Annotated in this window: 47 protein-coding genes (1 of these 47 running past the window's edge); 18 read left to right on the forward strand and 29 right to left on the reverse strand. The window is 42.1% G+C overall.

Going from position 1 to position 57,671, the window contains the following annotated elements; all coding sequences use genetic code 11:
• Positions 1 to 602: 602 nt before the first annotated feature.
• The 9 genes from L3V43_RS12785 to mtnA all read right to left on the reverse strand — a co-directional run bounded on the left by L3V43_RS12785 (position 603) and on the right by mtnA (position 11,504).
• Positions 603 to 1,073: a hypothetical protein gene (locus L3V43_RS12785; RefSeq protein ID WP_102057713.1), complete on the reverse strand. Its 471-nt coding sequence runs from the start codon at positions 1,071 to 1,073 to the stop codon at positions 603 to 605.
• A gap of 76 nt (positions 1,074 to 1,149) precedes the next feature.
• Positions 1,150 to 1,383, reverse strand: coding sequence for a hypothetical protein (locus L3V43_RS12790; RefSeq protein WP_102057714.1), 234 nt, complete (start codon positions 1,381 to 1,383; stop codon positions 1,150 to 1,152).
• A gap of 312 nt (positions 1,384 to 1,695) precedes the next feature.
• The gene (locus L3V43_RS12795; protein ID WP_102057715.1) at positions 1,696 to 3,093 is read right to left on the reverse strand and encodes an alpha/beta hydrolase-fold protein; all 1,398 of its coding nucleotides are present in this window, start codon (positions 3,091 to 3,093) and stop codon (positions 1,696 to 1,698) included.
• A gap of 98 nt (positions 3,094 to 3,191) precedes the next feature.
• Positions 3,192 to 4,802: a serine hydrolase gene (locus L3V43_RS12800; protein WP_237116763.1), complete on the reverse strand. Its 1,611-nt coding sequence runs from the start codon at positions 4,800 to 4,802 to the stop codon at positions 3,192 to 3,194.
• Between the two features lie 42 nt (positions 4,803 to 4,844).
• Positions 4,845 to 5,273, reverse strand: a complete 429-nt coding sequence (locus L3V43_RS12805; protein ID WP_010606869.1) for a GNAT family N-acetyltransferase — start codon at positions 5,271 to 5,273, stop codon at positions 4,845 to 4,847.
• Positions 5,274 to 5,437: 164 nt separating this feature from the next.
• The gene (locus L3V43_RS12810) at positions 5,438 to 6,931 is read right to left on the reverse strand and encodes a hypothetical protein (protein ID WP_102057717.1); all 1,494 of its coding nucleotides are present in this window, start codon (positions 6,929 to 6,931) and stop codon (positions 5,438 to 5,440) included.
• 171 nt (positions 6,932 to 7,102) lie between these two features.
• Positions 7,103 to 8,158, reverse strand: a complete 1,056-nt coding sequence (locus L3V43_RS12815; RefSeq protein WP_158299135.1) for a helix-turn-helix transcriptional regulator — start codon at positions 8,156 to 8,158, stop codon at positions 7,103 to 7,105.
• Between the two features lie 277 nt (positions 8,159 to 8,435).
• Complete coding sequence (locus tag L3V43_RS12820; protein ID WP_237116762.1) at positions 8,436 to 10,379, reverse strand: S9 family peptidase; 1,944 nt, start codon at positions 10,377 to 10,379, stop codon at positions 8,436 to 8,438.
• A gap of 102 nt (positions 10,380 to 10,481) precedes the next feature.
• Positions 10,482 to 11,504, reverse strand: coding sequence for an S-methyl-5-thioribose-1-phosphate isomerase (mtnA, locus tag L3V43_RS12825; RefSeq protein WP_102057719.1), 1,023 nt, complete (start codon positions 11,502 to 11,504; stop codon positions 10,482 to 10,484).
• 120 nt (positions 11,505 to 11,624) lie between these two features.
• On the opposite strand from mtnA, the gene mtnK reads away from it, so the two are divergent.
• On the forward strand, positions 11,625 to 12,827 hold the full coding sequence (gene mtnK / locus L3V43_RS12830; RefSeq protein WP_237116761.1) for an S-methyl-5-thioribose kinase: 1,203 nt from the start codon (positions 11,625 to 11,627) through the stop codon (positions 12,825 to 12,827).
• Positions 12,828 to 12,902: 75 nt separating this feature from the next.
• Here mtnK and L3V43_RS12835 read toward each other — a convergent pair whose 3' ends face one another.
• The gene (locus tag L3V43_RS12835; protein ID WP_010606875.1) at positions 12,903 to 14,684 is read right to left on the reverse strand and encodes a DUF885 domain-containing protein; all 1,782 of its coding nucleotides are present in this window, start codon (positions 14,682 to 14,684) and stop codon (positions 12,903 to 12,905) included.
• A 384-nt stretch (positions 14,685 to 15,068) separates the two neighbouring features.
• On the opposite strand from L3V43_RS12835, the gene L3V43_RS12840 reads away from it, so the two are divergent.
• From L3V43_RS12840 to hemB, 11 genes are all read left to right on the forward strand, one after another.
• Positions 15,069 to 16,070, forward strand: coding sequence for a GGDEF domain-containing protein (locus tag L3V43_RS12840; protein ID WP_237116760.1), 1,002 nt, complete (start codon positions 15,069 to 15,071; stop codon positions 16,068 to 16,070).
• 118 nt (positions 16,071 to 16,188) lie between these two features.
• Entirely contained in the window at positions 16,189 to 16,944 is a 756-nt protein-coding gene (ubiE, locus tag L3V43_RS12845; RefSeq protein ID WP_102057723.1) for a bifunctional demethylmenaquinone methyltransferase/2-methoxy-6-polyprenyl-1,4-benzoquinol methylase UbiE, read from the forward strand.
• Positions 16,945 to 16,952: 8 nt separating this feature from the next.
• The gene (locus tag L3V43_RS12850) at positions 16,953 to 17,567 is read left to right on the forward strand and encodes an SCP2 sterol-binding domain-containing protein (RefSeq protein ID WP_174170244.1); all 615 of its coding nucleotides are present in this window, start codon (positions 16,953 to 16,955) and stop codon (positions 17,565 to 17,567) included.
• Position 17,568: 1 nt separating this feature from the next.
• Positions 17,569 to 19,173, forward strand: a complete 1,605-nt coding sequence (ubiB, locus tag L3V43_RS12855) for a ubiquinone biosynthesis regulatory protein kinase UbiB (protein WP_237116759.1) — start codon at positions 17,569 to 17,571, stop codon at positions 19,171 to 19,173.
• A gap of 60 nt (positions 19,174 to 19,233) precedes the next feature.
• A complete protein-coding gene (tatA, locus tag L3V43_RS12860) occupies positions 19,234 to 19,470 on the forward strand; it encodes a Sec-independent protein translocase subunit TatA (RefSeq protein WP_010376470.1) in 237 nt (78 codons plus the stop codon).
• A gap of 6 nt (positions 19,471 to 19,476) precedes the next feature.
• Positions 19,477 to 19,788 (forward strand): Sec-independent protein translocase protein TatB, encoded by a 312-nt coding sequence (gene tatB, locus L3V43_RS12865; protein WP_010606879.1) that lies wholly within the window; start codon positions 19,477 to 19,479, stop codon positions 19,786 to 19,788.
• A gap of 111 nt (positions 19,789 to 19,899) precedes the next feature.
• Positions 19,900 to 20,643 carry a twin-arginine translocase subunit TatC gene (gene tatC / locus L3V43_RS12870; protein ID WP_010606880.1) on the forward strand — a complete coding sequence of 248 codons (744 nt, stop codon included), beginning with the start codon at positions 19,900 to 19,902 and terminating at the stop codon, positions 20,641 to 20,643.
• Positions 20,640 to 21,140: a hypothetical protein gene (locus L3V43_RS12875; protein WP_237116758.1), complete on the forward strand. Its 501-nt coding sequence runs from the start codon at positions 20,640 to 20,642 to the stop codon at positions 21,138 to 21,140. Before tatC ends, L3V43_RS12875 begins: the two co-directional genes overlap by 4 nt.
• On the forward strand, positions 21,140 to 21,916 hold the full coding sequence (locus tag L3V43_RS12880; RefSeq protein ID WP_237116757.1) for a TatD family hydrolase: 777 nt from the start codon (positions 21,140 to 21,142) through the stop codon (positions 21,914 to 21,916). The genes L3V43_RS12875 and L3V43_RS12880 overlap by 1 nt, the downstream gene beginning before the upstream one ends.
• Before the next feature lie 8 nt (positions 21,917 to 21,924).
• Positions 21,925 to 23,763, forward strand: coding sequence for a diguanylate cyclase (locus tag L3V43_RS12885; protein ID WP_235368363.1), 1,839 nt, complete (start codon positions 21,925 to 21,927; stop codon positions 23,761 to 23,763).
• Between the two features lies 1 nt (position 23,764).
• Positions 23,765 to 24,775 carry a porphobilinogen synthase gene (gene hemB, locus L3V43_RS12890; protein ID WP_235368362.1) on the forward strand — a complete coding sequence of 337 codons (1,011 nt, stop codon included), beginning with the start codon at positions 23,765 to 23,767 and terminating at the stop codon, positions 24,773 to 24,775.
• 47 nt (positions 24,776 to 24,822) lie between these two features.
• Here hemB and L3V43_RS12895 read toward each other — a convergent pair whose 3' ends face one another.
• The 7 genes from L3V43_RS12895 to agaR form a co-directional block, all read right to left on the reverse strand.
• Positions 24,823 to 25,212: a hypothetical protein gene (locus L3V43_RS12895; RefSeq protein WP_102057730.1), complete on the reverse strand. Its 390-nt coding sequence runs from the start codon at positions 25,210 to 25,212 to the stop codon at positions 24,823 to 24,825.
• A gap of 244 nt (positions 25,213 to 25,456) precedes the next feature.
• Positions 25,457 to 27,544 carry an elongation factor G gene (gene fusA, locus L3V43_RS12900; protein WP_095728810.1) on the reverse strand — a complete coding sequence of 696 codons (2,088 nt, stop codon included), beginning with the start codon at positions 27,542 to 27,544 and terminating at the stop codon, positions 25,457 to 25,459.
• Positions 27,545 to 27,768: 224 nt separating this feature from the next.
• A complete protein-coding gene (nagA, locus tag L3V43_RS12905; protein WP_237116756.1) occupies positions 27,769 to 28,920 on the reverse strand; it encodes an N-acetylglucosamine-6-phosphate deacetylase in 1,152 nt (383 codons plus the stop codon).
• Positions 28,913 to 29,821, reverse strand: a complete 909-nt coding sequence (locus tag L3V43_RS12910) for an ROK family protein (RefSeq protein ID WP_102057732.1) — start codon at positions 29,819 to 29,821, stop codon at positions 28,913 to 28,915. The genes nagA and L3V43_RS12910 overlap by 8 nt, the downstream gene beginning before the upstream one ends.
• Entirely contained in the window at positions 29,818 to 30,936 is a 1,119-nt protein-coding gene (locus L3V43_RS12915; RefSeq protein WP_102057733.1) for an SIS domain-containing protein, read from the reverse strand. The genes L3V43_RS12910 and L3V43_RS12915 overlap by 4 nt, the downstream gene beginning before the upstream one ends.
• A complete protein-coding gene (locus L3V43_RS12920) occupies positions 30,933 to 32,222 on the reverse strand; it encodes a D-tagatose-bisphosphate aldolase, class II, non-catalytic subunit (RefSeq protein WP_102057734.1) in 1,290 nt (429 codons plus the stop codon). Before L3V43_RS12920 ends, L3V43_RS12915 begins: the two co-directional genes overlap by 4 nt.
• An 11-nt stretch (positions 32,223 to 32,233) precedes the next feature.
• A complete protein-coding gene (gene agaR / locus L3V43_RS12925; RefSeq protein ID WP_102057735.1) occupies positions 32,234 to 33,004 on the reverse strand; it encodes a transcriptional repressor AgaR in 771 nt (256 codons plus the stop codon).
• A gap of 255 nt (positions 33,005 to 33,259) precedes the next feature.
• Between agaR and L3V43_RS12930 the strand changes: the two genes are divergently transcribed.
• The 3 genes from L3V43_RS12930 to L3V43_RS12940 all read left to right on the forward strand — a co-directional run bounded on the left by L3V43_RS12930 (position 33,260) and on the right by L3V43_RS12940 (position 38,911).
• Positions 33,260 to 34,630, forward strand: coding sequence for a Gfo/Idh/MocA family oxidoreductase (locus L3V43_RS12930; RefSeq protein WP_010606892.1), 1,371 nt, complete (start codon positions 33,260 to 33,262; stop codon positions 34,628 to 34,630).
• Positions 34,631 to 34,733: 103 nt separating this feature from the next.
• The gene (locus L3V43_RS12935) at positions 34,734 to 37,583 is read left to right on the forward strand and encodes a TonB-dependent receptor (RefSeq protein ID WP_237116755.1); all 2,850 of its coding nucleotides are present in this window, start codon (positions 34,734 to 34,736) and stop codon (positions 37,581 to 37,583) included.
• A 38-nt stretch (positions 37,584 to 37,621) separates the two neighbouring features.
• A complete protein-coding gene (locus L3V43_RS12940; protein WP_237116754.1) occupies positions 37,622 to 38,911 on the forward strand; it encodes a DUF3472 domain-containing protein in 1,290 nt (429 codons plus the stop codon).
• On the opposite strand, the gene L3V43_RS12945 is transcribed toward L3V43_RS12940, so the two are convergent.
• From L3V43_RS12945 to L3V43_RS12970, 6 genes are read right to left on the reverse strand one after another with little or no spacing between them, the layout of a single operon-like run.
• On the reverse strand, positions 38,908 to 39,612 hold the full coding sequence (locus L3V43_RS12945) for a response regulator (protein ID WP_174170232.1): 705 nt from the start codon (positions 39,610 to 39,612) through the stop codon (positions 38,908 to 38,910). The genes L3V43_RS12940 and L3V43_RS12945 overlap by 4 nt on opposite strands.
• A 2-nt stretch (positions 39,613 to 39,614) precedes the next feature.
• Positions 39,615 to 41,243 carry a sensor histidine kinase gene (locus tag L3V43_RS12950; protein ID WP_237116753.1) on the reverse strand — a complete coding sequence of 543 codons (1,629 nt, stop codon included), beginning with the start codon at positions 41,241 to 41,243 and terminating at the stop codon, positions 39,615 to 39,617.
• A 21-nt stretch (positions 41,244 to 41,264) separates the two neighbouring features.
• Entirely contained in the window at positions 41,265 to 42,773 is a 1,509-nt protein-coding gene (locus L3V43_RS12955; protein WP_102057740.1) for a tripartite tricarboxylate transporter permease, read from the reverse strand.
• Positions 42,774 to 42,776: 3 nt separating this feature from the next.
• On the reverse strand, positions 42,777 to 43,253 hold the full coding sequence (locus tag L3V43_RS12960; RefSeq protein ID WP_102057741.1) for a tripartite tricarboxylate transporter TctB family protein: 477 nt from the start codon (positions 43,251 to 43,253) through the stop codon (positions 42,777 to 42,779).
• 60 nt (positions 43,254 to 43,313) lie between these two features.
• Entirely contained in the window at positions 43,314 to 44,276 is a 963-nt protein-coding gene (locus L3V43_RS12965) for a tripartite tricarboxylate transporter substrate-binding protein (RefSeq protein WP_237116752.1), read from the reverse strand.
• 12 nt (positions 44,277 to 44,288) lie between these two features.
• Positions 44,289 to 45,518 carry a porin gene (locus L3V43_RS12970; RefSeq protein WP_237116766.1) on the reverse strand — a complete coding sequence of 410 codons (1,230 nt, stop codon included), beginning with the start codon at positions 45,516 to 45,518 and terminating at the stop codon, positions 44,289 to 44,291.
• A 1,652-nt stretch (positions 45,519 to 47,170) separates the two neighbouring features.
• Between L3V43_RS12970 and L3V43_RS12975 the strand changes: the two genes are divergently transcribed.
• Positions 47,171 to 48,580 carry a sensor domain-containing diguanylate cyclase gene (locus L3V43_RS12975; RefSeq protein WP_237116751.1) on the forward strand — a complete coding sequence of 470 codons (1,410 nt, stop codon included), beginning with the start codon at positions 47,171 to 47,173 and terminating at the stop codon, positions 48,578 to 48,580.
• On the opposite strand, the gene ylqF is transcribed toward L3V43_RS12975, so the two are convergent.
• The 5 genes from ylqF to L3V43_RS13000 all read right to left on the reverse strand — a co-directional run bounded on the left by ylqF (position 48,577) and on the right by L3V43_RS13000 (position 55,498).
• The gene (ylqF, locus tag L3V43_RS12980; protein WP_039493363.1) at positions 48,577 to 49,521 is read right to left on the reverse strand and encodes a ribosome biogenesis GTPase YlqF; all 945 of its coding nucleotides are present in this window, start codon (positions 49,519 to 49,521) and stop codon (positions 48,577 to 48,579) included. The genes L3V43_RS12975 and ylqF overlap by 4 nt on opposite strands.
• 685 nt (positions 49,522 to 50,206) lie before the next feature.
• Entirely contained in the window at positions 50,207 to 51,607 is a 1,401-nt protein-coding gene (locus L3V43_RS12985) for a hypothetical protein (RefSeq protein WP_237116750.1), read from the reverse strand.
• 204 nt (positions 51,608 to 51,811) lie between these two features.
• The gene (locus tag L3V43_RS12990; RefSeq protein WP_237116749.1) at positions 51,812 to 52,375 is read right to left on the reverse strand and encodes a phospholipase; all 564 of its coding nucleotides are present in this window, start codon (positions 52,373 to 52,375) and stop codon (positions 51,812 to 51,814) included.
• Between the two features lie 56 nt (positions 52,376 to 52,431).
• Complete coding sequence (locus L3V43_RS12995) at positions 52,432 to 53,322, reverse strand: Fic family protein (protein ID WP_237116748.1); 891 nt, start codon at positions 53,320 to 53,322, stop codon at positions 52,432 to 52,434.
• Positions 53,323 to 53,614: 292 nt separating this feature from the next.
• Positions 53,615 to 55,498 (reverse strand): methyl-accepting chemotaxis protein, encoded by a 1,884-nt coding sequence (locus L3V43_RS13000; protein ID WP_010606907.1) that lies wholly within the window; start codon positions 55,496 to 55,498, stop codon positions 53,615 to 53,617.
• 84 nt (positions 55,499 to 55,582) lie between these two features.
• Between L3V43_RS13000 and L3V43_RS13005 the strand changes: the two genes are divergently transcribed.
• Complete coding sequence (locus L3V43_RS13005; RefSeq protein ID WP_211867306.1) at positions 55,583 to 56,743, forward strand: porin; 1,161 nt, start codon at positions 55,583 to 55,585, stop codon at positions 56,741 to 56,743.
• 104 nt (positions 56,744 to 56,847) lie between these two features.
• Entirely contained in the window at positions 56,848 to 57,489 is a 642-nt protein-coding gene (locus L3V43_RS13010; RefSeq protein WP_010606909.1) for an alpha/beta fold hydrolase, read from the forward strand.
• On the opposite strand, the gene L3V43_RS13015 is transcribed toward L3V43_RS13010, so the two are convergent.
• On the reverse strand, positions 57,486 to 57,671 hold the 3' portion of the coding sequence (locus L3V43_RS13015; protein WP_010376516.1) for a hypothetical protein. Its footprint extends 24 nt past the window's final position; the window shows 186 of its 210 coding nt (coding positions 25-210); the start codon falls outside the window, past its right edge — the gene reads right to left on this strand; the stop codon is at positions 57,486 to 57,488. The genes L3V43_RS13010 and L3V43_RS13015 overlap by 4 nt on opposite strands.

Here is a 57,671-nt window from a genome sequence, read left to right on the forward strand (position 1 = left end):
GATGAGTGGTTAGATATTTATAATTATGAGCGACCACATGATTCACTTGGCGATATGACACCAATTGGTTATCTTGAGGCTGCATAAAATTCTACGAAATAGCTGTACTAAATTGGGTGGAGTTACAGTGGTACTCTGTAATCGCCAGAAGATAAGAGCAGATACCAAGTTAAGGCTTGTTTACGCAATGAGTTTTATAGGGTGATAGAAACAAGCTAAAAGTGAGTCATAGTACAATAGTATTCGATGTCATTATTTGGCTGAAATCGCCCACTCAACAGTGCATAAACGAAAACGACTTGCAGCTAAATGCACCAATCCCCCATTGCGTTTGTTGAGTTAGGATTAGAAAAAGGTGGAGCCCTGAATAGATAACGGGCACTCAATACGAGGCCCAGAAAATGTTCAGGGTTTAGACAACAAGCGGTTATATTCGATGAATTAGGCAAAAGCAGCCTAATTTTGCGAGCGATGCACTTCAAACTTGAATTCGCGACTGTCATCTTGTGAATACTTTCAATCATTTCAAAAGTAAACTCACCTTAATCGGCCTAGTCGAAAAATGCGTAACACTTACCATTTTATGAATCATAATCAATAAATTACCTTGCTTCTTCCTTATTTTTATCAAAGTGTCCGACTGTTTGCTTATTTACCGTTCTATATCCGAAAAAACATAACAAGCCAACTAGCAACCAAGTAATACCAATGGATAAGACAATGTTGCTTGTTTTGTCAGGATGGCGAAAATACAATTGAATAGGTAAAACGCCTCGGATAATGCATACAAACGCAATTAGATAAATACAAAACCTCGATAAAGGAAGTTTGCGCAATAGCCCTGCACCAGATAATGCATACAACCCAAGCACCATGAATATCGCAGACACTAGAGTTGTTCCGATTGGGGCTAGTAGAGTCCCTTTCATTGCAGACTCGATAATCTCGGGAGGAGCCATCTGTGATGAATAACACTGAGGTCCAAAGTAAATACAAGAAAGATGCGCTAGTGCCGTGCTGAAGAAAATAGTAGCTCCTATAGCCAATAAGATAACACCTTTTTTAGCACTCATAATATTTCACCCTTTCTTATTAATAAAATTTAAAATAATCAATATAAAAATTAAAAAATATCCACTTATATACACTTTACTTTTCCAACCTACTTCCAGAAGGATGAAAAACATAAAAGTAAATACCTACCCCACCTACACAATATGCTATAAACACTACAATTAATGGAAACAAATTATCACCATTATTGTAGTTCGGCATCATAAAAAATAGAAAAGTAGCAATTGAAAGTGCAAACAAAAAATAAAAGGTCATTTTAGATTTTCCTTTATCTTCCACACTCTTTCTTTTAGAACTACCTTTAATCATGTATAACCCCTATTACCGTTGAATCAACATTGTAAGACGATGTTTATCTTTAGTTGTCCAGCCGTTATTGATACCATTTCAGGCCTCTCCGCTCGTTGAACACACTCTGAGTTCAAGCCCAGGCACCTTTAAACTACACTGTCAATTATGGTTTGTGTATTGATTCCCTTAAACTGAATGATCTAACACCTTTTTAGGGTCTTGTTATCATATAGTCATGAGCACCAAGTGCAGAACACGGTCAGCTTCTCCAAATAATCACACTAGCATATATTCCTACGACGTCTTTTCCCATTTGATTAAGTTTCGATTTCATAGCTTACTTTGCTGTAATACTTTCGCGCTTAGTTTTTTAACTCTCGCAATATTTCTTTTTTCTATGTTTATTAATTCTTGGTCATCTCCCTCTATAGACAACTCCAACGCTTTTCTATATGCAAGCTTAGCCAAGTCATACTCTCCTCCTTTTTCATATGCTTCACCCAAACTATCAAATCCATTTATCGAATTAGGAAAATAGCCAACAACAAACTTTAACAGCTCAATAGCTTCTCCTACTTCATCACTATTTAAACGATCGTAAGCTAATGATATTAAGATAGATTCATCTAAATCATCAGCTTTAGACGTTGAACTCGAAATAGCTGACAATCCTCCTTTCATCCAATTCCCATATATATGAAATGATTTCCTACTCAAAACAGAATCAGGGTAGTAGTGATTTGAAAGGTTCAAAAGTAGATTCGCCATACTGTAATCTTTTGTTCTAGACATACAGAATGAAGCCATTCCTAGGAGAGAGTTTTCTCTTGGTATAATAGGGTAGCCTATTCTTTTTGATAAATTTTCATAATGCAATATAACATCTTCAAAAGAACGACCAGAAATAAATTCCTCAGTAAGAGAAAGTCCATTATATAACCAACTCAAACCCTGAATCATCCCACTCAAACTAGTTGTATTGTGATCAGAATATTTCAAAATTTCAGCTCCCCAATACAAATTACCTGAGACATTACTTTTGAATATATCAACGACGTGGTTAAATTCTTTTGTAATTAGAGAGTGCTCTAGCCCTCCTAAAGAGAAATAGATTGCTCCCTCATTAACTCTTGAATTAGTGAAGTACAGCTTTAACTTCTTACTAAATTGCTTAGCATGGTGAAATGCAGGACTAATTGCAATGTGTCCATTGTAGCCAGTAGGGTTTTGCAAAAACAAGTATGATACAAATAGGCCAGCCATTGAGTGCCCAGCTATAAACTTGGTATTGTTTATCCTGAACTTTTCACTTATAAATTGCGTGACTTCATCTCTTATAAATTTTTCGTGCTTTTTTGCTAATTCGGAAATGGTATATGACTCTGAGTTTAGAAAAGGAAGGTTCTCATTAAAGTAATTATCCTTACTAGGTAGCCCAACCACAATCATTTCATGAATTTGATTTTTTGATGCAAGGAAGCTTGCAATCTCTGTCGCCAATATATGGTTTTTCTCTGCATTTAAAACATATAAGACAGGGTACTTCCTTTTTTTATCCAACGCGTAACTTTTAGGCAAACTAACTAGTATTACTCTATTTTCGTTATGTGAAGCTGAGTAGTAATTAAACTTTTCACTTACCACTTCGTAATTTGAAAATCCCTCATTTGATATAGCAACATTACAAGATAGAATTAATGACATTATAAAAACAACAATATATTTCATTTAAAAACCTTACACAATTATCTCTTGAGAACCAACCCAAAACCACAAAGATTAAAATTAACACACCACCAACTAAAAATATAAAAACAAAGTTAAAATCACACTTTACCTTTATACGACCTTAAATAAAATCCAACTAGTATCAAAATCATTAAACCAGGGAAAAAATACTGCTTTAATAAGATTTTCTGATAAAGCTTTTTTGCCTGCTTGTTATTAATCTCAATAGATAAGGCTTTTTGTAGGTTTTCTTTTGCACCTTCTTTATTACCTCTTTCAATCTGTATTTTGGCCAGGTTTACATAAGGTATTGGCGAGTTAGGGTTCATCTTAATGGCTTTTTCAACCCAGCTTTCCGCGATTAATAAATCATCATATTTAGCAGCTGTTGCTGCTTGTATAAAAAACAACTTAGGTGTTTTAATGTCAATTAGCTCACCAACATCATTTACTTCAATTTCTAGTGGCTCATGGAGATCAGAAATAATAAAGCGATTATTATTCAAGTAACTAAGTTCAAATTTTCCCGTTCCCCAATCAACAAATAAAGTCTCATTTTTGAAGTTGATGCTAACTAAAAGCCCATTATCTAAAGCAATGCTTGCATTATTAAATCGATATAGTTCAGGGATCTGTTTTTTATCAGCCTCTTGTTGTGTTTCAGTAATCAAACTCGGTTTCGAATGCTGTTGACCCTTCGAAATAGCAATAATGCCGCTGAGCATTTTATGAATTGACTTGGCAGAAACCGTGTGTTCCAAATATGTATCAGTACGTAAAACCACCACCATATCTAGAGAAGGGTAAACAGCTAAAGTATGCCCTCCATTCCCTCTGGCACTAAAACTACCATCTTCTTCAACCCACCACATAAGGCCGAAATAAGGAGGGTATTTATCACCCATATTCGTGTTGCTTATAGCGCTAGTGCTTTTAACAACCCACTCATGAGGAATCAACTGTTTGCCATTCCAAACCCCACCTCTAGCATATAATAAACCAAACCTAGCTAAGTCGCGGGATGACATCCTAATCTGAAAAGCTGAATGTTCAGACTCAGCCTTTACATAATATCCGTCTGTAACTCGGTAATCTTGCATCTGTAAAGGGGCTGCCAATTGAGTTGCAATTGACCCAAGAATTTCCTCTCCAGTAATTTTCGAAAACAGAGTACCTGCAACATTAAAATCCCAATTGTTATACCACCAATACTTGCTTGGCTTATAACTACCTCTAGCTGGCTTGTTTAATCTCATTTCATTATTTTCGGCGGCTGCAGGAAGGTAGACTCCAGACCGAGACGATATAACATCAAAAACCTTTGCTGATAGTTCTTGATCAGTCAGCAATGAGTTATCATTGCAGTTTAGATCTGCAAGGCTTGCTTGAAAGTTGATAGAACTAGAGTGAATCCCATATAGTGCACTCAATAAGCTCTTTCTAATCGAATGTATAGGAAACCTTCGGTCATTCTCCCCCCAATCTATAGCAATGGCGCCATCTTTAACTACTAAAAGCGCTGAGAAGGACTTCTTATTGTAAAACTTTTTAATTTTATCTAATCGCTCTGAAGTAAAGCCAGCCTGTTCTGGAGATTTGTAATGAAGCCAAGTAACAGCTGGGTATATTTCAGCAGCAAACAAATAACTTGAAACAAAAAAGCTAATAAAAACAAAACCAAAAAAATTAAATATTTTAGTTTCAAACATTGCACAAGCCATCATTAAAGCCCCAAATAAAAAACACTTTTATTATAAAAACTTGCACATACCAAAACCTAACTGACTACCATCTCTTTCTAAATATCCATATTTTTTGTAGAATGTCTCTTTACCATTTGCGGAAAAAAGTCCTACTGTAGCTCCAGCGTTTGCATTTTCTGATAAATACACCTCAATTTTTTCCATTAATAAATTTCCAACTCCCATACTTTGATATTTAGGGTCGACAATTACGTCTTGAATGTAATAAAACATAGCTCCATCACCAATCACTCTTCCCATTCCTATAAGCTTTGAATCTAATCTTGCAACGACATGAAACAAGGTGTTTGCCAATGCTTTTGAAGCTGTCTTTGTATCTTGTTTTTCCCAACCTACGATACATCGTAAATCAATAAACTCCTTTACTTTTGGCGCGTTATGTTGGATTTTCACATCTAAAATCGATCTTTCTTTCATAAAAATATAATCGCTCACTTAATTTTATAAAACCAAACACAAAAGCAGAATTTTAAATTCATGACGAGCCACCTACTTCACTTAAAAAGGACTAACACATTTAAAAATCAACTTATCTCAACACCACACTAAAAATAAAAATTATAAATTCAACAAAGTTAGATCTATAAACTACTTCCTTTCCCTAAAACAAATTCTTCCCATAACAATTTCTGACTTTTAGTAGCTAAGCTATCTCTGAGCAGTTTCCTACCATTATATTTCAGCCCCATTAATTTCGCGGCGTCATAAAATGGAATAACATTAGGAACTGTTACATAATCCTTAAACTCTAAGGCCATTGATTCTCCATATAATTTACTTACTGATTTATATAGCTCATTCAAATTCATCTCTTTTCCACCTCTTGGATAGTTTTGTAGTAAATATCTCCACAGCTCATCTAAATTTCGTCTCCCTTCACTTTTGGCTCGGATTTTGAAATCAAGAGTAAGAGCTGCAATCATGCCTCCCCAATAAACAGTGGTAGATTTATCAGACTTATCAGCACCAGCACTAATCAGAGTTAACTTTCCATCGGCTTCAGCTTCATATTCTTTCATTCTATATAAAATACCATCTAAAAATTCAGACTCATTTTTTATACCTATTCTTAATAGTGCAATTTGAGAAGCATACTCAGCTCCAAACCCCTCATTAAACCATTCATATAATGCGGACTTATCACCTTTATCATCAACTTCTAACTGATTGAATGCGAAACCGTGAAACAGCTCATGAGCAACTAGCCGTGAAATACCCAAGGGGATTTTTCTACTTTTATCTAAAAGTTTTTTGTCAGCTGGACCTACCGATATTGATATTGCTTTGCCCATGACTTCCCCTCCTCCATCATTACGATCTGAAACTATAAGAACCATTCTAGATTTTAAAGGTGATTGATATTGAGCTCCGTAATATTGAAAAAATTGGTCAACTTTCTGATTTATATCGTCAACCATTTTACGAGTATATTCACCTGAAAAAGCCGTTCTTAGTTGTACATTTCCTGCTTTAAAAGAACCTTGAGTATGCTCACCCGCAAAGAATGCTGAGTTTTGCAGATCACTCGTCCCCTCCACGTAGAATTCAGTTGTACTATCATTAACACTTTCCCAAGGAGTAGTAATGGCCCAAGAATTGGGGGTTTCAAATTTTATATTTACTTTTTTACTTGGCTTCCCTGCAATAAATAGAGCACGTCCAGCCCACATTACACCATCTTCTGTTGCATAAGCAGCTCCATTATCACCAAATTTTATCTTAGGAATTACTGTGTCGTGTCCTAAAACGACATCATATGACAAAGTAATCTTTCCATTTTCGTATCCAATTAGTTCCCATTTACTATTTTCAACCTCAGAAATCTGAATAGTTTCTCCATCTGAATTTAATACTGTGAGGTTTCTTACAAATCCTCCCCAGCCATTTTTCAAACCATGAACATTTTGCTCATTCATGGAAATAACATGACCATGTGGGAAAAGAACTGCTTTAACTTTCGCTATTCTGGGGTTGTTCTTAGTGATAAAAACAGTGTAATGATCAGCTAATGCTGGAGGTGAAAAAAGCAAGGAGTAAAAAGCAAAGGAAAGTGTAACGGCTATAGTTTTGAACATATAAAACCTACAAAATAGTGTTTATCTTACGACTAGCATTGAAGCAGCCTTCAATTAGCATTGGAGACGGCTGGTGCACTTGGTAGTCAAATCGAATTTACAACACTATCCGTTTTTTAATTAGTTCTGTCTTCCCAAATCATGATTTGGGACTAAATAGGACCGGTTAACTCACTGTTTTTGTGAACTTCGGTATTTACTAGGAGTCATTCCTACCGTAGATTTGAATGTACTATAGAAAACAGATTTTGAGTTAAAACCTGAATCAAAAGCTATTTCTAAGATACTTTTGTGAGATTCTTGTGGCAGAACAATTTGTTTCTTAACTTCATTGACTCTCATGTTGTTAATGAATTCACAAAAGTTATAACCTGTAGCAAAATTTATAGACCAAGAAACGTCTTTCAACTTAAAACCTGTTTCATTCGCAACTTCTATTAGTGATAACCTTGGCTTTTTATAAAGCTCTTTTTCTAATACTACTTTTGTAATATCTTCACATAATTGTTGTGCTAATTTTAAGTTAGATTGTTGTTCACATTCTAAAACTTTCACCTTCAAGTCTTCATAGGGAACCATATCATCAAATAGCTCAGGTTGATGAGCAGTTTTAACTACTAGAAAACACATCAAAAGCAGCGCCACCAATACATCAATAAAATACCAACCAGCCTTTATCTCAATGGCGTTAAATGGCTGCAAATTTAACCTTAAAAGATCTACTAGAGCAAAGATAAAGAAAACATAAATTATCTTGTTAACCCAATCTAACTTTAATGACAGTGCATCAGAGCGGACGGCCATTGATATGGAGTGATATCGCTTTATTAGCTTTAAAGAAGCAATTAAGTAGGTAATTTGACTAAATGTAGCAATCAAAATAATAAGCTGGACATGTTGCGTGAAGGGTAATGCTAAAATTGCAGGTGCCACATGCAGAAACTTTAATTTAGAAGCTATAGGCTTTTCATTAATTATCCATCTAACTAAAAAGTAGACTATTGGCCCTTTAATTAGTGTAAAAATGGGAGTTACTATATACCCATCTTGACCTCGTGTTTCTTCATATAAATTAAATATCATTAAGATAGAATAATATATGAAAAGAAATAAGACGCCTCGATATCTATCCATTTTCCAGACTAAAATCACTCCTAACACCGAAACCACTGTAAAAGCTATTTGCAAGATGTTTACTGGCTGCAACTGAACGGTTTGTGAAAACATCGATTCCCTTATTAATTTATATAATCGGTAGTGCCTATTGCGCTCTATTACAAGAAAATTAATCTGCATCGTGAGCATTTGAAGCTGTCATAATGAATGGCTAAGCTTTGGATAAAGCATAACCGATTATGTGTGATTTCACCTAGCATGTGGCGTGATTTTGAACTGTTCTTGAATTTAAAAAGCTTTGCTCAGTTCGAATAAGATAAGTATTGAAGGTGTTAGTTGAGAAATATGATAGCCAGCATCAATTGCTGGCTATTATTGTACTTTATTACTATAACTGCATGGGCTTTTCTAAGAATGCCAGCACTTTCTTAAAGTATTTCAGACGATGTTCCGGTTTATAGAAACCATGCCCTTCATCTTCAAGTAAGTAATACTGATAAGGCTTATCAGCCTTTTTCAGTGCATCAATTAAAGATTCCGCTTGTTCAATTGGCGCTCTTTGGTCCTCACCACCATGTACGATAAGGACTGGAACCTTAAGCTTATCGACATTATAGCTTGGAGAAAATTCCTTTAACTGCTTTTCATCGGTGCCAAGTACACGTTCTAAATATGCGACCCCTGAACTACGCTGAGCAATATCACCTTCTTCAAACATCAGTGGTAAATCATATACGCCAACCACACCTACAGCACATTGGAATAAGTCTGGTTCTAATATTGCGCTTTGCAATGCCGAATAACCACCGAAGCTCGCTCCCATAATACAAATCCGATTTTTATCAGCGATACCTTTAGAGATTAAGTCACGGGTTCCATCAATGATGTCATATTGAATTTCTTTGCCCCACTTTCTATAGCCAAGCTCTTCAAATGCATCTCCATAACCACCTGACCCTCGAAAGTTAATTTGTAATACAGCCATACCTCTGCTCGCGAGCATTTGCACTTCAGGGTCAAACTGCCAATAATCTCTTGGTCCATGAGGTCCACCATGCGGCATAACAATCAAAGGAAGGTTTTTCTTTTCTTTACCTTGTGGTGTGGTGAGGTACCCGTGAATAGTAATTCCATCACGTCCTTTAAAACTGATGGCTTCCATCGTTGACATACTATTAGGATCAATCCAACTACGGTTTGCGACTAATAACCCAAGTTGATTTTTCTTGCTATCAAATAGATAGTAATTTCCAGGATTAATATCACTACCAGCAAAAACGATAACTCTGCTGCCATCTCGAGTACCACTTACTATGCGGATCTGATTCCCCGGTATTGAAGCTATAAGCGACTTTAGTCGTTGGCTCCATATTGAATCTTGATCTACGAACGCATACGTCGGATAATCCGGATCGAGCTCAATTGCGAAAGGAGTTTGATTAACCGGATCACGCCATATTTTAGATGGATCAACTAATTTGTCTTGGAAAAAATGCTTGAGCTTGCCAGTTTCCAGTGTCAGTTGATAAACCCCTCGCGGCTCTCCTGCTTTTGCAGCGGATAGATACGCCAATTTACCCGATTCATCAAAACCATGTAGCCAATAGTCATCAAGATCTTGTGCTAGTGTTAACTCTTTCCAGTCACTATCTTTTGTATTTTTTATAAATACAGATGTGTTACCATTATCATCAGTCGAAGCAACAGCTCTCACCTCCCCTTGATGATCTGTCAAAAAACGCCCCATCCTACGCGGAGATATAGAGACTTTTCGTCTAACACCTGAATGGACGTTGACTTCGTATACCACAGTTACTGGCTCCTTAGAGCCTGACCACGGATAAGTCACGATCAGCATTTTATCTTCATCATTGACCAAAGGGTCAAGGATGTAGGAAGTGCCATACAGAGGTGTCGCTTTTTTCAGTCGTGATCCGGTTTGAATTTCACCTTGATATCCAACTAAGTATCTCCCTCGGCTACCGTCAACATTTACACCAAATAATTCGCCATGATACTCAGGGTGATCTCGCCACCCTCGGATATACTCTTTCTCAAGTACTACACGGTTGTCGTTAACCCACTCATAACGACCAACTTGGGCATTACCGTTGAATCTCACAGCATGAATAACCTTAAATCCATCAAGCTCTAGAAAACCCAAGATACTTTTTCCTTCAGCTTTAGTGATAAAGCCTAGGTATTCACCGTTTGGTGATATTTTTACACTTGAAAACTCACTACCTTTGCTAAACGCCTCCAACGGTATGTCTTGCTGAGCAAACACAGCTGTCGCCATCAAGGAAAGAATTAAAATAAGTAACTTTTTCATCCTGTTATAACTTCTCCATTATTATTAAAAATAGTCATCACTTTAATGGGTACATTGTAACAAGAGTTTAGTAACTTAGGTAGTTGTATAATTTACAAATGTTTAACTTTGTAAAAATTCTCCCTTGGCAACATCCTCAGCCGTAAATAATCCCGTATCCAACACCCACCCAGTGATCAAACTCGCTGGTGTAACATCGAATGCAGGGTTATATACCTCAGCATTGTTGGGTGCCCATTGGCAATCACCAAAGCTGCCACTGACACCAGTTACTTCGCTTTTGGCACGTTGTTCAATTGGAATGGCTGCGCCATTTGGACAGCTGCTATCTAATGTTGTGATCGGGGCAACCACATAAAAAGGAATATTATGGAAATGGGCTAACACTGCTAGATTATAAGTGCCGACTTTATTCGCAAAATCACCGTTTGCCGCAATCCTATCTGCCCCCACAAAGATTTTATCGACTTTACCCGCCGCCATTAAACTCGCAGCCATATTGTCACAGATTAGCGTGTATGGGATTTGCCATGCATCTAGTTCAAACGCGGTGAGCCTACCACCTTGTAACAGTGGCCTAGTTTCATCAACCCAAACATGAATGTCACCATGTTGTTTTGCAGCATGATGAATTACGCCAAGTGCGGTGCCTACACCTGCCGTTGCCAGCGCGCCAGTATTGCAGTGGGTAAGAATATTGTCTCCCGCATTCACAAGCTCTGCACCTATGTTTGCCATACGCTCGCATAGCGCAGTGTCTTCTTCAAATAACTGTTCAGCGGTTGTGATCACTTGTTGTTGCCAATCATTCGCTTGTAACGCTTCACGCAATCTCGCCATGCAGTGCATTAAATTCACCGCTGTAGGACGCGTTGCTTCAAGTTCATCTATCGAACGAGCAATTGTGTTTTTGTCTTCTCCCTGTTCGGCAAGATAACCAATTAACAAACTTGCCGCTAAACCAATAAGCGGAGCACCGCGAACCTTAAGTGTCAGAATTAGCTCGCTCATCGTCGCAACGTCGCGGCATTCATGCCACACCTGTTGATGTGGCAGTAAGTATTGATCCAATACCTGTACCACGCCCGATTCGAATTTAAGACTACGTGCAATTAAGGTTTTCATGACATCCCGCTCTTTCAAAGTGTACTAATGATATTTTACATCAAGATCTAAAGAAGTATAGACATCTAAACATTTAAAAATATAGAATGCTAATAGCAAATATCCACAAGGTGCAGAAACATGTCGAGCTACATTGCATTTGATGCAGAAAAAGTTATTGATTACATTACTAATTTAGGAAGTTTCTTTGATAAAGATGCAACCTTATCTTGTTATGAGTTTGGTGATGGCAATCTGAATTTGGTTTTCCGCGTGCAAGATACGCAAGAAAATAGCATCATCGTCAAGCAAGCTTTGCCTTACGCTCGATGTGTGGGTGAGAGCTGGCCACTGACGTTAGACAGAGCCAGAATTGAAGCTAGTGTGTTACAACGCCATGGTGAGATCTGCCCAGATACCACAGCAAAAGTGCTGCACCACAATAAAGAGCTTGCGGTAACTGTGTTGGAAGATCTTGGTCATCTACGCATTTTGCGCGGTGAATTAAACCAAGCAAACACCTTTGCAAGACTCAGCAAAGACGTCGCAAATTACCTAGCAAAAACCAGCTTTTATCACTCAAGTTTTTACTTAACACCGAGTGAAAAGAAAGCCCTAGTCACCGAGTTTACTAATCCTGAGCTGTGCGCAATCACTGAAGATTTGTTCTTCGACGACCCATACCGCGATGCTGAAAGAAACAACTTTCCAGCCGCATTGCAATCGTCTGTGGAAATGCTAAGAAACAATAAGACGTTATTAGTTGAAGTGGCAAAGCTCAAAGCCCAGTTTCTCAATGCACCAGAAGCCTTGCTCCACGGTGATATCCATACTGGTAGTATTTTCGTCGATGCCAAGCACACTAAGCTAATCGATCCAGAGTTTGGCTTTTTTGGCCCCATTGGCTTTGATTTAGGCTCATTTATCGGCAATTTATTGCTCAACTACTGTGCCCAACATGCTCGCATTAACGCTCTGCCAAAACGTCGAAATATGCAAGTGTATTTACTCGATAGTATCGCCACCACCCTATCTAACTTCTATGTAACTTGGCTTGAACTGGCAAAAACACAAACACGCGACCTGTCATTGCAAGCAGATGGCTACGCGGAATACTTCCTCACTAAGGTATTGCAAGACGCGGTTGGTTATTGTGGGTGTGAATTGATCCGCCGCACCATTGGTCTCGCACATGTTGCGGACATAGATGCGATTGAAGATGAAGATGCACGCTTAGCGGTACAACAGCGAGCACTGCACTTAGGTGAACAGCTCATCATTAATGCCAATAAATGCCGAACGACTGATGATGTGTATCAGCTAATTATTAGTTTTGTAAACTAAACTAGCTTAGGCTAATAAAATGATAAAAGCCCAAGGTTACTACTTTGGGCTTTTTTATTAAATGGATAATCTCGATTACTTACGTGCTTGATTCATCGTGGTTTCAATATATTTGTCGATTTGGTCTTCAAGCACAAACAATGGTACAGAACCATGACGTAAGATTTGATGGTGGAACTCACGGATATCAAACTGATCGCCCAGTGCTTTTTCTGCTTTGCGACGTAGCCGCTTAATGGTTAGTTCACCAATTTTGTATGACAGCGCTTGAGCCGGCCAAGAGATATAACGATCAGTCTCCGTTTTAACATTATGTAAGGACAATGCAGTGTTGTCTTTCATAAAGTTCATCGCTCGCTCGCGGCTCCAACCAAACATATGCATGCCAGTGTCTACAACCAAACGAGCCGCTCGCCACATCTCGTAGGTTAAGCGACCAAAATCACTGTAAGGATCTTGATAAAACCCGGCTTCGATACCCAAAAACTCAGAATATAGCCCCCATCCCTCACCAAAAGCAGAAATATATTCGTTACGACGATATTCCGGTAGATAATCAAGCTCGGCATTCAAGGAGATCTGCAAATGGTGACCAGGCACGGCCTCATGTAGAGTCAATGCTTCTAATACATACAACGGGCGCTTATCCAGAGCGTAGGTATTTACCCAATAGTAGCCTGCATCAGTATCGCTACGTGCACCAGAGTAACGCCCGGTTGTATATTTAGGTGCAATGCTCGCAGGCACTGGAGCGACACCGTATGGCTTTCTTGGTAATGTATGGAATAGCTTAGGTAGCTGGGCATCCATCTTCTTTGCTATATATGCAGCTTCTTTAAGCAGCGCTTCGGGGGTTTTAGCATAAAACTGTGGATCGGTTCTTAAGAACTGCACAAAGTCGGCAAAAGACCCCTTAAAGCCTACTTTTTTAATGATTTTTTCCATTTCTGCACGGATCCGAGCCACTTCTTTAAGACCAAGCTCGTGGATCTCTTTTGGCGTCATATTCGTGGTGGTGTAGTATTTAGCACGATTCGCATAAAACGCTTCACCATTTGGTGTCGAAGAAATTCCAATTTCAGTTCTAGCCGCAGGACGATACTCATTGACAAAGAAATTAAGGTAATTTTGATATGCAGCGATCACATCACCTTGAATAATCTTTTTGGCACGCTGTTGCAGCGCTTTAAATTCAGCATCAGGTAAACCCGCTTGGTTTTGTGTAAACGGGCCATAAAACTCAGATTTTGTCACATCATCAACGATATAGGCTTCGATAGAACTTTCATAACCTTCAAGCACAGCTTTCGGCTGAGTCAGACCAATCGCCATACCTTCTTTCATCCAGTCGATATTTTGCTTGAAATAACGAGGAACTTGCTGCAAACGTGCTAAATATAGCTCGTAACCAGCACGTTTTTTAAAATCATGACTCGAGATCATAAAAGACAGACCGGAATGAAAACCATATTCTGAGGTGAGCGGCATATAGTGACTATGAAAACGATATTCATCGACGCTATTCTGCACTTGTGCACGCAAAATAGTGAGATTGATTTGATTTTCCTCACTTAGCGCTGAAGTGTCGATATTGTCGAGCTGAGCCAAGAACTGTAGACGCTGCTGATTTGTGGTCGCCAACTTTTCTGCACTGAGGTTTGGTAGCAGAAACTCTACTTTTGTATCACTGCGACCATAGGCATTGTTATCACTTCTAAATTTCATAACGCTGCCAGCTATTTGAGTAAACTCAGCGTTATTGTCACTTCCGGTAATAGCACAACCTGATAAGGCGACGGTTAAATAAACGGCGACGCTTGAACGCTTAGTCCACAGCTTTAATTTTGGTGATAACACGCTGACTTCCTCGATACGTTGTTGTTACTCAGCTCGCGATAAAATAGCCAAAAAATAATGATTATCCATCGCTCTGAGCTTTGTTATGGTGAAATGAACTTTCTGCTAGTCAAAGTAGGAGAGTCCCGTAACAGATGCAACTTAATTCGACAGAATCACGAATATCTCAGATTGAATACAATTTACTCAACCTAGTAAAAATTGATGAGAAAATCAGCAATTCAACAAAAAAATGTAAATTTTCTATTTCAAAGACAAATTTTTTACTTTTAAATTCGGACGATACAGATTAATGTAGGTCTAGTGCAATTAGGACAAGAGTTACACCGATGGAGTTGGTGGTAGTTCATTAACGTTTGATAATTAATTGTTGTGGTAAATGAAATGATGTTCCATGATCCCATGGCTGTTGCCCAAGAAAAAATGACACAGGTGTGCCTGTTTTTAGAGCAACATCATTTGCCGCCCACGCCTTTAAATTATCAGGTTGCTTATACCCATATTAGCGCCACGAACAAAGATCTCGACTGTGCCATCAACAAAGCCATCAAAGCGCACACAAAAATAGACTGTGTATTCATTGAGCAACTCTACTATCAGTTTCTAGATCAAGGACAAAAAACACAATCTGAATTGCTTGAAGGTGTTGATTCTTTGGTGACTGAATTACACGAAAATGCAGAAACCTCACAAAAGCAGGTTATTCGCTTTGCCCAACAAGTCAGTCAATGTGTGCATAATTTAGATGAACACAACATTCAAAAGAGTAAGCGCGCACTATCAACACTCACCAAACAAACTGAGCTATTGCTAAAACAGCACAAACAATTTAAACAAGCGTTAATAAAATCGCGTTTAGATTATGAACATAATCAAAAGTTACTACTCGACTTACGTAAACAACACTTGTTAGACCCACAAACGGGTCTTTATAAGCGTCACTATCTTCATCAAAAAGTGTCCCTATGGCAATCACAGCAAAAATCTGTCTGTGCGCTTTCTATCCAAGTTGATAACCTTGACGAGTTTTCAACGCGGTTTGGTGACGTTGTGGGTGAAGTTGTGCTTAATCGTATCGCCAATAATATCAAACGTTATGTCGTTGAAAGCGGCTTACCTGGTCGCACAGGTAAAAAAGAATTTACGGTTATCCTTGCTGATGTAGATTTAGATACCGCGAGTGTTATCGCGGAAAAAGTGCGTAAAGGTGTTGAACGATTAAAGTTTGTCAGCGCGAAAGGAAAAATTCCACTACCCAATGTCTCTCTGGCCCTTGGAATAGCCCAACTTGCACCAGAGCAAGACTTTAATATGTTGGCAAAACGCGCAGGTTACGCTGCACAGAAGGCACATTCTCTCGGCCAACACTGTTATATTAGTTACTGATCCGCAATATCCTCTTTTGTTTGCATTTTCAACAATACAACACGGATAAGAAATTGCACCTACGGCTACCAATCAAGTACACTAGCAAGCATAGTTGCAGAGTAATGATGGAACCCACATGAAAGAGTCACAAGACAATACTACCCACTTTGGATACAAAACAGTCGAGACCGACGAAAAAGCCTCTATGGTTGCAGACGTATTTCATTCTGTAGCTGCAAAATACGACATCATGAATGATCTGATGTCATTCGGTATCCATCGTTTGTGGAAGCGTCAAACTATTGCCTGCTCAGGTGTACGCGCTGGTCACAAAGTACTTGATCTTGCTGGCGGTACGGGTGATTTAACCGCAAGATTTAGCGAATTAGTTGGTGATAAAGGACAGGTTGTTTTAGGCGATATTAACGACTCAATGCTTAAAGTCGGCCGCGAAAAATTACGCGACTCGGGACTTGTTGGCAATATTGAATACGTTCAAATGAACGCAGAAATGCTGCCTTTTGACGATAATACTTTTGATGTCATTACTATTGCCTTTGGTTTACGCAACGTAACTGATAAAGATAAAGCATTGCGCTCAATGTACAGAGTGCTAAAACCAGGTGGACGTTTACTGGTACTTGAATTTTCAAAGACAGATAACGAGGCGCTGGCAAAGTTGTATGATATGTATTCATTTACACTACTCCCAGCCATGGGCAAATTAGTTGCAAATGACAGTGAGTCTTATCGCTACCTTGCAGAGTCTATTCGCATGCACCCAGATCAAGAAACGCTAAAATCCATGATGGATGAAGCCGGTTTTGAACAAACTGACTACCAAAACATGACCGGAGGCATCGTCGCCCTTCATCGCGGCTTTAAATTCTAGGAGTTGCTGTGTTAGCTTCATTACTTGGCGCCGTACTTGAGACGGCTTTAAACAAAGGTCTTAAACTCTCACCTGAGCTAAAGCATGTGCTAAGTAAAGGCCAACACAAAGTGCTCAGTGTTGATATTCGAGATCAAAATACTTGTTTAGCTATTACTTACACAGGCATTAACATTCACGTTCTATGCCCTTTTGATGGCGAAGCCGATTGTTCTATTAGTGCCGATTTACCAACCTTGCTTGAGCTCAAAGATCCAAGCCAACTTACTGCGCTTATTCGTCAAGATAAGCTCGATCTTGAAGGGGATTTGGCACTAGCACAACTATATAGTAGTGCGTTGGCAACACTTGATATTGATTGGGCGGAGCACCTCGCCAAATATGTCGGTGATGCACCCGCACAAGTTGCCGTAGATACCTTTCATAAGTTAGCACATCGCGCAAAGCAAGATGGGCAGGTAGCCAAGGCAACACTAACTGGGTTATTTCAAGATGAGTTGAAAGTTGCACCCCATCCGCTCGAGTTTCAACAGTTTAAGCAGCAAGTGAGAACCCTAAACAATCAAGTCGAAAGTTTAAATCAACGCCTCAGCGCATTACTTCAGCAAAACAAAGGAAATTAGGTTGTCTTTACTTCGCTTGCATCAGATCACCAAAACATTTTTAACCTATGGTTTAGACGAAATCGTCCCTGCGCATAAGCAGCCTTGGTATGGTAAACTCGCTCGAGCGAGTTTGTTTTGGCTGCGCAACAAACATAAAGACAAACCAATAGGCACTCGTCTGCGCCTGGCGCTACAAACATTGGGGCCGGTATGGATCAAGTTCGGCCAGATGCTTTCGACCCGTCGAGATTTACTGCCACCAGACATTGCCGAAGAACTTGCATTTTTGCAGGATCAAGTTCAACCATTTGACCCCGCGATGGCACAACAGCTCATTGAACAAGCGCTAGAAATCGACGATATTCATGAATACTTTGCTGAATTTGAATCAAAACCGCTGGCTTCAGCCTCGATAGCGCAAGTGCATGCTGCCAAGCTACAACACAAAGAAGATCTGAAGGATGTCGTGATCAAAGTTATTCGTCCCGATATCGAAAAACAAATCCATGCCGATCTCTCTTTAATGGAGCGTTTCGCTAAAATCGTTGTCAATTTACTCAGCGAAGGAAAACGTCTGCGCCCAGTGGAAGTTGTTAGGGAATACAAAAAAACCTTACTCGACGAGCTAGACTTGATGCGAGAAGGCGCGAACGCAATTCAACTCAGACGCAACTTTGAAGACTCAGATTCACTGTATATCCCTGAGGTATATAGTGATTATTCACGTAAAAACGTGCTGGTGATGGAACGCATCTACGGTATTCCGGTTTCAGACACCGAAGCCTTGTTGGCGCAAGGCACCAATATGAAATTGCTGGCCGAGCGCGGCGTGGAAGTCTTTTTCACACAGGTCTTCCGTGACAGTTTTTTCCATGCAGATATGCATCCTGGCAATATTTTTGTCGCTCGTGAAAATCCTCATAACCCTAAGTACATTGGCATAGATTGCGGCATAGTCGGCACCTTAAACCGTGAAGATAAAAGGTATTTGGCCGAAAACTTTATCGCCTTTTTTAATCGTGATTATCGTCAGGTGGCACAGCTTCATGTGGACTCTGGCTGGGTTCCTGCAGATACCTGCGTAGAAGAGTTTGAGTTTGCCATTCGCACCGTATGCGAACCTATTTTTAACAAGCCGCTTGCAGAAATCTCTTTTGGCCATGTGCTAGTGAATTTGTTTAACACGGCAAGGCGCTTCAACATGGAAGTGCAACCACAATTAGTATTATTGCAAAAAACCCTGCTGTATGTAGAAGGTCTAGGGCGTCAGCTTTATCCGCAGTTAGATCTGTGGAAAACAGCAAAACCATTTCTAGAGCATTGGGTACAAGAGCAAGTAGGCCCTTTCGCGGTGGCGAAAAAGCTATATGCAAACTTACCATTTTGGGCTGAAAAAATGCCTGAACTGCCAGATTTGATTTATCAAAATCTCAAGCGCCGCCCACCTCTACCTGTCACACAAAAAGCTGATACTGCTACAAAGCCGCTGTTGTTAGGCTTAGCAGCGAGTAGTTTTGCAATAATATCGGGATTGAGCTTTATTTTTGACAAACCTGTCGCAAGTAGCCTACTTGCGATTATTGCCGTGCTAGTATTTATTGGCGCATGGCGTAAAACAGGGTGATTTTTTGCTCGCTAGGCGTATAATCATTATTCATAAGCAGTAAGTATCAATGGAGTTATTATGGGATTCGGTGGGATCAGTATTTGGCAATTACTTATTATTTTAGCCATCATTGTTTTGTTATTTGGAACTAAAAAACTACGCGGTATTGGTAGTGATTTAGGCGGTGCAGTTAAAGGCTTTAAAAAGGCGGTATCGGATGAGCAAACTGCGACCGACTCTGAGCCAGAAAAGTTAAAAAATACAACAACTGAGCAAGCACAACCTGTATCAGAGAAAGAAAAAGATAAGGTGTAATTCAACATGGGTATGTGGGAGTTAGTGGTCGTTCTTATCGTCGGTCTAATTGTACTTGGCCCTGAACGTCTTCCCGTTGCAATCCGCACCGTAGCGAGATGGATAAAAACGGTAAAGTCTGTCGCTAATTCAGTCAAAGCTGAAGTAAGTGAAGAGTTACGCGTTCACGAACTACATAATAATTTAAAGAAAGCGGAACAACAGGGAATGCAAGATTTGGCCCCCGAACTCAAGCAATCCGTTCAAGAATTACAGGAAGCGGCTGAATCAGTCAGACATTCTTATAAATCAACCGAAAATAATAAAAATAAAGACTAATCAATCTACCAGTTAGATAGTTAGAATGGGTTCTAGTTTTGGATATTTAGACATCCAAGCAGTACCTTTTCTCTTATCCAATTGACATTATATTCGTACGAGTCAAGTTACATGACAGAATCAGCCCAGAGTGGATTTATAGCTCACCTTGTTGAGTTAAGAAACCGCTTAATGAGAGCGTTAATGAGCGTTTTCGTTATCTTTGTTTCCTTGGTGTATTTCGCCAATGATATCTATGCGTTTGTTGCGGCGCCGCTAGTAAATAGCTTGCCTAGCAATACAACAATGATCGCAACAGATGTTACAGCACCGTTTTTTGCCCCCTTTAAACTAACATTATTCGTGTCGTTATTCGCTGCAGTGCCATTTATTTTACATCAAGTGTGGGGCTTCATCGCACCAGGCTTATATAAGCATGAAAAGCGGATGCTTATACCGATATTACTTTCTAGTGTACTACTATTTTATGGCGGGATTGCCTTTTGCTACTTTGTTGTCATGCCTATCATTCTCGGTTTTTTTACCAGTGTGGGACCGGAGATGATGACATTATCACCAGATATTAGCAGTTATCTTGGCTTTATCCTGAAGCTATTTTTTGCTTTTGGCATCGCCTTTGAAATTCCCGTTGCCATCATGCTTATATGTTGGAGTGGTATGACAACCCCTGCGAGTTTAAAAGAGAAACGGCCTTATGTTGTCGTTGGTGCTTTTGTCATCGCAATGTTTTTAACCCCCCCTGATGTTCTATCTCAAACTTTATTGGCACTACCTATGCTACTCTTGTTTGAGTTGGGGCTCATTCTAGCCAGATTTTATAGCACTAAACCACAACAACAGGAGTCAGAAGAATGAAAAAAACCATGATACTGTTTGCAGTTGGCTTTACCTCTCTTTGCGCTGCAAAGCCGATCAATACACAGGCTCTACAAGCTTGTACCCTGATTGAGAATGATTTTAAGCGGCTCATGTGCTATGACAATGTGATTGCAAATAAACCAATTACTGAAGCGCAGTCTGGCAAAGCAATCGCAAGTAAAAATAAGGTAAGTGAAACGCGAAGCGTTGAAAAAATAGAGTCGAAAGAAGATGGTTTTGGCTTAGAGTATAAAGTTAAAGCGGCAAGCGAAGAAATCGAAGAAATTACGGCTAAACTAGTTAAAATCTCTACCCAAGGCCGTAATAAAATGGTCTTCACTCTAGACAATGACCAAGTATGGCGACAAGTTTCATCAGAGACCTTTTTTGCCAACGAGGGCGACACATTAATTATTGAGCGTGCTTCTTTCGGCTCATTTTTGATGAAAAAAGCGGGTTCAAACCGCACAACACGAGTTAAACGAGTTAACTAATGGACAAGATGATCGATGCTGGTGTAAACCTCACCAGCTCGCAATTTTCATCCGACTTGGCCGAGGTAATTACTAGAGCCAAAAAAGCAGGCATAGAATCTATGCTAGCAATTGGCTGCGATTTAACAAGCAGCGAGCAAAGTATTTCACTCGCTGAGCAATACCAACTTTATTGTACAGCAGGTGTCCACCCACACGATGCCAAAGATGCACCTGACACGCTCTACGATGACCTACTCACTCTTTTAAAAAGTAGCAACAAGGCTATTGCTGTTGGTGAATGTGGCTTGGACTTTAATCGCGACTTTTCACCAAGGCCAATACAACAAAACGTGTGCTTGACGCAACTGCAGCTAGCAGAAGCTATTAACTACCCAGTGTATCTACATGAAAGAGATGCGCACGATGCGCTATTTGCGCTACTGCAAGAAGTTAAAGTTCAAGGAGTACTACACTGTTTTACTGGTGACCGTACCGCACTGCGCCATTACTTAGATTACGGACTAATGATTGGCATCACAGGCTGGGTTTGCGATGAACGTAGAGGCACAACGCTGCAAGAGCTCATTCAATACATACCTCTTGACCGTTTACTTTTGGAAACAGACGCGCCGTACCTACTACCAAGAACAATTAACCCAAAGCCTAAATCTCGCCGCAATGAACCAATGTACTTATCCTATGTAGCTGAGCAAATAGCACGCTTAAAACAATGTCCCGTTTCAGAAGTTATATCCACAACCACTACCAATTTTAAACAATTGTTTGTGAGGTAAAACCAATAATGCGCATTGTGTTATCTTTACTTTTATTGTTATTCAGCTCCGCCGCATTTTCTACTGTGACTATTTCTGAGTCATTTAAGGTAGAGCACCAAATAAAGTTAAGTTATACACTGAGTGAAGACGCCTCTTTAGCTAAATTGCTTGCAGCCCCAGCCGAATGGCATGAAAGCATTCAAGTTCCAAAAGGCCTCCGACCTGTTGAGAAATTTTTATGGTTAAAGATTACAATACACAACGCGAATAATGCTCTCACACCGGTGTTAGTCAGTATAAACAATAACCTCATTGATGCGGTGACTGCTTATCATGTTAAACCAAACCATCCTATATTTACTCTTGATATGGGTGATGCGCTACCACTGATAAGACGACCACTTAAATATGAGTCGTTAGTCATTCCACTTGAGCTACAGCCACAAACGCAAAGCCATTTATATTTGCAAATCAATGATGATGGTGTGTTCAATGCACCTATTGCTATCTGGGAGCCTAACGAATACCTTCAATTTAAGAGTAAATTTAATCTTATTTTTGGGATTTTAGCAGGCTTTGTATTAGCACTCGCTTTAACTAATGCCACACTTTATTTTGTTACCAAAAGAAGTTACTTTCTATGCGCAACTTTATTCATCGCTATAATCTGGCTATTTAACGCTCATATTTATGGCTTTGGCTACCGCTACTTGTATTCTACTTGGCAGTGGTTCCAGCAGTATGGCCAAGGTGTCATGACTTTGCTGCTCAGTATACTACTGTTGCCTACTGCTAGTTATTGCGCAGAAAGAAGGTTACTCGCTCACCCTCTGCTTACACGTAAGAGAATCATTGCGGTCATAGTGAGTTTGTTCGTAATAACCGCTTTTCTGCCAGTTTCTCAGTCACTTTTATTAGCTCAAAGTATCAGTTTTATTATCGCACTAATACTTATCTACATACTTACCCGATTTAGCGATAAAAACCGCAATATCTTAATTGCGATTGCACTTTGCCACTTTATTGTGATCAGCTACCCATTTACAGTTGAACTCGGTGTTCAGTCTGGAAGCTTTTTAAATCACTTGGGGTACTTTGGTATTTTTGCGATAGAAGCGACTTTACTCAGCTATTTACTAGTACGCCTTTACATTTTTCAAAGAGACGAAAAACTGGTTAAGCAACAACAACGATTGGCGCATACCCAAGCTGAAGATGCCTTATTAAAAGAGAAGCTCAAACTCCAAGAACAAGCACAATATGATTTAGAATCCAATATTGAGGAGCGCACTTTTGAGCTACAAGTCACGTTACGAGAACTCGAAGATAAAAATCGAGAACTAGAACGGATGAACATGGAAGACCCACTCACTAAAGTGAAAAATCGTCGTTACTTCGATAAGCGCTTACAAATGGAAGTACGACGCTCAAGACGGGAGCAGACAGTACTGAGCCTCGTCATTTTTGATATCGATCACTTCAAAAAAATTAACGATAAATATGGCCACTTGGCTGGTGATCAGGCTATTTGCGAATTTGCCAATTTAATTAAGTCACACTTACGGCGACCGCATGACGAAGTGTTCCGTTATGGCGGTGAAGAGTTCATTTTACTTCTCCCAAATACAGCTGAAGATGGCGCACGTGAAGTAGCTGAGCGATTAAGAATCGCAACCCAAGAGCTCAATATCAAACTTGGGGAAAACACATTAAATATGACTACTAGCGCTGGTATATACAGCGCTGTGGTTTGCGATCCGCATAACCCACAACTTTATACGGACAATGCAGACAAAGCCTTGTATCAAGCAAAACAACAAGGCCGTAATCGCGTTGTTACTTTCAAACCTAACCAGGAGAACTAACGTGGCTCAATCAGGACTCGATCTTTTCCCCCTTACTCGTATGCGTAGAATGCGCCGCGATGATTTTTCAAGACGTCTAATGAGCGAAAGTACGCTAACGGTTAACGATTTAATCTATCCAGTGTTTGTGCTTGATGGTGAGTCTAAACGTGAAGCGATCCCATCTATGCCAGGTATTGAGCGTTTATCTATTGATCTATTAGTTGAGGAAGCCAAACAATTAGTAGAGCTAGGTATTCCTGCTGTCGCCTTGTTCCCGGTAACACCAGCAGAGCAAAAAACATTGCTCGCTGAAGAGGCATACAATCCAGAAGGAATTGCACAAAAAGCCATCCGTGCAATCAAAGCAGCATGTCCCGAGCTCGGTGTGATCACTGATGTTGCACTAGACCCATTCACAGTGCACGGTCAAGACGGTATCTTAGATGAAGATGGTTATGTCATGAATGAAGAAACCGTGGAAGTACTAGTCAAACAAGCGCTTTCGCATGCAGAGGCAGGTGCCGATATCGTCGCCCCTTCCGATATGATGGATGGCCGAATTGGCGCTGTTCGTGAAGCACTTGAAGAGTGCGGCTTTATCCATACTCGTATTATGGCCTACTCTGCCAAGTATGCATCGAGTTATTATGGCCCTTTCCGCGACGCGATTGGCTCTGCGGGCAACCTTAAAGGTGCAGACAAGAAAACCTATCAAATGGATCCTGCTAATTCTGACGAAGCATTACGTGAAGTGGCTTTGGACTTACAAGAAGGTGCTGATATGGTGATGGTAAAACCAGGTATGCCATATCTAGATGTTGTCAGACGCGTTAAAGATGAGTTTGGAGTACCAACATTCGCTTATCAAGTCAGTGGTGAATATGCGATGCATAAGGCTGCAATTGATAACGGCTGGTTGGCTGAGAAGCCTGTTGTACTGGAGTCTCTCCTAGCATTTAAGCGTGCTGGTGCAGATGGTATTTTGACTTACTTTGCAAAGCAAGCTGCTATTTGGCTTAACGAGAAGTAAACGTCATTATTTGGAGCAGGTGAAATTTTCACCTGCACAGCTTCAACTTACCTAATCAAGCTTTCTGCTTTTAAAAGCTCATCACCATTCATTTTCCAACTAAAGAAGCGAATAATACGACCGTCATCAAGATACACTTCTGGGATACTTAAAACACCTAAGGAGCGTAACCTAATCGCCTGAATATGTTCCGCATGGATATAATGAGTCTTACCAAAAAAGTTATAGCTAACTCCCGCTTTATCTATATGAAGAAAACGCTTTCCAGTTAATGATAGTGCCAATGTTGTTAGAGTAAACAACAGTAAAATTAATGTAACTATTTGCAATAATGATGAGGGAATAGCCAAGATAGAAAACAGCTCATTACCAAGCCAGATCAACGACAAAGTAAGCACGTAGAAAAGCCAGTTTATTTCCAACTCTAGGGTTCTCATTGAGTATCTCCTTTATTTACCCAACCACAATCAAATTTGAGCCCTCGACGCAATAACGTGACCCAATTTATTGAAGAAAAGCTAATGATAAAGTGCCAATGTTCCTAAAGCAAGAACTTTAAAATTAATAAAACATGAAATAATCGTGACGACTTTTAGACAGGGCATTAACGCAGTAACGCATTGAATTTAAAAATAAAAAAGGCCGCCAAAGGCGACCTTTTTATGCAAAATAAGTAGTTAATTACTTAGCTGCTTTTTTCTCTTTCTCAGCTGCGATTACCGCGTCAGCAACGTTTGCTGGACATGGTGCATAGTGTGAGAATTCCATTGAGAACTGACCACGACCAGACGTGATAGTACGTAGGTGACCGATGTATCCGAACATTTCAGATAGTGGTACTTCACCCTTGATACGAACGCCCATTGCGCCGGCTTCTTGGTCTTTGATCATACCGCGACGACGGTTAAGGTCACCGATTACGTCACCTACGTTGTCTTCTGGCGTGAACACGTCAACTTTCATGATTGGCTCAAGAAGTTGTGCACCCGCTTTAGGGATAGACTGACGGAATGCGCCTTTAGCAGCGATTTCGAACGCGATTGCTGACGAGTCAACTGCGTGGAAACCACCGTCGAATAGCTCAACTTCAACGTCTAGTACTGGGAAGCCCGCTAGTACACCTTCGTCCATCATTGACTTGAAGCCTTTCTCAACTGCTGGCCAGAATTCCTTAGGAACGTTACCACCAACAACTGTAGACTTGAACGTAAAGCCAGAACCAACTTCACCAGGCTTGATACGGTAGTCAATCTTACCGAACTGACCAGAACCACCAGACTGTTTCTTATGCGTGTAGCTATCTTCAACTTCTTGTGTGATAGTTTCACGGTAAGCAACCTGAGGCTGACCAACGATTAGGTCTACACCGTATGTACGCTTAAGGATATCTACCTTAATGTCTAGGTGAAGCTCACCCATACCTTTAAGGATAGTTTCACCTGAATCTTCATCAGTCTCAACTTGGAATGAAGGATCTTCTGCAACCATCTTACCGATCGCGATACCCATCTTCTCGTTACCACCTTTATCTTTAGGTGCAACAGCGATTGAGATTACTGGATCAGGGAAGATCATCGCTTCAAGTGTACACTCGTGCTTAGGATCACATAGCGTGTGACCTGTTTGAACGTTCTTCATACCAACAACAGCGATGATGTCACCCGCTTGTGCTTCAGTAAGTTCAGTACGCTCGTCCGCTTGCATCTCAACCATACGGCCGATACGCTCTGTTTTACCAGTTGCAGAGTTAAGGATAGTGTCACCTTTCTTCATGCGACCAGCGTAGATACGGATGAACGTAAGCGCACCGAAACGGTCGTCCATGATTTTGAACGCAAGCGCTTTAAGTGGCGCATCAGCGTCAACAGTTGCTACTTCACCAGTAGGCTCACCTGTTTCAGGATCTGTTAGTGGCTGAGGCTCAACTTCTGTAGGAGAAGGTAGGTAATCTACAACAGCGTCTAGTACAAGTTGCATACCTTTGTTTTTGAACGCTGAACCACAGAAAGTTGGGAAGAACGCAAGATCACGAGTACCTTTACGGATACACGCTTTGATTTGTTCGATAGAAGGTACTTCACCTTCCATGTATGCTTCCATTAGGTCGTCGTCTTGCTCAACAGCAGACTCAACTAGCATTTCATGGTATTCTTCAACTTTGTCTACCATGTCTGCAGGAACGTCTTGTACTTCGTAGTTTTCAGGAAGACCTGTGTCATCCCAAACGTATGCTTTCTTCTCAAGTACGTCTACAACACCACAGAATTGGTCTTCGATACCAATTGGAAGCGTCATCACTAGTGGGTTAGCACCAAGTACTTTCTCAACTTGATCAACTACGCGGTAGAAGTCTGCACCCATACGGTCTAGTTTGTTTACGAAGATACAACGAGCAACTTCTGATTCGTTCGCATAACGCCAGTTAGTTTCTGATTGTGGTTCAACACCACCAGAACCACAGAATACACCGATACCACCATCAAGTACTTTTAGTGAACGGTATACTTCTACTGTGAAGTCAACGTGTCCAGGAGTATCGATAACGTTTAAACGGTGGCCTTTCCACTCACAAGTTACCGCTGCTGATTGGATTGTAATACCACGCTCAGCTTCCTGCTCCATGAAGTCAGTAGTAGACTCACCGTCGTGTACTTCACCAGTTTTGTGGATTTTACCAGTAAGCTTTAGAATACGCTCAGTGGTGGTAGTTTTACCCGCATCAACGTGCGCGAAAATACCAATGTTTCTGTATTTCGATAAATCTGCCATTGTTTTACTCTATTTAAAGTAGAAAAATTATTCGGCGGGAGTATATCACCTCTTGTAGCGAACATCATCCTTGAAGTCGTCTAAAATGCAATCAATTCGCGAAAAAGTTTCTAATGCGAAACTTTGTGACCCATTTTTACCGTATCGCTTACTGCTAGGCCGCTGTATTTAAGAAAATTCCATTGTATTTTGTCAATTTCAGGGCGGTGAGCTTGGGTTTTTGTTTAAAATATCTGCTTTCCGAACAAGTTGGCATGCTGGACTTGGAAGGCATCATCTAGCAAAGAAAAATGCGCTATTTTACCCACTTCAATGCTACCAAGTTCATTGTCCATATTTAAATAAGTTGCGGGTACTAAACTTGCCATATTGATGGCCTCTAGAAGCGGAATATTGGCCAATTCTGCTAAATTCTTCACTGCTTTTTCAAGTGTTAGTGTACTGCCGGCCAAACTGCCGCTGTGAGTTTTCGCCACGCCATCCTTGACCACAACTGGCATTTCACCCAATTGATATTCACCATCTTTAAGGCCACCAGCATTAATACAATCACTGATCAAGGCCACCTTATGCTGACCTTTTAGGCGGTAGATCAACTGTAAAATCGCAGGGTGCAAATGAATACCGTCGGCAATCACTTCCACCAAGGCTTGGCTATCAAGTAACAACGCACCAGCACAGCCCGGTTCACGGTGATGAATGCCGCGCATGCCGTTAAACACGTGGACCCCGCCGCAGGCACCATGTGCCAAAGCGGCATTGGTTTGCGCAAAATCCGCATCACAATGACCTAGCATCACTCGCACCCCATGTTTACTTAGGTACTGTGTCATCTTTACGCCATTAGCCTTTTCTGGCGCAAGCGCCACTGCTTTAAGCGCACCATCAGCCGCGCTAATCATTTCATCAATTAAGGCTTCATCTAGCGGCTTAAAGAAAGCTTCGTTATGGGCACCTTTGTGTTTCTCGCTAAAAAACAAGCCCTCACTATACCCGCCTAGCACCTGAGCACCTGGCATCTTTTGCTTATAGGCGGCTCCAATAACCTTCATCGCGGCAATAGTTTGTGGCCACGTAGTCGTCACCGTGGTAGCCAAAAAGCCAGTGACGCCATGTTTGAGCAACGAGGTGCTAATAGTTTCTATACTGGAGAGTTTGCCATCAATAACATCGCACCCCTCTCGGCCATGAATATGCAAATCAATTAACCCAGGCCACATATCTAAATTAGAATAACATTCGGTATTATCAGGCGCTTCCGCCGCTGGAATAATAGCGTGAAAACGCTCACCTTTTATTACCGCAACGTGCGCTTCAAAGACGCTGGTAGGGGTATAGATACGACGGGGCCGAATATAACGAAGCTGTTCAAGCATGCACTTTGCTCCCTAATAGGGCCGCGCCTAATGCACCACTTGCATCACCATGCTTGGCTCTAACAATATCTGGTACTGACACCGCTGAAAATACATGAGGTTCGATGGCTTTTGGGAGCGCCTCTACAAGTTCATCGATAAGCGACATGCCACCGCCAAGCACGATAACTTCAGGGTCATATGCTTTGATTAAATTTGCAAACGCCGAGCCCAACAGATCCATATAGCAATTAAACGCATGGATTGCTTCACTTTCTCCAGCCCGCATCGCTGTGATAACTTGTTCTGAGGAACGCTTCCGCGTAGTGAAATGTTGATACAAACCGGCAAGCCCTGGTCCTGCGACATAGCGCTCTAAACACCCTTGCAACCCACAGCCACACGCTAAAATAGGCAGGTGATATTTTTGCTGTAACACCGCAGAAAGCGGATGGTGGCCATATTCACCGGCTATCCCTTGGGCACTTTTATACAACGCACCATCAATGCAAAAGCCGCCTCCAGCACCGGTGCCTATTATTGCCCCAAAGACCTTTTGATATTGCTTACCGGCTCCAAGACTGGCCTCTGATAACGCAAAGCAACGGCAGTCATTTTCAACCGCGATGGGCCGTTCCAGTTTTGCAACGAGATCAGCCTTAACTTCTTTACCATTGGCGCAAGGGACATTTGCTGATAGCACGCGCTGCTGCGCATTTACTATCCCCGGCATACCAATACCAACCTGTCCTTTACAACCATATTTGTCATCGGCTTGCTGCACCAAAGTGACGATTTGCGCCAAAAACGCCTCATAACTGTGCTTTGGTGTCGCCACACGCCAAGACTCTAAGCGTTGTAGCTTTTCATCAAACACCGCAATTTCAATTTTGCTCCCGCCAACATCCACTCCATAAATCATACTTCACTCCCAAATGGATGAATGACTACGCCCTGTACGACTCTATTCACTTCCCCCGACGGGCAAGGATTGTCCGGTGAAATACCGAGATTCAGCGCTTTATAGAAACTTAACTGCTGTGCAAACAACATATACAGTAATCCTTGCCACACATCTTCTAGTGGTGGCACTTTAGGACAAAGTGAATGCACCGTCATGGCTGTACCGTCACGCTGCAATTCAGCAACTAAATCCTGATCGTACAAGCTGGTATAACCATCACTTGAGATAAAACATACCACGACAGTTTTGCTATTGATAAGTGATTTTGGACCATGACGGAACCCAAGCGGTGACTCGCTCACGCTCATTACTTGGCCTGCCGATAACTCAAGCATTTTTAACGCAGCTTCCTTTGCAAATCCCAACAAACAGCCAGAGCCTAGGTACACCAAACGCTCAAATGGTTGTTGTGCAAATGCACGGATATTTTGCTGCTCTGCCGCAGCTAACATGCTTTGCGCTGCATTGATCAACTTATCCACGGAGCCGTCATCCACTGCAAAAAGTTGTAGCGCTGCAACCATCATTGACGAATAGCTACTCGTCATTGCAAAACTTTGGTCAAGCGTAGGTTCCGGTAGCAATATACTTGTTGCATTGCTTGTCTGCAGCGCTGCTTGATGCAACTTTCCATCACGGTTGCAGGTGATAAAAAGGTGCTGGCTGTTACTAACCAGCTGTGTTACCAACTCTACGGCCGCCACACTTTCTGGACTATTACCAGAGCGAGCAAAAGATACTAATAAACAAGGTTTATCCGTCGCTAGGTATTGTCGTGGTGCAGCAACTAAATCAGTTGTGCTCACTGCCCGCACACTTTGGCGCATGTGTGCATTAAGATGAGTGGCGATAGCGTCACCGATATAAGCGGATGTACCCGCCCCCGTCAAAATAACCTGAGTATCAGGGTCATCTAGAAGAGGAGCTAACTCCACCAAAAGCTTAGGCTTTATGCTCGCGACTAATTGAGCGGTTTCTTGCCACATCTGTGGCTGCTGGGTGATCTCTTTTGCTGTCCAATAGGCATTTCGTGTTTTTAATTGCGCAATTTCGTGTCCTAGCAAAGTGTTCATGACGCTTTCTCCATGGCAAAACACGCATTTGAATAGCGAGCCACAACACGTTGAATTTTGGCAATCACTAACGCTTTGGCATCCCTTGCTATTTCACCACGGCGTACTTGTTGATATAGCTCTGGAAAATATTGGCTGATAAGCGGCAATGATAAGGTCTGCTGCGCTAGGTTTTCGAGCATAGTTGCTAACGCCTTTTGCACCGCATCTTGATGCCAGTAATAGCGAATACGGTCGCTAAAGCTAAATTGACGCAAGAAACGGAGTTGCTGTGATTCGCCGTGATAAAAACGCTGCCAACTCGTAGGCTCTGCCAGCATGACCTCGTCCACCACCTCAACAAACTGACTATGAACATAGGGTAGTAATTGCTTTTCAATATGGTGAAGCGCGAATAATCCCTCGCGCAGCGCAAAGGTCAATTCAGGCCCGACTTTCAAAATGGCAAAGTGATCAGCAACCAACGACTGATAAGCGGCTGCAGTTTGATAATCTGTCGAATGCGCTTCGAAAGCAATACGGTCAACGGTACGAATAAAATCTTTTAATGCACTCGCTTCATTCGATTTGTAGTCAAAAACTTGGGTGTTATCAAACTCAACACCCGGCTGCACCACCATTGCAACCACGCGTTGCCAAGCATCCGCTAACCCTTTATTTGCAAAGAGTTCACGATGGCAAGCTAGGGTTTCTTGCGCAGCAACTTGGCTGGTCGGTTGTAGACTGTCAATCTGTTCATCAGCGCCACCTGGAGGGGGAACTTCAGTACCAATCACATAAACAATATCACTACGACCAAACGTCGCAATCGCGGCTGCTTCCGCTGTTTGACACAACAAAGCAGCGCGATTAGCTACAATATCATCGCTTAACACGTCAGGATCGTCAGCACAGGGCATGCTGGCATCTAAGTGAATTTTCTTAAAACCAGCCTTCACGTATTCAGCGACTAAGTCACACGCTTTGGCCATTGCGGCTTGGCTATTTTCACTCGTCCAACAGACTGGTCCTAAGTGATCACCACCAAAAATCAGTAACTGCTTATCAAAACCAAGCTCGTCGGCCATCTCTTCGACTTTGGCAATAAAATCCGCGGGACGCATCCCGGTGTAACCGCCAAATTGATTAACCTGATTGGCCGTGGCTTCAATTAATAGCAGCGTATTTTCCTGCTTGGCATATCTTATCGACGCTTCTAGCACCCAAGGGTGAGCTGAGCAAATGGCATAAATGCCTGAGTTTTTCCCTGATTTATTGGCTTCGATTAGGGCTTGAAAACGCCGCATATGATCACCTCTTAAGACGTTATTAAATGTACCTCAATTCCGGCGGCAACCAATTGCTGATGAACATCAGCTGGAATACCACTGTCCGTAACCAAAACGTCAATTTCTTCGCAGGCGATAATACGGTGTACACCTTTACGATCGAATTTACTGGAGTCCGTCACCACTATGACTTGCTTTGCAACCTTACACATCTCGCGGTTAAGCGCAGCTTCCGGTTCAAAGTGTGTTGTTACACCAACATCAACGGAGAACCCATCAACACCGAGCACCAGACGGTCAAAGTGATATTGCTTTAGCTGATCTTCTGCATGGCTGCCATAAAACGACAGCGACTTTTTACGCAGTGAGCCTCCAGTCATCAACACTTCAACGCCATCGGCTGCAACGAGCGCTTGCGCCACGTTAAGACCATTGGTCATCACCACTAGCTGTTGATGCTCGGTAAGTTGCTTCGCAACCTCTTCAGTGGTGGTTCCAGAGTCCAGAATTATAGACTCATCATTGCCTATAAGGCCCGCCACCAACTTTGCAAGCTCGACTTTCACTTGGTGATGATGATCGTGCTTTTCCGTTATGGTGAGCTCTTTGGTTAACCTAGAACTCGCAACGGCACCACCATGAGAGCGAACCAACAAACCTTTTTCATGCAGGGCATTGAGATCATTTCTGATCGTCACGGTTGATACACCAAATTGTTCTGCCAGCTCAGATACTTCTACTCGTTCCGTTTGACCAACGAGTTGAACGATTTCGTGGCGTCTTTCGATGGTGTTCAGCATGACACCTCCTTTCGTTTTGGTTAAATTTAGTCTACACAGCTTTCACTTGCTTTCAATTTATTTTTTTAACTTTAAACAAAAACAAACACAAACACCTGTTTCATAAGGATTTAAAGTTAAATTAGAAACAAATCGAAAACAAAACGAAAGAATGTGAAAGATATTTTTCTTGCGTTCAAAATAAAACTGCCGTAATAATAACCAAAAAATAACATTTCGTTTTTAACAACAAGAGTGAACAACTAAGAGGTTATTATGGGTGATCTAAACCGCCGGCGATTTCTTCAATCAATGGCTGCTATCGCAGCAACAAGCGCAGTGGTTGGCTGCGCGAGTAACAATAATAAGACGCCGCTTACACCAAAGCCACAAGGAAATTCAGTTCAAGGTCTAGTCGTACCGAAACTGGATGTCGTGCGAGTGGGCTTTATTGGTGTAGGTCAACGTGGTGTTGGCGCGGTAAAGCACTTTTGCCATCTTGACGGTGTCGAGATCAAGGCCATCTGCGATACGCACCAAGCAGTCGTCGATAGAGCCGTTAAAATTGTTGTCGACAAGGGTTTACCAAAACCTGCGACTTACGGCAAGAGTGATATGGACTATCGCCGCATGTTGGCGCGCGATGACATTGATATTGTGATCATCTCTACGCCTTGGAAATGGCATACGCCTATGGCGGTAGACACAATGGAAAGTGGCAAACACGCTTTGGTCGAAGTGCCAGCAGCAGTAACCATAGAAGAAGCGTGGCAATTGGTAAATACCGCAGAGCGCACGCAAAAGAACTGCATGATGTTGGAAAACGTTTGCTATGGTCGCGACGAGCTGATGGTATTAAACATGGTTCGCCAAGGGCTATTCGGTGAGTTACTGCACGGTGAAGCAGCTTATATCCATGAACTTCGTTGGCAAATGAAAGAAATTGAGCATAAAACTGGCTCATGGCGCACACATTGGCATACCAAACGTAACGGTAACCTCTACCCAACCCATGGTCTAGGCCCGGTTTCTCAATATATGAATATCAACCGTGGCGATCGCTTCGACTATATCTCCTCCATGAGTTCACCAGCGCTTGGTCGTGCAGCCTATGCTAAACGTGAATTTCCAGCAAATCATGAACGAAACCAACTTAACTATATTGCTGGAGATATGAACACCAGCATCATTAAAACCATCAAAGGTCGTTCGATTATGGTACAGCACGATACCACTACCCCACGCCCTTACTCCCGCCATAATTTAATTCAAGGTACTAACGGCGTATTTGCAGGATTCCCCAACCGCATCGCGCTTGAGAACGGCGGGAGTAAGAGCTTTCACGAGTGGGATTACGACATGAATGATTGGTACGGTAAATATGACCATCCACTTTGGCAAAAAATGGGAGCTGAAGCAGAGCGCAACGGCGGCCATGGTGGCATGGATTTCTTAATGTTCTGGCGCATTATTTACTGCCTTCGTAATGGCGAGCCGCTAGATCAGGATGTTTACGACGCAGCTGCTTGGTCAGCGGTCTTCCCTCTTTCAATGGACTCAGTTGCAGACAGAAGTAATAGCAAGGACTTCCCGGATTTCACCAGGGGCACATGGCGCACTGCAGCACCACTAGGCATTGTCACATAACTAACCAGAGGTTAAATACGCTATCTATAGCAAGTACTAACAATGCCTGAATAAGCGCCCATAAAGCGGGCGCAATAATAACAACACTCAACAGGACAACAAGATGAAACACACTCTAAAACTGTGTGCTGTGGGATTGGCCGTGAGCTGTGCCCTGTCCCAATACGCGCACGCACAGGAAACAGAACAAAACAGCGGATCTGACGAGCAAGATAAAGCCAAGCAACAAGTCGAGAAAATTGAAGTACGTGGCGTACGTTCCAGTATCAAAGAGTCACTCTTTCTCAAGAAAAACGCCGTCGGCGTAATGGATGCCATCGTTGCCGAAGACATTGGCAAGTTCCCAGATCAAAACCTAGCTGAAGCGCTACAACGAATGACAGGTATCGCCATTACCCGTAATGCAGGTGAAGGACAAAACGTCACAGTGCGGGGCCTTGGCGGGGACTTTAACGTTACCACCATCAATGGTCGTAGAATGGCATCTGAACACACAAGCCGTGACTTTAACTTCGATTTAATTGCGCCTGAAATGGTTCAAGCATTAGAAGTATACAAGTCACCACAAGCACAAACACAAGAAGGGGGGATTGGTTCGGTCATCAATATAAAAACCCGCCGACCGTTAGATATGGATGGCTTTACCCTCGCCGGAAGTGCCAAAGCCATTTACGAAGAACGTACCGGCGATACCAACCCTCAAGCCTCCTTCCTAATTAGTGATACCTTTTTTGACAATACCTTTGGCGCCCTATTTACCGCCGTTTATTCCGAGCGGACACAACGCGAAGACTCCTATGAAGGACAAGGGTTTTACGATCCAGAAGAAAATACTGACGTGCGAGTCCCTGTTGACAGTAACCGAAATGGCGAGCTAGATGAGGGCGAGAAAGTACACCCATCAATGATCCCAGGATATGTACGCTACTCGAACTGGCAAGATAAACGTGAGCGCATTGGTGCAAGCCTCGCCTTACAATGGCGTCCAACGAATGATATTGATGTCACCTTTGATAGCTTATACTCAAGCTACAAAACCGACGGTGAAAAATATCAAATCTCTTTCGTCACCTATGATGAACCTTGGACACCGGGGATCCCAGCGGTAGGTGAATTAAAATTTAATGAAGATGGCAACGTCAACTACATTGAGTTAGTCGATGGTGCAATGGCTGAGCTACTGAACGTCTCTGAGCCTCGCAATACCGACACTTGGCAGGCCGGTCTTAACTTCAAGTGGTATGCTACCAGCGACCTAACGCTTGAATTTGACGTGTCTAAGTCCCGTGCTGAGCGGATCAATGATGGCGACAACCGCTACATCGTGGCGCGTGGCTTTGTTGATACTATCACCATAGATCAAACAGGCGACAATCTCCTGCCAGATGTGACCATGTCACCAGCACTTAATGCCGATCAACCCTTTGGTGCTCACTACAGCTACAACTATGGCACGGAAGTAATAAGTGATGTTGAAGAGTTAAGGCTAGAAGGAACATTTATTCCGGAATGGGAATTTGTCAAAGACATCAAGTTTGGCTTTCATTACGGTAAGCAAACTAAAGGCAGAGACGTGAGCAAATCAAATAACCCATCAATGTTCAGTAATGGTGGAGCTTATTTTAAAAACTCAGATTACGACAGCTTTGATAACTCAAGCGTAGAAAAGCTCGGTGGCCTTAACTTATTTAGACTACCCGCAGATGTACTTGTACCCGCCAACTTTGATAACTTCCTAGATGGTGAGCCAGGCATGCACCCTGCGCCGTGGGCAAGCTTCGACTACGACAAACTCTATGCTTTTTATCAATCCATTAATGCCCAAGCCGCAGATGAAAAAATTAGAGCTTCCAAGAGCCCTAAAGATTCCTACGAGCTTTCTGAGTCAACGTTTGCACTTTATTTAGAGACCAATCTAGTCGGCGAGCTGTCGGAAATGCCTTACAACCTAAACCTAGGCGTAAGAGCAATCAAAACCGAGATCACCTCTGATGGCTACGTTTTTGATTACCCAAGTCTGGTATACAACGTAGAAGAAGACGAAGATGGCGACATTATCTATCGCATAGAAGGGGATATTGCCGATTATTACTCCGATTCTTACGTAGAAGATGACTACACTGATGTACTGCCTAGCATGAACTTTAAGTTAGAAATAACAGACTCACTGTTATTTAGAACCAGCGCGGCTAAAGTTATCACCAGACCTAGCATCGATTTTCTAACCCCATATAGCTCAATTAATTTCAGTAAGTTTGAGCTTAATCTTGCCAACCCTGGGATCAAGCCACTTAGAGCAGACCAACTTGATTTGGGACTAGAGTGGTACTTCTCTGATTATGGTGCGCTCACCTTTGCAACCTATTACAAAGACATTAAATCTGTTATCGCTCAGGGGCGTATCGGTACGATAAAAGTGGGGAAATTCTTAAAAGACGGCGTTGAAGTTGACGGTCCGGAATTTACCCAAGTATCTCCACGTTCAGAAGCAGGAGCAGAGATCAAAGGGTTCGAAATTGCTTACCAACAGTCGTTTGAGGAATTGCTACCGGCACCTTTTGATGGCCTAGGTATGCAAATCAACTATACATTTACGGATAGTAAATACGACGACCCCGAAAAAGACGAGCTACCATTCGCTGGAATGTCTGAGCATTCTTACAATGCGGTTATCTATTATGAGAAAGATGACTACCAAGCGCGTATCGCTTACAACTGGCGAGATGATTACCTGAAGTATCCAGATGCGTGGGGCGGCCCTGAATGGGCAGCAGATTATGGTCAGTTTGATTTCAGTGCCAGCTATAATCTTACTGCAAAGACACGGATTGACCTAAACGTGACCAACCTCACCAATGAGCGTCAATGGTCATACATTAAAACCCAAGAGCAAGTGAGCCACTTGAGCCGTTACGGCCGCAGTATCAGTTTAGGCATTAACACTTCTTTCTAATCAACATGGGGCAACGCGCCCCATTCAAGGAACTTAAGATGAAGAATACAATAATGACACCGATACTGCTGTGCGCCTCGCTATTTGCCTCAGCACAAGAGGCTTATATCAGCAGTTACGGCAACGCTTGGGTCAACAACGATATTGACGCCAGCAGGCAATATATAACTCAAGCTGGAATTGCCCCATGGCAAGATAAGCAGCTTAGATTTAATCACTATTTTTATGCCAATAACGTTGGCACCTATACCCTCTATTTACACCTTGAGAAACCAAGTGCACCAAGTACATTGCTAGTAACGCATAACAATAAACAAGTGACGCTTAACCTCGATAGACAAAGCCCGACTAAGGTTAAAGTCGGTGACTTTGCTGTGACACAAGTTGGCTATCAAACGGTCCAAATAGCCGGTGACACATTAGCCAAAGGGCGAAACAGTACCTTCCCCGCCATTACCGGGCTCAGTCTCGATGGCGAGGCCATGACCCCTGCACCTAACTATGTCAAAGAAGACTTTTACTGGGGTCGTCGCGGCCCTTCAGTACACCTTTCCTATACCGTACCTGACAAAAAGGACTATAACTGGTTTTACAACGAAGTGACGGTGCCATCTGGCTATGATCCACAAGGTTCGTATTTTATGGCGAATGGTTTTGGCGAAGGGTACTTTGGTATTCAGGTAAACTCACCCAGCGAGCGCCGCGTGCTGTTTTCGGTTTGGAGCCCATATCAAACGGATGATCCGAGCACGATTCCTGACAATCTTAAAATCAAATTACTCGCTAAAGGCGACGGCGTTTACGTCGGTGAATTTGGCAATGAAGGTTCTGGAGGACAAAGCTATTTACGTTATAACTGGCAGCCAGATACGACATATCGCTTTTTAGTCAATATCGAGCCCAGTACGACTTATGAAGGCCATACTGAATATCGCGGCTATTTTTATGCGCCGGAAACCGGCCAATGGAAGCTAATCGCAGCCTTTAGCCGCCCTGAAACCAACACCTATGTTGCAAGACCGCATAGCTTTTTGGAAAACTTTTTACCCGAAGCTGGACAGTTTGAGCGTAAGGCATTTTATAATCGCCAGTTTTTGCGTGACACCCAAGGTAACTGGGTTGAGTTAAATCAGGCTAAATTCACTTATGACGCCACCGCCAGAAAAGGGTCGCGTTTGGATTATCAAGGTGGTGAGGAGCAAAACCGTTTTTACTTACGTAACACCGGTTTCTTCACGGGACCCACACCTTATCTCAGCGAATTCACTCGCCCTAGCAGCAATGATGCGCCAGTGATCCCATGGCAGTCACTACAGGCACACCCTTAATTTAGATGATAGCTTCTCTCTGGTCGGCCAATGCTACCGTAGCTTTGGTCGGCTTTTACTTCTTCTATACTAACCAAAAACTCTAAATAGCGCCGAGCGGTTGAGCGGCTCACCCCCACCAATTCTCCCATTTGGGTTGCTGTAAACACCTGCTTGGGCTGACTTTGAAATGCCGTACGAATTTTTTCCAAAGTAAGTGGGTCAACGCCTTTAGGTAGTCTAGCTGTACTTTGTATGCTCGCCTGTTCACTACCAAATAAGGTGTCGACCATAGATTGCGTCACTTCATTGGCACCATCCAAACACTGCTGACGCGCCTCAAAGCGAGCGAGTGCGAGGTCGAGCCGTTCCAAGATCAGCGGTTTAACTAAAAAATCACATACTCCCAGACGGATCGCTTTTTCTAGCGTCGCCACTTCTTTTGCTGCGGTGATCAGCATCACTTCGCTTTTACAGCCTTGCTCGCGTAGCATCTTTAAAAACTCAAGACCGTTACCATCGGGTAGATAAATATCCAATAAAATTAAGTCGGCTTGTATCGCACTCAACAGTACCGTCGCGGTAGAAACATTGTCGCTACTGGCCACCACCCGATATTGCCCTTGTCTTGCGCTACTTGGTGTTGCCGGTGTCACAAGGTATTGCGCTAATAATTGTGCCACAGCTACTTCATCTTCGATGATCACCACAGAATAAGTCATTGTTATTGCTCTTTTACTTGCTTGGGAATAAAGACCGTGATCCTTGCACCAAGTAATTCAGACTCCCCAACCTCTAAGGTTCCGTGGCAGGAATCAAGATTTGTTTTTACGAGATATAAGCCAACACCATGTTGGTCGCCGGACTTAGTACTAAACTGCGGCGTAAACGCCTCTTCGACGTTACCAATCAGTCCAGTGCCGCTATCTTCAACATCAAAGATAATATCCTGAACCGTTTCATCCACTGTTACGACCACTTTGGCAGGCCGCAACTGTGCCGTCGTTCTTGCCGCTTCGATGGCATTATCGATGAGATTACCCAATATTGAAACTATTCGTTCCAACATCTCTTTTTGATGGATAGCGCACAGCGCACTGTCGGAACTCACCTCTAGTGCCACATTATGCTCTCGTGCTTTATGGTATTTACCGAGTAATAAGCCCGCGATCACTGGCTCTTGTATATAGGTGAGGAGGTTTTCAATTTGCGCTTGTGAGCCTTGGCTTTCTTGACCTATCAGCTCAATCGCTTTGTCATATTGTGCCATTTGGATAAGCGCGCCAATGGTATTTAACTTGTTTGAATAGTCGTGCGTTTGCACTCTCAACAGTTCTGCAAAAGCCTGTACTTTAGTGAGCTGCTTTGACACATACTCTAGTTCATCGGAGGGTCGCATACTCAGTAAAATACCTTCGTGTTGACCTTGCACTTGCAGCGCAAACCGCGATAACACCAAACGCTTGTCAGCAACAAATAGCTCAAAACCAACTAAAGGGCGATTGGGATTATGCAACAAGAAGTCGCTATGCTCTGGCAACAGATCGCTCAGGTGCAAACCTTGCTTACTCAAGCCGCGAGGCTTTTCGAGAATTTCGCACGCACGTTGATTCAAACGACGCACGCTGCCATCAGGGTCAAGCGCAATAATCCCCGTCCGTACGGTATTCAGTATGGCCTCTTGCTCTGCAAATAAGCGCCCGATTTCATCTGGTTGCAGGCCAAAAATGGCTTGGCGGACACGTCGACCAATCCAAATTGCGGCAATGACACTGAGCAGTAACACCGCTGCAGCTCCGATAAAAACGGCAATGCTGCGCTGCAACACCAACGACTCGACGGATTGCACTAAAAAGCCTACCGAGACTAAACCAATCACCTCACCAGCGGGAGAATACACAGGCACTTTTCCCCGAATAGACTCACCTAAACTGCCCTGTGCCGTTGAGATATAACTCTCTCCAGACAGTGCGGCTTGGCTATCCCCTCCGACCATAGTGCGACCAATTTTTTGCTCATCTGGGTGGGCGATACGTCGCGTTTCGGTGTCACCAATGACGATAAAATCTGCGCCAGTTGCCTGGCGCAGCAGCTCAACATTAGTATTGAGGCGTTGGATCTGTGAGCTATCCCTATCTGCTACGAGTGCCGTCATAACATCTTCACGAACCGCCACCGCCTTAGCCAAAGCCAAGGCTTTTTCTCCCACTTCCTGGTGTAAGCTTTGCGTAATAACCTGATACACCAGCGCGGTAAATAAGCATGCTTGGATCACACACAAGCCCACAACCCAAGTGATCAGTCGCGTTTCTAAGCGTTTTGGTCTGCGTGCTAATTTTTGTGATTGCGACACACGTATTTCCTCACTGCTGGGTTACTGCGCAACTTTTCGTTGCTGGAAGTACTCTTTTAATGGGATCAACAACACTAACATGGCAAGCGCAAATATGCCTAAAGTTAGTGGCCTCTCCCAAATAAAGCTAATAGAGCCATCCGAAATCATCATGGCGCGGCGGTAATTGCGTTCGATCATATCGCCGAGAATAAACCCAAGGAGCAAAGGTGCCATCGGGAAACTCAATAATCTCAGCACCACCGCCACCAAGGCAAAACCTACCATCATAAACAAATCAAAGGTATTAAATGACACCAGATACACGCCAATCAAGCTAAAGAATAAAATCATCACCGTGAGAACTGAGCGTGGCAGAGTCAAAGCCTTTGCAAAATAAGGGATCAGTGGCAAATTTAAAATTAGCAGCACAATGTTGCCAAAATACATGCTTACAATTACCGACCAAAACACCGTAGGATTGTCCTGCATTAACGTAGGACCCGGCTGAATACCATAGGCAATCAGCGCCCCTAACATAATCGCAGTGGTGCCAGACCCCGGGATCCCAAGCGTTAACAAGGGTACAAACGACCCAGTACAAGCAGCATTGTTTGCCGACTCAGGTGCCGCTAAGCCGCGGATTTCACCACGCCCAAAACGCTCACGAATGGCTTTTGGTGCCAAATTTCGCTCTGTCGCATAAGCCATAAAACTCGCAATCGTTGCGCCAGCCCCCGGCAATACGCCAATGATAAATCCTAAAATCGAAGAGCGCCCCACAACTGGCGCCATTTCTTTCACTTCAGCGCCAGATAATTTTGTTGAGCCAATAACGGGGGTGTCATCATCATTCGAACCTTGATTAGCTTTTTCTGGACGGATCACGTTGATCAGCGCCTCAGACAATGCAAAGGTTGCCATTGCGACCAACAAAAAGCTTACGCCGTCTAGCAAGTCTGCCTGACCAAAGGTAAAACGCTCAGTTCCAGATGAAGGGTCTATTCCCACCGTCGACAATATCAAGCCAAATACAGTCATCATCATGGCTTTTAAAAATTGCCCTTTTGCAGAAAAAGCAGCAATCGCAGTCAAGCCCAAAAACATCAACATCACATAGTCTGGAGACTGAAAGCTTAAGCTCACTTTTGCAAGTAGTGGTGCGGCTATCATGAGCATCAACGCACCAATCGTTCCCCCAGTAAATGAAGCATAAGCGGCAACAGCTAAAGCCTTACCCGCATGTCCTTGTTTTGCCATTGGATAGCCGTCAAATGACGATGCCACAGTACCAGCTACACCGGGAGCGTTAATCAAAATAGAGGAAGTCGAGCCACCAAAAATAGCGCCGTAATATACGCCCGCCATTAAGATCATACCGGAGTCGGCACCGATGTTGTAAGTGATAGGGATCATCAACGCAATCGCCGTGATTGGCCCTAAGCCGGGCAACATGCCGATAAAAGTACCGACAAAGCAGCCAACAATTACGTACAGTAAGTTTTGCCACATAAAGGCCGTGGACAGGCCAACTAAAATACCGTCTAACATGGCTTAACTCCAAAACTCACCGGGAACCAAATAGATCCCCAGTAGCTGCGTCATAATGGCCCAAAACACGATAACCACAGGCACTGACGCCAATAACAAAATTTGCTTACGTCGCTCACCCATAATTAAAAAGCCACAGCCTAAAAACAAAATGGTCGAAACAATAAACCCGAGTTTTTCAAGCACACTGCTGTAGATAAGCATCAATACAATCAGTGCTGCACATTGGGCTATGGTTGCCTTGGAGGTAGTCTCTGCTTTTTCACGTGTATCAGGTGCAGGGACGCCTTTAAACAGTGTTGCGGCAATCGACAAAAGACAAACAACAATGCCAATCAGCGCGTATACCTTAGGCAAAGTTGCTGAGTTTACCGCCTCGTACTCTTCAAAAGGCATAATCGGGATTTGCCAAGCAGATACCGCATAGAGTGAAAACAGAATTAAAAACAGCACTGGGCCTAACAATTCTCGGTTTAACATAGTGAATTACCCACTTTTAGGTGATGCAGTAACCTCACTGCAACCACCTATTTAATTTAATCAGCGTCTAACGAAACCCAATTCTTCCATCACCACTTTCAGCTGTGCTTCTTGTGCCTCTAGCGCCTCAATAAACTCGTGCTGTGGCTTAAATAGATTCAACCAACCGTTGCGTGCGCGTACCGCTTCCCACTCTTTGCTTTGCACCAGTTTTTGTAATCTCACGGTATATTCGTCGAGTTTTGCTTGAGGGAGATCCGGAGCCGCAAAAAAACCACGCCAGTTAACAAATTCCATGTCATAGCCTAAAGACTTCAGGGTTGGGATCTCTGGATAGTCCGCGATAGACTCTGGCGCAGTAACAGCAAGAATGCGCGCCTGACCACTTTTTGCCATGTCGAGCGCTTCACTTAATCCGGTCGAGAGCATCTTCACCTCGCCAGACAATAAACCGGCCTTAGCTTTGCCACCGGCATCGTAAGGAATGTAACGCAGCTTGCGACCGTCAACGCCTGCTGCTTTTACAGCTTGTGCTGCAACGAGATGATCCATACTGCCGCGAGCAGAACCACCCGCAACGGTCACAGAGCCCGGGTTTACTTCTAGACGAGCAATCACCTCCTTCCAGCTCTTAAAAGGCGAATCATCACGCACCACGAATACACCATAATCGGCTATTACGCTGGCAACGGGCGTTAAATCACGATAACTATAGGGGATCTTACCCGACAACGCGCGCAGCACGATTGGCGTTGAATTAACCATCAACATATCGCCTTTTTTATTGCCCGATTCGATCAAATAAGCAATAGCACGGCCGCCACCACCGCCTGACATATTCTGAAACGACGCATTGGACTCAAGCCCTGATTTCACTAACGCCTCGCCCACAGCTCGAGCCGTGGTATCCCAGCCACCACCTGGACCACCGGGAATTAAAAAGTGGGTATCCGCTAATACCTGAGTAGACATCATCGCCACGCCAGCCATTGCCAACTTGAGATGCTTTAATACAAACTTCATAACCTGCTCCCGTTAAAATAAATACTGCAAGCGTGCAGCGAAACCAAATCCTGAATCTTCGTCACCAACCAACGCGGTACTTCCAGCGCCTGAAACGTCCGCATAGACAAGGTTAGCCATGAACTTTAAGCTGCTGGAATGGTAATAGGTGCCGCCCAGTGTGTAGGCGTCGACTTGCGTGCCTTGGTTGGCGTTTTCAGCATCCATACTGGAAATACGTGCAACCAACTCCCACGCATTTTTTACCCCTTTAGGTTGCTTAAATACCGCAGAGCCTGCGGAATATTGTTTGTGTTCACCGGTCAGGAAATAGCTCAAGGACAAGTGATAACCCGAAATATCTCCCCCATCTAATGCAGAAGTAGGGTCTAGGGTATCTAAGTTGCGTGTGGCATATTCGGCCTCAAGCATAAAGGCGTTATGTTGATAAGCGAGTTCTAACCCGGCTTGTGACATGCTATCAAGGGCAACTACATCACCGCCTGCAGCATAATCCACGAGGCGCACTTTGGCTTCGCGTACTTCACCGCGAGCAAGGCGATTACCCAGCGTTGCACCGCCCATATCACGGTACGAACCCCAACCACCTAAATGCAGGGTTTTACCGGGAGTGTGTTGCGACCAAGTCAAACGCCCCGAATAGGCAAGTGCCAGACGGTCATCTTGGTCACGCCCAGATGCACCAAATGCGTCGTTTTTATATACCCCTAACGCATAGCGAAAACCGGAATCTTTAAAATATTGATAAGCTGATGCGCCCCACCGAAAGTAAGGAGAAAACGTATCAGCGATGGAACTGCGCTCTATGGTATTGATGTGTTTGCTGCTAGTGAGCGCATTCAGGGTGATATCTTCTCTTAATTTACCAAACTGAAAGCGCGGGCCGTTGTTCCAACCGGTATAGCGCACCCTTACTGTGACTATCTCGGCATCGCCTTCGGCAAAATCGAGTAGTAACTTGTGTTCCCAGTCGCCTTGCTCACTCTCTACATAGGTGCGGATCCGACGCGGAAAAAAGTCGCTGGCGGCATTACCCTTATTATCGGCGCTGTATGCACCACTAAAATGGTTAAAATCGAGTTGTACACGCCCACCAAACTCAAGGTTCAGTGATTTACTGGACTGTAATTCCTTTAATTGCGCTTCTAGCTTTGCAACCTTGCTGGCGAGTGCTTCATCTTGCTGTGCCAAAACGGGGCAAGCAGTTACTGCAATTAATGACATTGCTGCAACTGGCTTCATTATTGTTGTTCTCATTGCTCTGTACTCATTTGTCTTAAACGTATTGTGACTAGCGACTACAACCTGCTATCAAGTACGAGCTTATTGTTAACCATCAATTAACCATAGATTGCGGAAATAAGTTGATTAAGTTGAGTAAAACGCGTTTTGTGCATAAAAATCATGAGCAATATGCACAAAACCCAAAGTAGTGTGGAAATAAATAACGAGTGAAGCGAAAGTATGACTGCTGCGTTAATCAAAATATCTAAGATGTGGATGATGAATTAACCGAGCTTTTCTCTGAGGCTCTGGAAACGGTGAGCCTACAAAGCTCAATATAGAATAATACTTTGCCCCCTAGAATAAGCAGAAATAAGACACACAACACACCAAAAACCATCACATTAATAAAACAATACACTCAATAAATTTAAATTTGGTGTAATTCCAACCACTTAGATCTAAATAAGAATTATTTTCAAAAAGAACGTTGACAGCCCTTCAAATCTAATTGATAATCACTATCAACAAGGCGAGAGTGACGGCTCAACTTGTTATCACAATAGTTTCTTGACCCGAAACAAGGCTGGTATCCACAACTACCAAGGACGTTAGCAGGCACTTGCATTGCTCCTCGTATTTAGACGCTAACTCCACTTTTTACTTGCTACATTGCTCATATCGGTGACGGTAGATATGAAATCAAAAAGCCCTGCTCAGGGCTTTTTTTATGCCCAAAATTTATTTTCACTTCGGTATTTCCTAGAAAAACAGCCACACTAATATTAATGAGAATTATTTTCAAAAAAGTATTGACTCATTGTTAAATCTAACTGATAATCACTATCAACAAGACGGCAACGTGTTGTTTCGCCAACTCAGTTAGTAAGGTTGATAGTTGTAAAGCCCTGTCTACCTGATGTACTCACTACCTTGAGATTGGCATTAGTACTCTAGTTTGTTTCTCGACCCTGAAACACGGCTGGCCAACGTTAATGGCTTGAATGAACTTAACTCAGTCGCCCCTAAACCTGACTAAGTTTATTCTCACAATTTACTTGCTACATTGCTCATATCGGTGACGGTAGATATGAACGTAAAAAGCCCTGCTCAGGGCTTTTTTTATGCCTAAAATTTATACCAATTGAATTAATTCTCTAATCAATTTGAAGGGTGAAATAGCATATTAGCTTCGTTAAAAATTTCTCATTTAGAACAACTAAATAGCAAAATTTTTGCCTTGCTACTAAAGCTATTTCCCAGCTTCAAGATAGATCATTTACTTAATACAACTGGTATTATATCTATTTTCAGCACTTACCGAAAAACAGCCGCACAAATATTAATGAGAATTATTTTCAAAAAGGTATTGACCTAGCGGCTAATCTAATTGATAATCAATATCAACAAGAGAACATGCTCTTGCTGATTCGACCCTGAATCGTGTTGTCGGTGATGTGCTACAACGCCCCTTGATGTGTATCACTGGCAACCACTTTTTACTTGCTACATTGCTCATATCGGTGACGGTAGATATGAATCAAAAAGCCCTGCTCAGGGCTTTTTTTATGCCTACATTTTCTATCAGCGTTTGTTCAGCTGTAATGTCGTGTAATCGTTTTCTTTTACTAGAATCCGTATCATTCTATTTTTCCAAAAATAACAATAATATGAACGCTCGACGCTACCGTTATAACATGTTGTTAAGCCTGCTGCTGCTGGTAGGGTTTATTTTCACCAGCTGGATAAGTATCGAGCATGCTAAACAATCGTTGTATAAAGGGGTGAGCGATGATGCTCTGCCACTCACCAGCCATCTGATTGATTTAGATATACAAAAACGGCTTCAAGCTCCAATTATTGTTTCTCAGCAAATGGCAAATAACGTCTTTATTAAACGTTGGCTAACGTCTTCACAGCAAGACCCTGCGCTTATTTTCACCTACTTAGAAGATACTCGAGTATTACATCACGCAAAAACGAGCTTTTTAGTGGATGACAAGAGCCTCACTTATTACCACTTTGATGGTAACACCCAGCAGTTAGACATCCGTGCCAAACAAAATGATTGGTACCGAGAAAGCCTGCATAGCGATGCTGACTATGCGCTCAATGTTGATATAGACCCAAGAGATAACAACGAAGCCATTGTTTACGTCAATCATAAAATAAGGCAAAACAACGATGTAATTGGCGTTGTTGGGGTTGGCATCTTATTGGCTGATTTACATAATTTAATCGAACAATACGAAGCCAGCTACGCACGCAAACTGTACTTTATTGACCACAAAGGCAGGCTATTATTTTTTAACGATCAGACCCTATCTGGCACCAGTATTCATGATCGTTTTCCAACCCAAGCAACGGCGCTGCTCAATCAATCCGAATATCAATTTCGGTTGGAAACTGACGACCATGCCGAGTTTGTTCATTCGCGCTATTTGGACTCTATAGGCTGGTATTTAATTGTTGAGCAAACAATAGATAAATCAAGTGGAATAAGCGACATACTCACAACCAATTTATGGGTAGGGAGCCTAGTCACCCTATTAATATTAGCCGTAGCGCAGTTGACGTTTAATCACTATCAAAAACGCTTAGAAAAAATGGCGAAGTACGACAAACTCACCGATACCTTTAATCGCCAAGCCTTTGAGCCACAGCTTCAGCACCATTTAGCGAAAGCGCGTACCCAATCAACCCCAGTAGTGATGCTGATGATGGACATTGACCACTTCAAACAAGTGAACGACCAACATGGCCATGTGGTAGGCGACAGAGTGCTGCAATGCTTCTCGAACGTATGTAAACGCCAGATAGAAAACAACGGTTTGTTGTGCCGCTGGGGAGGTGAAGAATTTATGGTATTGCTACCCAAAGCGACGTTAGAACAAGGAATTGCGATTGCTGAGAAGATCCATGTTGCTCTAGAGCAGGCGGAATGTGAGGTCAAAGTGACAGTCAGTATTGGCGTTGCACAATACCATATTGATGAATCAGAAGATGGTTTTATAAAGCGCGCCGACGCCGCGCTCTATCGTGCCAAACAAGGCCGGAATCAAACCAAATTCGCCGCTTAGCGGCGATTCTTACGCGCTCTTGCGCGGCGCTGACGTTTTTCGTCTTCACGCGCGGCCTTTTTGGCCTCAGCTTGTGCTCGTAACTCAGCAACCATTTCTTCTTCCGACTCTCGCATTTCCGGCGTTTCCATCGTGATCTGCCCGATAACAGCATCGCGCAGCTCGTTGATTAAAATCTCCGACATCTTATGCGTATCGACCTGATTGCCGCCCTTTACACAACCACGCTTGCGGCCAGCCATCTCGATAAATGTCCAGTCACAGTCCGGTAATTCGTCGAGCTTGTAACGTGCTTTTAAAAGCTCTGGATATGCACCTAGCAGATATTCAGCGGTGTAACTCGCCACTTCTTCATAATTGATAGCCGTATCGCGAATAGCACCCGTTGCCGCCAAACGATAGCCCGAGTTTTCGTTCTCAACCTTTGGCCACAACATACCCGGCGTATCGTAAAGCATAATGCCGTCTTCAAGCTTAATACGCTGTTGCGCTTTAGTTACCGCTGGTTCATTACCTGTTTTTGCAACAATTCTGCCAGCAAGTGTATTGATTAGTGTCGATTTACCCACATTTGGAATACCCATGATCATGGCTTTTAGCTGCTTATCTTGACCCACTTTATGAGGTGCAAGCTTTTTGCAAAGCGCATTAATACGCTGTACTTCATTCGCCTTATCATGACCAAACGCCAGCGCTTTTACACCGCTCTCACGTTCAAAATACTCCATCCACTGCTTGGTCAGTTCAGGATCGGCAAGGTCCGCTTTATTCATGATTTTGATAACAGGCTTGTCACCACGTAACTGCCCTACCATCGGGTTTTCGCTACTGTATGGAATACGAGCATCCAGCACTTCAATAATGACATCCATCTGCGGCATGATCTCTTTGATCTCATTGCGCGCTTTATTCATATGCCCTGGGAACCACTGTATTGCCATTATAACCACCTGTATTAATTAACTTTAAAAGCTCATATGTTGAATACCTTGCCAAACTCACGCATACCATCGCGCCATTCGTACGAAGCAAGAGATAAGTAAAGGATACAACATAGGGTACTAAACGCTTTTAATACAGCAGCAGTACCTCATCACTAAGTTGGTTATTCTACTATAAATTGACAGGATTGGGTTAATGGCTTTGTTAGTACGACGATTCAAAGCCGCCTCATCCATATTCACCCAATCATTTTGCTAACGTATGTTCCCCATTAGGGCTGCCCTTCAGCCCTCTGATTTTTTCTAATACATCGGGTGAGTATACAGCTCATAATAAGTGCAGGGACTGTAATTAAAATGACATAAGGTGTTACCAAGATAAGAACTGCCAAGTTTGATTCCGAAAAGTATATAATCCAAACATACATACTAAAAATCAGCATAATACTGCCGTACAAGTAGTTTCTTACTATTTCACGAATCAACCTTATACCTTTAAAACTCAACATCAATTTGGAAAAAGCAAGTGGAGTTGACTTTGCGACTAGGTCCACCATTAATAAGTACAAAAAAGATGACAATGAAAAGTACGTACCATTAAAGGCTAAATTGACAAATTCTAAAAGTGGCAAGCTAACGAAAATAAATAGAAAAGTTAATATATTGTTATGGTTAAATTTATCATTCATAAATTTATTTCTTTTTGAATCCTAACAACATAACTATAATTATTTTTAACGTAGTTCTTAATTTTTTCATACTTTTTATTCTGCATCGACTTTACCGAGTACCACTCCAAAATATTGATACCAAACTCAGACTTTGGAGCACCGAAAACGGTTACAGCCTTTTTAAATTCCTCTACATCAGTCTCACCTTGTAAATAATAGAAACTAAAATTCTTACCATAAAGATATAAACCACTTAGGGAATCTAATTTATTTTTTGACAAGCGAGAGATAAGCCATTTATTTTCTGACAAATAACCAGCAACTCTAGTTATGTTAAATAATTGTTTTTGCTCTTTCCAAGACCCATTTCTATGTAGAAAATAGAACTCATTAACACTTATCCCACTCCTTGAATAGTATGCATGCTCTTGATCATTAACATAACCATACAACTCTTCAGAAGGGACTCTCTTAAAATCATCTAAGAATACTGACGGCTTATCATCTATATTATCTATTGAAAAAAGATAACTTACATAATCTTGATAAATAGGCTGACCTTGAAATAACTTTAACGAACCATCTAAGTCAAGACCTTTTATTTTTTCTTTAAGCTCACCAAACCCTACTGCACCTATAAACTTTGCCTTTGTAAAGTCTACATCTTGATACCTACACCTATTATAAAAGTTATAATGTTTATAATTATCAAAAGCTAACTTGATCTTTTTCAATCTATCTTTTCGTTGCAATTCCTTTCTGTTAAAAACCTCGCCATAAACGCTCAAATCTATAAAATCAGAAATCACCAACCTTTCATTTATACTATAACCATCCAAGTTAACCATATCCCCTCGCAAGGAATTTGAACTGGCATCAAAATTTAATTCATCTTGCAACTTTTTTATTAATTCAAACCTCTTCTTCGACAACAAGTAATTGGTCAAAGAAAAACTTCTCCCTGAAATGTATATTAACAACTCATGTTTATTACCATCATAGTATTTTTTCAATAAATCTATAAATTCTTCATCACCTTTATTCTCCAGCAAGATAGTAAGAGATGATTTTGAAACTCGATAACCTAAAGCAGCCAAGCTTTCTACATAATCATCACCAATATCATAAATCAAGGCTAATTCTAGAGTATTAAAGTCCCACCCAGTTACAATATTGTGGTGACTAGCTTCCCCTGATATTACCTTTACCACAGCATCAACAACTAAAGATTTTGTGATCTCAACTTCATCTGACTCAATATCAATATCGTTGAACCAATCCCTTTCGTAATAAACATAGGGCCTCTCAACATTTCCACCAAACCCATCAAAATAAAAGTAATTACAATTAGAAGAAAAGGAGAATGGTGAAAAAAATAAACCTATTAAAAAAATATTTTTTGATAAGTGATTCATTTTCTCGTTCCTAGATAGCCCCAAAAATAGGGGCCGTGAGTTAGCTTTTAAAATATTCGTGAATTATAGGCTTGCAAATTTGTAAATTATCGTGCCATTCATAACATGCAGATTCTTCTTGGGCCGAGTTATAATAGGACTTCCCAAAACCCTTTACTCCTCTAGCAAAAAGCGTCGCTGTTTTATTACATCTATAATTAAACTCTATATCTTTTTTCCCTTCGCAGACTTTTCCCATTTTACTTTACATGTCGCAGCCATATCTGCGTGAAATTGATCGTCACAATTCTTTTGCCCTGAATCAAGAGTAGAATAACACTTATCATGGCTGTTGCAGCTATCTATAAAAACTCCATCCCAGCTATTAAGTATATCAATAGAACCTATTTCTGAGCTACAACCATCGACTGATATTGTTGGTTTTAACAATGGATCACAAGAGTCTGGTTTTTGATCTGCATAATTACCACAGAGCCATCTAACCTCACGATCAAATGCTCTTGCTTCTTTTTCTCTTTGCTCAGAGCTAGAGTTATCGTACCCATAACGATCACCCAAAGTTTCAAATGTACGACTTAAATTACTAACAGAATGCCGAAATCGGCTCTTCGGAATAGCAACGCCATTTACTTGTATCCTCTCAATAGCATATGCACTTTTAAAGCCGACTGATAGCGAGTTACTATTTGATAGTTCGTAAGCATCGATATCAACATTTAATAAAGCAGCCCCTATCAGACTAAAGATCAAACTCTTTTTTATATTCATTTCATTCCTTTTATTAACTTTTCATGTAACTTATTGTGGTGATTGAAAATATAATTTTAAATTATAACGTTACCGACTCTTCCAAATATTGGTAAGACTTCAACAACACCTTTTTTCTTAAGGTTAATATAAAAATCATCTTTTACTCCCTCTACACTTTCTATAAAAACCCCTTTATCAACCAGAACATTAAATAATTTATAAAACCTTTCTTCATCCGTCACCCTATAATCTCGCACCACATTAAAAACCAAGGATTCCTTTTCATTGTTAAAGTAATTGGTCAACTCCTTTCCCATTTCTAATAGTGTTCTTAACTCTGGAGAGTTAGCAAAACTCTCATAGGATGAAAGAGATTTAAAACATAGTTCGTTGTACATTTCTTCAGTTTTCTTTGAAAGATGAAGTCTAGGACAATATAAGCTATACTTTTCTTCGACTAAGCTTAGAAATAAAGAGCGAGCGGTCCTTCCATTCGCGTCAATAAATGGGTGTATAGCTACAATTCTAAAATATAAAAAAAGGTTACAAGTTAAATTATTTCCAACTCTTTCCTTGTTAAATATTTTTAGCGTATCGTTAATTAAACTTTTAATTTTACTGGGTGCAGGTGGTATATAAATTTTATCATTTTCACTCCTACCAACCCATGACTTATGAGTCCTATAGCCTGGAAGCTCTAAACTGAGGCTTTTATTAATTAAATAAATTTCACTTTCCTCAAATTCCCTTCCCCTCAAACAAAAATCAATAGTTTTATAGAACTTCCCTCTCAATCTCAATATATTTTCAATTTTTATTTTTTTTAATGAATAACTATAATAATCATGTAAAACCAACTCCATTGGTAGTATATTTTTTAATTGTCTAACACAGAAACTCGAAGATACATATCTGTAAATAAAGTTCTTATAATTATGATCGATCTTGCGTAGACCTAGTTGCATTAAATACCACCATTTTGTAATTACTTTACTGCTAAAGGACTCAATACAGGTACACTATCATACTTTTAACACATATTAATTATAATTTATTTTTTGAGTTATTACTCAAATAACACTTGGATCTAGCTTTGCTCCATCCTCACCCCAAACAATTAATATTTAATTAACTTTATAATGTAATTAGAACAGAATACTGATGGATTGATAGGAAAAGACTTATAGTAGGGATACCAACGCCACAATTAAGTAATAATCCACTCAAAAGTTGAGTGGATTATTCAAACTCAAGAACTCACAACGTAAACTTAGACAGTAGCGCTTCTTGTTCATGGGCGTTTTTAGCGAGTTCTTCGCTGGCGCTGTATTGTTTGTCAGAAAAGCTGCCGACTTCGACACTAATATCGTTGATATGTATTGTATTTTTATTGATTTCTTCAATCACCACACTTTGCTCTTCTATGGCCGTTGCGATTTGAATATTGCGATCCATAAGCTCTTTTACTGCCTCTGAGATTTCTTCTAGCATATGTGTCGCTTGCTCGGTTTGTGACACACATTGCTGGGTTTTATCTCGGCTACTTCCCATAGATTGCTGAACTTGAATGGACGAGGCTTGGATCTGGTCGATCATGGACTTAATTTCGGTGGTGGATTCCTGTGTTTTTGATGCTAGAGAACGCACTTCATCGGCCACAACCGCAAAACCACGACCTTGCTCTCCGGCACGTGCGGCTTCAATTGCAGCATTAAGTGCCAGTAGATTGGTTTGTTCTGCAATGCCATTGATGACCGAAAGAATATTCTCAATATTTTGGCTGTATTCTGCAAGTTGCGTACTCAACTCGTACGATGCAGTAATATCGTCAGCCAAAGCATTAATTTGGCTTCGCGCTTTAAAGAATATTTCTTGCCCTTCGGAGGTCTTTTCATTTACAGAGGTGATAGAGCTTGCGGCTTGCTGCGCGTTACCTGCGATTTCGGTCGAGGTAGTACTCATTTCATTCATCGCGGTAGCGAGGTTTTCAATTAGGCTAACTTGTTGATCAAGTTTCTGTGAAGAATGCGTCGACAGCTCTTTGGCGGCATCACTGCTTATCACCACGTCGTCTGCACGTTCTTTTACATTACTTACTAACCCATGCAAAAAGCCCAAGAACAAATTAAATTGTCGCGCTACCGTGCCGCACTCATCTTCGTTAACAATTTTTAAGCGCTGAGTTAAGTCACCGCCCCCACTTGCCATGCCGGTGATTGCAGATTCCAAATCCCGTAATGGTTGGAGTAAGTGAATTGCTAACGTCCGTACGCAGAATACTCCAATAGCCACGGCTAAAATAGCAATGATCAGGGAGTTTATTGTAATTTCAGTCAGTGTTTTGTAGGCTTTTGATTTATCGATTAATACCGCCAAATACCAGTCCGTACCAAAGGTGTTATCAAGCGAATGTAAGTAAAACAACCTTTTGCCTTCTTTGGTATCCACTTCTTGCAACTTATCTACGCTATCTAAGCGTAAAGCTGGATATACCTGTTGCAATTTTTTGCCGTTAAATTCGGCATGTTGATGAGAAATTACATTACCAGACTTGTCGACCAAAAAGGCATAGCCCGTGTTATCAAAGTTAACCTGATTGACACTATTAGCGATGGTTTTTAGGCTTAAATCTCCCCCAATTACCCCTTTAAAATTACCGTTCACCATGATGGGAGACACCACCGACAGCAATAATTCACCTGTCGCCGCGTCTGTATATGGACTGGTATAAACGGTTTTATTTTGGTTTTTACCAAGCTGATACCAAGCTCGCTCTCTAAAATCGACGCCTGGAGGATTTTTGCGAGCGGGGTTGTTCGACCTGAGCCCTTCCTCATTAGCCAAAGTACCAAAAGCCAGCAGAAACTCCTTTTTAAACACTGGTGTATTCAGTGCTTGTTGAAAGTTATCATCGCTAAAGTTTTGCTCTAACTGACTTTTTATCACATTAATTTGCGTTGCTTTACCAGCCAGCCAATTCTCTATGCTCACAGCCAGCAATTGCGTGCTATCTGTTACATAGGCATGGGTTTTGGTTTTCACCGAATCGCTAACAAACCAGTAAGTAGAAAGCGTCGTCGTCGTGATGATCAATAAGATCACTATGGCAGAAGTCACAGAGAACTTAGTGCGGATCTTCATATTCAACAGCCTGAATAAAAAGTGCTCGAATATCAAAAGTGTTGTCTATAATTCGATTATTGGCAACTGAGCGATGTAAAAACCATGAATTTTACTTTGAGCAACTCAACCGCACTGATTGGCCTAGCCTGTTTACTGACTTCTTCAGCAACTTTGGCAACCGATCGACCTGTCACCATGGCCGACATTGAAAATCTTGAGCGGCAATTAGCTGAGCTTAAAGCTCGGTTTATGACGCAAAATAGCGAACTAAAGGCCGCAGCTCCAATGGCAAAATCAACACCACAAAGTGACCCGGTAAAACCACCTAGCGAGCCCTCAACCACGCTCAAAACCTATGCCACAATACGCCCGACATTTGGCGTAATCAATCAAGATGACGCAAGTAACTGGGATGTTCGTGACGCCTTATCCCACGCAGGGATTAAAGTAACTCATGAATTTATGCCGGGCTGGCAGGCCGAACTTCATGGTGAATGGGGCATCGATCTCGCCAATGAAGGAAATTTTGGCAAGTCACGCCGTGCTTATACTGCACTAGGCACACCGTATGGTCGATTTGGCATTGGCAAACAAAGGCCTGCACAGTATCTGTTTATTGCCGAATACGTTGATATTTTTAATCACGCCAGTAGCCCATTTGCTTACGATCCAGAGAGTATTTTTTTCGTTGATAATTTAGTCACTTACCGCTACGAATTGGGGCCAATGACGTTTATCGCCGCAGGCCAATTTAATGGTGATAAGGGCGATAATCAAACGGATTTATTCAACACAGGGTTAAGTTACGATAACGCAGGTTTACACGCGGCGATTACTTATCAACAAAACGATGTGTACGATAACGAGCAACATATTGGCGAAAACCAACTTTGGTCTGGTGCGCTGGCTTACCAATTTACCTCCCGCTTTTACGCTGCTATGGCATATCAGGACAAAGACTATCAACGCGTGGAAGCTCTTGATTCTCGACAAGGCCACACCTTTGATCTTTCGTTGGCCTATCAACTCGCAAAACACTATAAACTCAAAACCGGATATTTTGATTTTGATGACGGTTACGGCAGTCATGATCCGCTTAATCAAAGCTTCGATGGCTACAATGTTACACTTGAGTGGCTACCAACACCGCCCCTCAGAGTGCACTTGGAGTATTTGAACAAGTCCTTCGACAACCAAATCGATATGGACTCCATCTCCATTGGCTTTAGGTACGATTACAAGCAAGAGTGGCAATTTGATTAGTTAGAATAATAATTTCTAATTTGGATTGATTTATACATCAAGTATTCAAGTGAGGGTGGTACACTCGCGCAAGGCTTAGAAGTATTCAAGTTTAAAGAGGCGGTATGAACCACGCTCCTATTCCACTCAATATTACCGCGAGCGCCAAAATCGAGAGCATTGTGGTGCTACACGGCTTGTACATGTCTGGCTTTGTGATGCGGCCGCTTAGCGCTCGCTTAGGTAAATCGGGCTACCGTATTCTCAATTTAAGCTATAACACATTAACGCCAGATATTGATGAGATCTGCGCCGCTATTGATACTTTTGTTGGCGATCGCCCCGCCGCCCTCGTTTGCCACTCCATGGGAGGCTTAGTTGCAAGAGCATATTTAGAACGAGGTTCTGCCGCGAGCAAGCAAGTAAAAAAAGTGGTGACCTTGGGGACACCACATAAAGGCAGTGCCATTGCCAAGCATATGCACGACAAAGGACTGGAGCTACTGTTAAAAAACAGTGTGGAGTTTTTATTATCTAACAATCAAGATTGGCCTTTCGACGCCAAGCTTTACAGTATTGCCGGTGACTTACCCATTGGACTAATGCCACTGCTACAAAAAGGTAGCCAGTCGGATGGCACTGTGCTGTTAGAAGAAACCAAGCTCAGTGGCATGGCCGAACACAAAGTATTTCATCTCAGCCATACCAGCTTAATATATTCCCGTGCGGTAATGGACTATATCTGCGAGCTGTTAGGGAGGCCTTAGTGCTCTGCGCTTGCAGCTACTTTGTAAGCAATCACTGCGATCAAGCCAACTAATAACGGCACTGGCGCTGCAATATAGCCAAAGGTATCTGAGTTTGCGATGCTTGCGCCAGCTAAGTGACCTACGAGCCCAACAACAAAAGCCACTAAAGCGATAACAACGACGACGAGTTCCATTTTATG

It is taken from the genome of Pseudoalteromonas sp. L23 (genome assembly GCF_021728455.1).
Classification (GTDB): domain Bacteria; phylum Pseudomonadota; class Gammaproteobacteria; order Enterobacterales; family Alteromonadaceae; genus Pseudoalteromonas.

Bases quoted from the DNA above. Each gene is read 5' to 3' on its own strand.
- L3V43_RS12785 (WP_102057713.1), bottom strand. From the start codon at position 1,073: ATGAGTGCTAAAAAAGGTGTTATCTTATTGGCTATAGGAGCTACTATT.
- L3V43_RS12790 (WP_102057714.1), bottom strand. From the start codon at position 1,383: ATGATTAAAGGTAGTTCTAAAAGAAAGAGTGTGGAAGATAAAGGAAAA.
- L3V43_RS12795 (WP_102057715.1), bottom strand. From the start codon at position 3,093: ATGAAATATATTGTTGTTTTTATAATGTCATTAATTCTATCTTGTAAT.
- L3V43_RS12800 (WP_237116763.1), bottom strand. From the start codon at position 4,802: ATGTTTGAAACTAAAATATTTAATTTTTTTGGTTTTGTTTTTATTAGC.
- L3V43_RS12805 (WP_010606869.1), bottom strand. From the start codon at position 5,273: ATGAAAGAAAGATCGATTTTAGATGTGAAAATCCAACATAACGCGCCA.
- L3V43_RS12810 (WP_102057717.1), bottom strand. From the start codon at position 6,931: ATGTTCAAAACTATAGCCGTTACACTTTCCTTTGCTTTTTACTCCTTG.
- L3V43_RS12815 (WP_158299135.1), bottom strand. From the start codon at position 8,158: ATGTTTTCACAAACCGTTCAGTTGCAGCCAGTAAACATCTTGCAAATA.
- L3V43_RS12820 (WP_237116762.1), bottom strand. From the start codon at position 10,379: ATGAAAAAGTTACTTATTTTAATTCTTTCCTTGATGGCGACAGCTGTG.
- mtnA (WP_102057719.1), bottom strand. From the start codon at position 11,504: ATGAAAACCTTAATTGCACGTAGTCTTAAATTCGAATCGGGCGTGGTA.
- mtnK (WP_237116761.1), top strand. From the start codon at position 11,625: ATGTCGAGCTACATTGCATTTGATGCAGAAAAAGTTATTGATTACATT.
- L3V43_RS12840 (WP_237116760.1), top strand. From the start codon at position 15,069: ATGATGTTCCATGATCCCATGGCTGTTGCCCAAGAAAAAATGACACAG.
- ubiE (WP_102057723.1), top strand. From the start codon at position 16,189: ATGAAAGAGTCACAAGACAATACTACCCACTTTGGATACAAAACAGTC.
- tatA (WP_010376470.1), top strand. From the start codon at position 19,234: ATGGGATTCGGTGGGATCAGTATTTGGCAATTACTTATTATTTTAGCC.
- tatB (WP_010606879.1), top strand. From the start codon at position 19,477: ATGGGTATGTGGGAGTTAGTGGTCGTTCTTATCGTCGGTCTAATTGTA.
- tatC (WP_010606880.1), top strand. From the start codon at position 19,900: ATGACAGAATCAGCCCAGAGTGGATTTATAGCTCACCTTGTTGAGTTA.
- L3V43_RS12875 (WP_237116758.1), top strand. From the start codon at position 20,640: ATGAAAAAAACCATGATACTGTTTGCAGTTGGCTTTACCTCTCTTTGC.
- L3V43_RS12880 (WP_237116757.1), top strand. From the start codon at position 21,140: ATGGACAAGATGATCGATGCTGGTGTAAACCTCACCAGCTCGCAATTT.
- L3V43_RS12885 (WP_235368363.1), top strand. From the start codon at position 21,925: ATGCGCATTGTGTTATCTTTACTTTTATTGTTATTCAGCTCCGCCGCA.
- L3V43_RS12895 (WP_102057730.1), bottom strand. From the start codon at position 25,212: ATGAGAACCCTAGAGTTGGAAATAAACTGGCTTTTCTACGTGCTTACT.
- fusA (WP_095728810.1), bottom strand. From the start codon at position 27,544: ATGGCAGATTTATCGAAATACAGAAACATTGGTATTTTCGCGCACGTT.
- nagA (WP_237116756.1), bottom strand. From the start codon at position 28,920: ATGCTTGAACAGCTTCGTTATATTCGGCCCCGTCGTATCTATACCCCT.
- L3V43_RS12910 (WP_102057732.1), bottom strand. From the start codon at position 29,821: ATGATTTATGGAGTGGATGTTGGCGGGAGCAAAATTGAAATTGCGGTG.
- L3V43_RS12915 (WP_102057733.1), bottom strand. From the start codon at position 30,936: ATGAACACTTTGCTAGGACACGAAATTGCGCAATTAAAAACACGAAAT.
- L3V43_RS12920 (WP_102057734.1), bottom strand. From the start codon at position 32,222: ATGCGGCGTTTTCAAGCCCTAATCGAAGCCAATAAATCAGGGAAAAAC.
- agaR (WP_102057735.1), bottom strand. From the start codon at position 33,004: ATGCTGAACACCATCGAAAGACGCCACGAAATCGTTCAACTCGTTGGT.
- L3V43_RS12930 (WP_010606892.1), top strand. From the start codon at position 33,260: ATGGGTGATCTAAACCGCCGGCGATTTCTTCAATCAATGGCTGCTATC.
- L3V43_RS12935 (WP_237116755.1), top strand. From the start codon at position 34,734: ATGAAACACACTCTAAAACTGTGTGCTGTGGGATTGGCCGTGAGCTGT.
- L3V43_RS12940 (WP_237116754.1), top strand. From the start codon at position 37,622: ATGAAGAATACAATAATGACACCGATACTGCTGTGCGCCTCGCTATTT.
- L3V43_RS12945 (WP_174170232.1), bottom strand. From the start codon at position 39,612: ATGACTTATTCTGTGGTGATCATCGAAGATGAAGTAGCTGTGGCACAA.
- L3V43_RS12955 (WP_102057740.1), bottom strand. From the start codon at position 42,773: ATGTTAGACGGTATTTTAGTTGGCCTGTCCACGGCCTTTATGTGGCAA.
- L3V43_RS12960 (WP_102057741.1), bottom strand. From the start codon at position 43,253: ATGTTAAACCGAGAATTGTTAGGCCCAGTGCTGTTTTTAATTCTGTTT.
- L3V43_RS12965 (WP_237116752.1), bottom strand. From the start codon at position 44,276: ATGAAGTTTGTATTAAAGCATCTCAAGTTGGCAATGGCTGGCGTGGCG.
- L3V43_RS12970 (WP_237116766.1), bottom strand. From the start codon at position 45,518: ATGAAGCCAGTTGCAGCAATGTCATTAATTGCAGTAACTGCTTGCCCC.
- L3V43_RS12975 (WP_237116751.1), top strand. From the start codon at position 47,171: ATGAACGCTCGACGCTACCGTTATAACATGTTGTTAAGCCTGCTGCTG.
- ylqF (WP_039493363.1), bottom strand. From the start codon at position 49,521: ATGGCAATACAGTGGTTCCCAGGGCATATGAATAAAGCGCGCAATGAG.
- L3V43_RS12985 (WP_237116750.1), bottom strand. From the start codon at position 51,607: ATGAATCACTTATCAAAAAATATTTTTTTAATAGGTTTATTTTTTTCA.
- L3V43_RS12990 (WP_237116749.1), bottom strand. From the start codon at position 52,375: ATGAATATAAAAAAGAGTTTGATCTTTAGTCTGATAGGGGCTGCTTTA.
- L3V43_RS12995 (WP_237116748.1), bottom strand. From the start codon at position 53,322: ATGCAACTAGGTCTACGCAAGATCGATCATAATTATAAGAACTTTATT.
- L3V43_RS13000 (WP_010606907.1), bottom strand. From the start codon at position 55,498: ATGAAGATCCGCACTAAGTTCTCTGTGACTTCTGCCATAGTGATCTTA.
- L3V43_RS13005 (WP_211867306.1), top strand. From the start codon at position 55,583: ATGAATTTTACTTTGAGCAACTCAACCGCACTGATTGGCCTAGCCTGT.
- L3V43_RS13010 (WP_010606909.1), top strand. From the start codon at position 56,848: ATGAACCACGCTCCTATTCCACTCAATATTACCGCGAGCGCCAAAATC.